47 protein-coding genes (1 of these 47 running past the window's edge) are annotated in these 57,671 nt (G+C 70.6%); 23 read left to right on the top strand and 24 right to left on the bottom strand.

Annotation, left to right across the window (positions count from 1 at the left end):
• Both IEY87_RS26545 and IEY87_RS26540 read right to left on the bottom strand, forming a co-directional pair.
• A protein-coding gene (locus tag IEY87_RS26545; RefSeq protein WP_189141507.1) for an ABC transporter permease subunit crosses the window boundary here: on the bottom strand, nucleotides 1-1,535 show its 5' portion. It extends 1,162 nt beyond the left edge of the window; the window shows 1,535 of its 2,697 coding nt (coding positions 1-1,535); its start codon is at nucleotides 1,533-1,535; the stop codon falls past the left edge of the window.
• Complete coding sequence (locus IEY87_RS26540; RefSeq protein WP_189141506.1) at nucleotides 1,532-2,791, bottom strand: ABC transporter substrate-binding protein; 1,260 nt, start codon at nucleotides 2,789-2,791, stop codon at nucleotides 1,532-1,534. Before IEY87_RS26540 ends, IEY87_RS26545 begins: the two co-directional genes overlap by 4 nt.
• Before the next feature lie 125 nt (nucleotides 2,792-2,916).
• Here IEY87_RS26540 and IEY87_RS26535 point away from each other — a divergent pair, with 125 nt between their 5' ends.
• The 4 genes from IEY87_RS26535 (at nucleotide 2,917) to IEY87_RS26520 (ending at nucleotide 6,374) form a co-directional block, all read left to right on the top strand.
• A complete protein-coding gene (locus IEY87_RS26535) occupies nucleotides 2,917-4,005 on the top strand; it encodes an alcohol dehydrogenase catalytic domain-containing protein (RefSeq protein WP_189141505.1) in 1,089 nt (362 codons plus the stop codon).
• A gap of 414 nt (nucleotides 4,006-4,419) precedes the next feature.
• Nucleotides 4,420-5,193, top strand: coding sequence for an ATP-binding protein (locus IEY87_RS26530; protein ID WP_189141504.1), 774 nt, complete (start codon nucleotides 4,420-4,422; stop codon nucleotides 5,191-5,193).
• 33 nt (nucleotides 5,194-5,226) lie between these two features.
• On the top strand, nucleotides 5,227-5,721 hold the full coding sequence (locus tag IEY87_RS26525; protein ID WP_189141503.1) for a cupin domain-containing protein: 495 nt from the start codon (nucleotides 5,227-5,229) through the stop codon (nucleotides 5,719-5,721).
• Entirely contained in the window at nucleotides 5,721-6,374 is a 654-nt protein-coding gene (locus tag IEY87_RS26520; RefSeq protein ID WP_189141502.1) for an ArsR/SmtB family transcription factor, read from the top strand. The genes IEY87_RS26525 and IEY87_RS26520 overlap by 1 nt, the downstream gene beginning before the upstream one ends.
• A gap of 46 nt (nucleotides 6,375-6,420) precedes the next feature.
• Here the strand turns inward: IEY87_RS26520 and gdhA are convergent, their stop codons facing one another.
• Together gdhA and IEY87_RS26510 are read right to left on the bottom strand one after the other, a co-directional pair.
• Nucleotides 6,421-7,764, bottom strand: a complete 1,344-nt coding sequence (gene gdhA, locus IEY87_RS26515; protein WP_189141718.1) for an NADP-specific glutamate dehydrogenase — start codon at nucleotides 7,762-7,764, stop codon at nucleotides 6,421-6,423.
• Between the two features lie 102 nt (nucleotides 7,765-7,866).
• A complete protein-coding gene (locus IEY87_RS26510) occupies nucleotides 7,867-10,065 on the bottom strand; it encodes an MMPL family transporter (protein WP_189141501.1) in 2,199 nt (732 codons plus the stop codon).
• A gap of 100 nt (nucleotides 10,066-10,165) precedes the next feature.
• On the opposite strand from IEY87_RS26510, the gene IEY87_RS26505 reads away from it, so the two are divergent.
• A complete protein-coding gene (locus tag IEY87_RS26505; RefSeq protein WP_189141500.1) occupies nucleotides 10,166-10,708 on the top strand; it encodes a TetR/AcrR family transcriptional regulator in 543 nt (180 codons plus the stop codon).
• Nucleotides 10,709-10,847: 139 nt separating this feature from the next.
• Here the strand turns inward: IEY87_RS26505 and IEY87_RS26500 are convergent, their stop codons facing one another.
• Entirely contained in the window at nucleotides 10,848-11,945 is a 1,098-nt protein-coding gene (locus IEY87_RS26500) for an ROK family transcriptional regulator (protein WP_189141499.1), read from the bottom strand.
• An 87-nt stretch (nucleotides 11,946-12,032) separates the two neighbouring features.
• Here IEY87_RS26500 and IEY87_RS26495 point away from each other — a divergent pair, with 87 nt between their 5' ends.
• Nucleotides 12,033-13,265, top strand: coding sequence for a Gfo/Idh/MocA family protein (locus tag IEY87_RS26495; RefSeq protein WP_225278079.1), 1,233 nt, complete (start codon nucleotides 12,033-12,035; stop codon nucleotides 13,263-13,265).
• Nucleotides 13,266-13,408: 143 nt separating this feature from the next.
• The gene (locus tag IEY87_RS26490) at nucleotides 13,409-14,422 is read left to right on the top strand and encodes a DUF8094 domain-containing protein (protein WP_189141498.1); all 1,014 of its coding nucleotides are present in this window, start codon (nucleotides 13,409-13,411) and stop codon (nucleotides 14,420-14,422) included.
• On the opposite strand, the gene IEY87_RS26485 is transcribed toward IEY87_RS26490, so the two are convergent.
• From IEY87_RS26485 to IEY87_RS26465, 5 genes are all read right to left on the bottom strand, one after another.
• Nucleotides 14,400-15,122 (bottom strand): TetR/AcrR family transcriptional regulator, encoded by a 723-nt coding sequence (locus IEY87_RS26485; RefSeq protein ID WP_189141497.1) that lies wholly within the window; start codon nucleotides 15,120-15,122, stop codon nucleotides 14,400-14,402. The two genes, IEY87_RS26490 and IEY87_RS26485, sit on opposite strands and share 23 nt — an antisense overlap.
• A gap of 103 nt (nucleotides 15,123-15,225) precedes the next feature.
• Nucleotides 15,226-17,274 (bottom strand): protein kinase domain-containing protein, encoded by a 2,049-nt coding sequence (locus IEY87_RS26480; protein WP_189141496.1) that lies wholly within the window; start codon nucleotides 17,272-17,274, stop codon nucleotides 15,226-15,228.
• A gap of 34 nt (nucleotides 17,275-17,308) precedes the next feature.
• Entirely contained in the window at nucleotides 17,309-18,694 is a 1,386-nt protein-coding gene (gene tnpB, locus IEY87_RS26475) for an IS607 family element RNA-guided endonuclease TnpB (protein WP_189141495.1), read from the bottom strand.
• Between the two features lie 361 nt (nucleotides 18,695-19,055).
• Nucleotides 19,056-20,648: a serine/threonine-protein kinase gene (locus IEY87_RS26470; protein WP_189141494.1), complete on the bottom strand. Its 1,593-nt coding sequence runs from the start codon at nucleotides 20,646-20,648 to the stop codon at nucleotides 19,056-19,058.
• A gap of 17 nt (nucleotides 20,649-20,665) precedes the next feature.
• Nucleotides 20,666-21,478, bottom strand: coding sequence for a TIGR03619 family F420-dependent LLM class oxidoreductase (locus IEY87_RS26465; protein ID WP_189141493.1), 813 nt, complete (start codon nucleotides 21,476-21,478; stop codon nucleotides 20,666-20,668).
• 91 nt (nucleotides 21,479-21,569) lie between these two features.
• On the opposite strand from IEY87_RS26465, the gene IEY87_RS26460 reads away from it, so the two are divergent.
• Genes IEY87_RS26460 through IEY87_RS26445 form a run of 4 tightly spaced genes read left to right on the top strand, consistent with a single transcriptional unit; the run spans nucleotide 21,570 to nucleotide 24,882 of the window.
• Complete coding sequence (locus tag IEY87_RS26460; protein ID WP_189141492.1) at nucleotides 21,570-22,817, top strand: LLM class flavin-dependent oxidoreductase; 1,248 nt, start codon at nucleotides 21,570-21,572, stop codon at nucleotides 22,815-22,817.
• Entirely contained in the window at nucleotides 22,814-23,683 is an 870-nt protein-coding gene (locus tag IEY87_RS26455; protein ID WP_189141491.1) for a TIGR03619 family F420-dependent LLM class oxidoreductase, read from the top strand. The genes IEY87_RS26460 and IEY87_RS26455 overlap by 4 nt, the downstream gene beginning before the upstream one ends.
• 15 nt (nucleotides 23,684-23,698) lie before the next feature.
• On the top strand, nucleotides 23,699-24,508 hold the full coding sequence (locus tag IEY87_RS26450) for a HipA family kinase (RefSeq protein WP_189141490.1): 810 nt from the start codon (nucleotides 23,699-23,701) through the stop codon (nucleotides 24,506-24,508).
• On the top strand, nucleotides 24,505-24,882 hold the full coding sequence (locus IEY87_RS26445) for a DUF3037 domain-containing protein (RefSeq protein WP_189141489.1): 378 nt from the start codon (nucleotides 24,505-24,507) through the stop codon (nucleotides 24,880-24,882). Before IEY87_RS26450 ends, IEY87_RS26445 begins: the two co-directional genes overlap by 4 nt.
• 70 nt (nucleotides 24,883-24,952) lie before the next feature.
• Here the strand turns inward: IEY87_RS26445 and IEY87_RS26440 are convergent, their stop codons facing one another.
• The 3 genes from IEY87_RS26440 to IEY87_RS26430 form a co-directional block, all read right to left on the bottom strand.
• A complete protein-coding gene (locus tag IEY87_RS26440) occupies nucleotides 24,953-25,795 on the bottom strand; it encodes a GNAT family N-acetyltransferase (RefSeq protein WP_189141716.1) in 843 nt (280 codons plus the stop codon).
• A gap of 36 nt (nucleotides 25,796-25,831) precedes the next feature.
• The gene (locus IEY87_RS26435; RefSeq protein WP_225278080.1) at nucleotides 25,832-27,430 is read right to left on the bottom strand and encodes an alpha/beta hydrolase; all 1,599 of its coding nucleotides are present in this window, start codon (nucleotides 27,428-27,430) and stop codon (nucleotides 25,832-25,834) included.
• A 93-nt stretch (nucleotides 27,431-27,523) separates the two neighbouring features.
• A complete protein-coding gene (locus IEY87_RS26430; RefSeq protein ID WP_189141488.1) occupies nucleotides 27,524-28,399 on the bottom strand; it encodes a haloalkane dehalogenase in 876 nt (291 codons plus the stop codon).
• Nucleotides 28,400-28,533: 134 nt separating this feature from the next.
• Here IEY87_RS26430 and IEY87_RS26425 point away from each other — a divergent pair, with 134 nt between their 5' ends.
• Nucleotides 28,534-29,391 carry a MarR family transcriptional regulator gene (locus IEY87_RS26425; RefSeq protein ID WP_225278081.1) on the top strand — a complete coding sequence of 286 codons (858 nt, stop codon included), beginning with the start codon at nucleotides 28,534-28,536 and terminating at the stop codon, nucleotides 29,389-29,391.
• On the opposite strand, the gene ispG is transcribed toward IEY87_RS26425, so the two are convergent.
• Together ispG and dxr are read right to left on the bottom strand one after the other, a co-directional pair.
• The gene (gene ispG, locus IEY87_RS26420) at nucleotides 29,392-30,561 is read right to left on the bottom strand and encodes a flavodoxin-dependent (E)-4-hydroxy-3-methylbut-2-enyl-diphosphate synthase (RefSeq protein ID WP_189141486.1); all 1,170 of its coding nucleotides are present in this window, start codon (nucleotides 30,559-30,561) and stop codon (nucleotides 29,392-29,394) included. It lies immediately after the preceding gene.
• Nucleotides 30,562-30,601: 40 nt separating this feature from the next.
• Nucleotides 30,602-31,792 (bottom strand): 1-deoxy-D-xylulose-5-phosphate reductoisomerase, encoded by a 1,191-nt coding sequence (gene dxr, locus IEY87_RS26415; RefSeq protein WP_225278082.1) that lies wholly within the window; start codon nucleotides 31,790-31,792, stop codon nucleotides 30,602-30,604.
• 331 nt (nucleotides 31,793-32,123) lie between these two features.
• Between dxr and IEY87_RS26410 the strand changes: the two genes are divergently transcribed.
• Nucleotides 32,124-33,293: a trypsin-like serine peptidase gene (locus IEY87_RS26410; protein WP_225278083.1), complete on the top strand. Its 1,170-nt coding sequence runs from the start codon at nucleotides 32,124-32,126 to the stop codon at nucleotides 33,291-33,293.
• A gap of 81 nt (nucleotides 33,294-33,374) precedes the next feature.
• On the opposite strand, the gene IEY87_RS26405 is transcribed toward IEY87_RS26410, so the two are convergent.
• Entirely contained in the window at nucleotides 33,375-34,508 is a 1,134-nt protein-coding gene (locus IEY87_RS26405) for an RNA-guided endonuclease InsQ/TnpB family protein (protein WP_225278084.1), read from the bottom strand.
• Nucleotides 34,509-34,533: 25 nt separating this feature from the next.
• On the opposite strand from IEY87_RS26405, the gene tnpA reads away from it, so the two are divergent.
• Nucleotides 34,534-34,962: an IS200/IS605 family transposase gene (tnpA, locus tag IEY87_RS26400; RefSeq protein WP_189141484.1), complete on the top strand. Its 429-nt coding sequence runs from the start codon at nucleotides 34,534-34,536 to the stop codon at nucleotides 34,960-34,962.
• A gap of 191 nt (nucleotides 34,963-35,153) precedes the next feature.
• Here the strand turns inward: tnpA and IEY87_RS26395 are convergent, their stop codons facing one another.
• Both IEY87_RS26395 and IEY87_RS26390 read right to left on the bottom strand, forming a co-directional pair.
• Nucleotides 35,154-37,739 carry an NACHT domain-containing protein gene (locus IEY87_RS26395; protein WP_372462287.1) on the bottom strand — a complete coding sequence of 862 codons (2,586 nt, stop codon included), beginning with the start codon at nucleotides 37,737-37,739 and terminating at the stop codon, nucleotides 35,154-35,156.
• A gap of 34 nt (nucleotides 37,740-37,773) precedes the next feature.
• Nucleotides 37,774-39,201: an aldehyde dehydrogenase family protein gene (locus IEY87_RS26390; protein WP_189141482.1), complete on the bottom strand. Its 1,428-nt coding sequence runs from the start codon at nucleotides 39,199-39,201 to the stop codon at nucleotides 37,774-37,776.
• 232 nt (nucleotides 39,202-39,433) lie between these two features.
• Here IEY87_RS26390 and IEY87_RS26385 point away from each other — a divergent pair, with 232 nt between their 5' ends.
• A complete protein-coding gene (locus IEY87_RS26385) occupies nucleotides 39,434-40,060 on the top strand; it encodes a TetR/AcrR family transcriptional regulator (RefSeq protein ID WP_189141481.1) in 627 nt (208 codons plus the stop codon).
• 20 nt (nucleotides 40,061-40,080) lie between these two features.
• Here the strand turns inward: IEY87_RS26385 and IEY87_RS26380 are convergent, their stop codons facing one another.
• Entirely contained in the window at nucleotides 40,081-41,682 is a 1,602-nt protein-coding gene (locus IEY87_RS26380; protein WP_189141480.1) for a PucR family transcriptional regulator, read from the bottom strand.
• 91 nt (nucleotides 41,683-41,773) lie between these two features.
• Here IEY87_RS26380 and gabT point away from each other — a divergent pair, with 91 nt between their 5' ends.
• Together gabT and IEY87_RS26370 are read left to right on the top strand one after the other, a co-directional pair.
• On the top strand, nucleotides 41,774-43,102 hold the full coding sequence (gene gabT, locus IEY87_RS26375; protein WP_189141479.1) for a 4-aminobutyrate--2-oxoglutarate transaminase: 1,329 nt from the start codon (nucleotides 41,774-41,776) through the stop codon (nucleotides 43,100-43,102).
• A 175-nt stretch (nucleotides 43,103-43,277) separates the two neighbouring features.
• The gene (locus IEY87_RS26370) at nucleotides 43,278-43,511 is read left to right on the top strand and encodes a hypothetical protein (protein WP_225278085.1); all 234 of its coding nucleotides are present in this window, start codon (nucleotides 43,278-43,280) and stop codon (nucleotides 43,509-43,511) included.
• A 131-nt stretch (nucleotides 43,512-43,642) separates the two neighbouring features.
• Here the strand turns inward: IEY87_RS26370 and IEY87_RS26365 are convergent, their stop codons facing one another.
• From IEY87_RS26365 to IEY87_RS26355, 3 genes are read right to left on the bottom strand one after another with little or no spacing between them, the layout of a single operon-like run.
• A complete protein-coding gene (locus IEY87_RS26365) occupies nucleotides 43,643-44,791 on the bottom strand; it encodes an extracellular solute-binding protein (RefSeq protein ID WP_189141478.1) in 1,149 nt (382 codons plus the stop codon).
• A gap of 56 nt (nucleotides 44,792-44,847) precedes the next feature.
• The gene (locus IEY87_RS26360) at nucleotides 44,848-46,353 is read right to left on the bottom strand and encodes a CoA-acylating methylmalonate-semialdehyde dehydrogenase (RefSeq protein WP_189141477.1); all 1,506 of its coding nucleotides are present in this window, start codon (nucleotides 46,351-46,353) and stop codon (nucleotides 44,848-44,850) included.
• Nucleotides 46,350-47,627, bottom strand: coding sequence for an aspartate aminotransferase family protein (locus IEY87_RS26355; RefSeq protein ID WP_189141476.1), 1,278 nt, complete (start codon nucleotides 47,625-47,627; stop codon nucleotides 46,350-46,352). Before IEY87_RS26355 ends, IEY87_RS26360 begins: the two co-directional genes overlap by 4 nt.
• A 301-nt stretch (nucleotides 47,628-47,928) precedes the next feature.
• On the opposite strand from IEY87_RS26355, the gene IEY87_RS26350 reads away from it, so the two are divergent.
• Nucleotides 47,929-48,201 carry a WGxxGxxG family protein gene (locus tag IEY87_RS26350; RefSeq protein ID WP_225278086.1) on the top strand — a complete coding sequence of 91 codons (273 nt, stop codon included), beginning with the start codon at nucleotides 47,929-47,931 and terminating at the stop codon, nucleotides 48,199-48,201.
• 214 nt (nucleotides 48,202-48,415) lie between these two features.
• Nucleotides 48,416-49,129, top strand: a complete 714-nt coding sequence (locus tag IEY87_RS26345) for an alternative oxidase (protein ID WP_189141475.1) — start codon at nucleotides 48,416-48,418, stop codon at nucleotides 49,127-49,129.
• Nucleotides 49,130-49,180: 51 nt separating this feature from the next.
• Here IEY87_RS26345 and IEY87_RS26340 read toward each other — a convergent pair whose 3' ends face one another.
• The gene (locus tag IEY87_RS26340) at nucleotides 49,181-50,638 is read right to left on the bottom strand and encodes an MFS transporter (protein ID WP_189141474.1); all 1,458 of its coding nucleotides are present in this window, start codon (nucleotides 50,636-50,638) and stop codon (nucleotides 49,181-49,183) included.
• 55 nt (nucleotides 50,639-50,693) lie between these two features.
• On the opposite strand from IEY87_RS26340, the gene IEY87_RS26335 reads away from it, so the two are divergent.
• The 3 genes from IEY87_RS26335 (at nucleotide 50,694) to IEY87_RS26325 (ending at nucleotide 54,713) form a co-directional block, all read left to right on the top strand.
• Nucleotides 50,694-51,395: a TetR/AcrR family transcriptional regulator gene (locus IEY87_RS26335; RefSeq protein ID WP_189141473.1), complete on the top strand. Its 702-nt coding sequence runs from the start codon at nucleotides 50,694-50,696 to the stop codon at nucleotides 51,393-51,395.
• Between the two features lie 13 nt (nucleotides 51,396-51,408).
• Complete coding sequence (locus IEY87_RS26330; RefSeq protein WP_189141472.1) at nucleotides 51,409-53,028, top strand: AMP-binding protein; 1,620 nt, start codon at nucleotides 51,409-51,411, stop codon at nucleotides 53,026-53,028.
• A gap of 65 nt (nucleotides 53,029-53,093) precedes the next feature.
• On the top strand, nucleotides 53,094-54,713 hold the full coding sequence (locus IEY87_RS26325) for a PucR family transcriptional regulator (protein ID WP_189141471.1): 1,620 nt from the start codon (nucleotides 53,094-53,096) through the stop codon (nucleotides 54,711-54,713).
• Here IEY87_RS26325 and trpS read toward each other — a convergent pair.
• Nucleotides 54,710-55,672, bottom strand: coding sequence for a tryptophan--tRNA ligase (trpS, locus tag IEY87_RS26320; protein ID WP_189141470.1), 963 nt, complete (start codon nucleotides 55,670-55,672; stop codon nucleotides 54,710-54,712). The genes IEY87_RS26325 and trpS overlap by 4 nt on opposite strands.
• A 299-nt stretch (nucleotides 55,673-55,971) precedes the next feature.
• Here trpS and IEY87_RS26315 point away from each other — a divergent pair, with 299 nt between their 5' ends.
• Nucleotides 55,972-57,450 (top strand): phosphodiester glycosidase family protein, encoded by a 1,479-nt coding sequence (locus IEY87_RS26315; RefSeq protein ID WP_189141469.1) that lies wholly within the window; start codon nucleotides 55,972-55,974, stop codon nucleotides 57,448-57,450.
• The last annotated feature ends 221 nt before the right edge of the window (nucleotides 57,451-57,671 follow it).

The raw sequence follows: 57,671 nt of genomic DNA, 5'->3' as shown, positions 1-57,671 counted from the left end.
AGCCCGGAGGTGACGGCGGCCGCCGGCGCCGACCGAACCGCCAGAATCGCCCGCCCAGACGCTGATTTTTCGAGATTTTTCACGAGAAGTCCGACAACACCGATCAGCACGAGCAGCAATACCACCCGCACCCGCGCGTCGGACGTGTCCGCGAACCCGAACCCCAGCGCCGGCAGCGACCACCCGATCGTGCCGTTGCTGAACGCGTCCACCTGGAACAGCACCTGGTCCGCCAGGAGCGCCAGCGCGAGCGTGGCCAGGGTGAGCACCCGCCCGCCGAGCCGGAGCGCGGGCAGCGCCACCAGCAGCCCGACCGCGCCCGCCGCCAGCACTCCCAGCAGGATCGCCACCAGGAACGGCAGCCCGGAGGCGAACGCCCACCCGCAGGTCAGCGCCGCCATCGCGGCGAAGGACGCCTGCGCCAGGTTCACCATGCCGCCGATCCCGGTCACCACCACGAACGAGCAGAAGATCAGCGCCAGCACCAGCCCCTGGGCGGCGATGCCCACGTAGTAATCAGGCCCGATGAAGGTGAACCCCACCAGCGCGGCCAGCGCCACCACCCACGGCAGCCTGCGCCGCCACAGCGGCACCCCGGCCAGGTGGTCGGGCGGCGGCGCATCCTCGGCGGCACTGCCCGCGACCCGCTCCCGTGACCGGTTGAGCAGCACCAGCCCGGCGAACAGCAGGATGACCGGCACCGCCGTCCGCAGCCCGGTGACCTCTTCGAGGAAGTCGGTGTATCCGGCGACCAGGTTCTGCACCACGCCCAGCGCGAGCCCGGCGGCGAACGTCCATGGAATCGACCGCAGCCGCCCGAACACCGCCGCCGTCGCCGAGGCGAACAGCAGCACCGTGTACGCGGTGGCGTCGAGTCCGACCACCGAGACGGCCAGCACCCCGGCGAGCCCGGCCAGGCCCGAGCCGAGCGTCCAGGCCAGGGCCGAGGTGGCGGCCACGTCGACGCCGCGCAGCGTGGCCAGGCGCCGCCGGTCGACCGAGGCCCGCATGCGCAGGCCGTACGGAGTGTGCCGCATGAACGCCCACAGCCCGGCGGCGGTGACCACCGAGAAGGCGAAGGTGATGAGCTGGTCGGTGTCCAGGCGCACGCCGAGCGGTTCGAGGCCCACCGCCGGGTGCGGGCCGATGCCGCGCGGCAGCGCGGTGGCGTCCGCGCTGGGCAGCCCGAGCAGGTCCACCACGAGCAGGCCGAGCGCGGGCAGCGCGATCGTGAGCCCGATGGTGCCGACGATCTGCGCGGTCTCCCCCGCCTGGGCGAGCCCGGCGAACATGGCCCGGTGCAGCAGGTAGCCGAGCGAAGGGGCGAACAGGGCGACGGCGATCAGCGCGGACAGCCAGGCGGGCAGCCCCAGCGCCATGTTCAGCTGGTAGAACACCAGGGCCGTCAGAAAGCCGATGGCCCCGTGGGCGAAGTTGAACACACCGGTGGCCGCGTACGACAAGGTCAGGCCGGAGCCCATGATCGCGAAGATCGCGCCGGTGACCAGCCCGCTGAGGACGTAATCGACGATCATTTAAGTGGCACGTTGTCGAAGCACTTCATGCCCCTGGCCACCTGGAAGGCGCCGCCCTCCAGCTTGACCAGGGCGCCACAGCCGTTCGGCTCGCTGTGGTCCTTCGGGTAGCGGATCCGGCCGAAGCCCGGATTGTCGTAGGCGTAGGAGCCGTTCGCGGTGGCCAGGAACTTCTCCCTGGTCAGCTCCTTGCCGGTCTTGGCCAGCAGGTCGAGGAAGATGTCGGCGGCCCAGTAGCCGATGGCCAGGTGCTGGGTCAGGGTGGTGCCCGGCGCGACCTTCTCGACGTCGGCCCTGAGCCGGGCGATCTCCGGGGCGTCGGACTCGAACGGCTCGAACATGGGCGCGGCGATCACGCCCTCCAGCGCCTGCGCGCTCGCCGGGTCCTTCAGGACGGCGGCGTCGTAGCTGGTGGCGTCGGTGAGCACCCCCTTGTAGCCGGCCCGCTTCAGCGCCGAGTAGAGCCCGACGTTGAACTTGGTGCCGGCGATCACCGACACCACGACGTCGGGCGGGCCGCCGTCGTCCGAGGTCATGATCTTGTTCACGTACGGGAGCCAGTCGGGCGGGGGCGCGGCGCCGGGGAGTGCGGAGTTCACCCCGGCGAGCTCGAACCCGGCCGCGGTGAACGACTGCGAGATCGTGGTCCCGCCGTACTTGCTGCCGCTGGAGTCGGAGGTCTGTACGTACACGCTCTTGCCTTCGGAGCCGCCGAGCAGGTCGGCCAGCTGCCTGCCCCACCACGTCTGGGAGCCCGCGCCCGGCTTGGGGGCCAGGCAGCCGTTGTAGCCGAAGCCGGTCTTCGTGCCGCACCACTGCGGCCCGGTCGCCCAGCCGAACCACGGCACGCCCTCCCGCTCCAGGAAGGCGGCCCCGCCGAAGTTCGGCGCGTGCACCGGCACCAGGGCGAACACCTGGTCCTTCTGCACGAGTTTCTTGGCGGCGGCGTCGCCCTTGGCCGCGTCCTGGCCGTCGTCCTCCGCGCCGAGGAAGTCGATCGTGCGCCCGTGCACGCCGCCTTCGGCGTTGGCCCGCTCGAACCTGGCCTTCGCGCCGAGTTCGGCGTCCTTGGTGGAGTAGCCGCTGGCGCTGGTCTTGGTGAGCACGCCGCCGATCTTGACCGTGGTGGCCGTCACCCCCGGCGCGGTCCCGGTGCCGCCGGTCCCGCCGCCGCCGCCGCTCTGCTCGGCCGCGCAGCCCGCCAGCATTCCGGCCGCCGCCAGCGCGGCCACGCCTCGCCGTACTGTGTGCCGCACGTGAGCCTCCGGGTTTTGGCCTAGCGCTCGCTTGGTTTTGCGGTCAGCGTAAGTTCGCCCCGCAGGGGTGTCAATCGACCGAGCAACCGCTTGTTAGAGACAGGCGGCCGGGCTAGCGTGGGCGCATGCTGATGCGCGCGGCCGTGCTGACCGCCTTCGACGCCCCGCTGGAGGTCCGCGACGTCGAGATCGCCGACCCGGGCCCCGGCGAGGTCCGGGTCCAGATCAAGGCGTCCGGCGTGTGCGGCTCCGACCTAAAGGCCATCGACGGCAAGAGCCCGGTCGTCTCCCGCCTGCCGTTCATCCTCGGCCACGAGAGCGCCGGCGTCGTGGAGAGCACCGGCCCCGGCGTGACCGGCGTCGCTCCCGGCGACCACGTGATCGTCGCCATGAACGGCCCCTGCGGGAAGTGCCGGAGCTGCGGCGCGGGCCGCTTCCACCTGTGCTCCGGCCGGGCCAGGATGACCGCCGTCATGGGCGGTCCGCCCCGCGCCACCCTGGACGGCGAGCAGGCCCGCCGCTTCATCGGCATCGGCTCGTTCGCCGAGTACACCGTCGTCGCCGAGGCCATGTGCGTGAAGATCGCCCCCGATGCCCCCTTCGACGCCATGTGCCTGCTGGCCTGCGGCGTCGTCACGGGCGTCGGCGCGGTGCTCAACGTCGCCCGGGTCACCCCCGGCTCCTCCGTCCTGGTCGTCGGCTGCGGCGGCGTCGGCCTGAACGTCATCCAGGGCGCCGTCCTCGCCGGCGCCACCACGATCATCGCCGCCGACGTGGCGGAGCCGAAGCTCAAACTGGCCGAGCGCTTCGGCGCCACCCACACCCTCACGCCCGCCGACCTCCCCGCCCAGGTGGGCGAGCTGGTCAACGGCGGCGTCGACTACGCCTTCGACGTCACGGGCGTGCCCGGCGTGCTCGCCCGGACCTTCGCCGCCACCCGGTCGGGCGGCGCCACCGTCATGGTCGGCAGCCCTCCGGCCGGCCGCCCGATCGAGCTCGACCCCGCCCTGCTGTTCGCCTCCCGCCGCCTCATGGGCACCCAGGGCGGCGACGCGGCCCCCCACCGCGACCTGCCGATGCTCGCCGACCAGTACCGACGCGGCCGCCTCGACCTCAACGGCCTGATCACCGAACGCCTCCCCCTGGACCAGATCAACGACGCGATCACCCACACCAAGCAGGGCACGGTCGCCCGCTCCGTCATCGTCTTCTGAGCCGATCCACTGAAGTACAGTTCGCTGGAACGCGTACTTCAGTGCATGCGGAGTCGCCCATGGTAAAGCCCGCCTGGGATTGGCCTTCATCAGGTACGGGAACTCGTCGATGACCAACGGCATGGGCCGCTCACCGGCAAGCGCCCGCTCTGCCCTCCATCCTCAAGCAGGAGATCGACCTGCGTGGCCGGACGCATCGCGGCACGAGCCAGGCCAGGCTGCTGATCTGCGGGTCGGCCCTGTCCGTCATGGGCAAGGTGCTGTCCGGACAGGCTCCGCTGCGCGGCCGGGCCCGGCTGGAGCTGGTCGTCCAGCCGCTGCCGTTCCGCGTGGCCGGCGAGTTCTGGGAGCTCGAAGATCCCCGGCTCGCGGCCATGGTGCACGCGATCGCCGGGGGCACCCCTGCCTATCGGCATGAGTTCGTGGCGTCGGACACACCCCGGTCGCTGGAGGACTTCGACGCCTGGGTGGTCCGCTCCGTGCTCGACCGGCGCCGCCATCGCGGAGGGCAACCACACCTGGGGACGCATCGCCGGGCACATCGGCTACAAGTCCTCCGACATCACTCATCCGCTGCGGGTGCTCGAAGACTGCGGGCTGGTGGTCAAGGAGCGGGACGCGTTCCAGTCCAACGCCACCTGTTACCGGATCGCGGAGCCGATCATCGCCTTCTACCAGGCGATCATGCGCCCCGAGTGGGTCGCCCTCACCACCGGGCACGCCGCCCAGGTCTGGGAGCGGGCTCGCGGGCGTTTCTCCTCCGCGATCATGGGTCCGCACTTCGAGACGCTCTGCCGGGAGTACGCCTCCCGTTACGGCGACGACCTGTTCGGGCCGGTCGGCGAGGTCGCCGCGGGCACCGTGACGGATCCCGGCAGCCGTGACAAGAAGGAGCGCAAGATCCAGATCGACGTCGCGGTGCTCTCGCCCGCCTTCGCCGGCGAGCCGAGAAAGGTGCGCTCCCTGGGCGAGGCGAAGTGGGGGAAGGTGATGGGGCTGCGGCACCTGGACAGGCTCCGCCAGGCGCGTGATCTCCTGGAGGTCAAGGGCTATGACACGAGCGAGACGGTGCTCGCCTGCTACGGCGGTGCGGGCTTCGACGAGGAGCTGGTGGCTGCGGCCCGGTCCGACGCGCGGGTCCTGCTCGTGGATCTTCCTACTCTTTACGGGTCGACCGTGAGCCGCTAATCTAAAGAACATTAGAAGATTAGAGGAGGCGGTATGTCCTATCCCCCCGCGCGTTATCTGGGTGAGAGCGGCGAGAGCACTGGGGTGCTCCGGCCGGCCGTGCAGGAGCCCGACCTGGTGATGAGCCCCGGCGGCACCCAGGTGCACTACCTGAGCACCGGAGCTTCCACGAACGGCGCGTTCGGGCTCTACCGGTGGGAGATGGGCCCGAAGCCCGGCGGGGCGAGCCCGCACTTCCACCGGGGGATGACCGAGTCCTTCTACGTCCTGTCCGGCAGCGTCCGGCTCTACAACGGCGTCACGTGGACGGACGGGACGCCGGGTGACTTCCTGTTCGTGCCCGAGGGCGGCATCCACGCCTTCAGCAACGAGTCCGGGCAGCCGGCGACGATGTTGATCCTGTTCACGCCGGGAGCGCCGCGCGAGGCCTACTTCGAGGCGCTCGCCGACATCAGAACCAACGACCGGCAGCTCAGCGACGAGGAGTGGACCGAGCTGTTCCGACGCCACGACCAGTTCATGGTCTGATGCCCGACTTCCCGGAAGAGCCGATCTACCAGCAGCTCGCCCGCATCGGCAAGGCGCTGTCCAATCCGGTCCGGCTGCGCCTGCTCGACGTGCTCGACCAGCGCGAGCGTACGGTCGAGGAGCTGTCGGAGGAGGCGGGCGTGGCGCTGAAGAACACCTCGGCCCAGCTCCAGCAGCTCCGCGCCGCGCACCTGGTGACCAGCCGGAAGGACGGCACCCGGGTCTACTACCGGCTGGCCGACGAGCGGGTGTCGCGCTTTCTCGGCCAATTCCAGGGGTTCGCCCACGAACGGCTCGCCGATCTGCGGGACGCCGTCGAGGAGCGGCTCGGCTCGTTCGAGGCGGTGACGGCCGCCGAGCTGGCCGCACGGCTGCGGGAGCCGGACACGGTGGTCGTGGACGTGCGCTCGGCCGCGGCCTACGCCGAGGGGCATGTGCCCGGCGCGGTGTCGGTGCCGTTGCAGGAGTTGCTGGACCGGCTGGGCGAGCTGCCCGGCGACGCGGAGATCATCGCTTACTGCGGCGGGCCGTACTGCGTGGTCTCCCCTCGTGCGGTGGAGGTGCTGCGCTCGCACGGCTACCGGGCGCGGCCCCTGGACGGTGGCCTCACCGGCTGGCGCCGTTCGGGGCGCGCCGTCCAGGAATCGCCTTAGATCCGGCTGCGGGCCGGATCAGGCTGCGGGCCGGATCAGCCCAGGGTCAGATCAGGCCCAGGGACAGCATCGCGTCGGCGACTCGGCGGAAGCCGTCGATGTTGGCGCCCGCCACGTAGTTGCCCGGCATGCCGTACTCGTCGGCGGTCTCCACGCAGCGGCCGTGGATGTCGCGCATGATCTCCCGCAGGCGGAGCTCGGTGGTCTCGAAGGTCCACGAGTCGCGGCTGGCGTTCTGCTGCATCTCCAGCGCGCTGGTGGCCACGCCCCCGGCGTTGGCGGCCTTGCCGGGGCCGAAGGCGACGCCCGCCTCCAGGAAGATCTTGATGCCTTCAGGGGTGGTGGGCATGTTCGCCCCCTCGCCGACGGCCACGCAGCCGGTCTCCACCATCTTCGCGGCGTCGCGGCCGGTGATCTCGTTCTGCGTGGCGGACGGCATCGCCACCTCGCAGGGCACCTCCCACACGCTGCGCCCCGGCACGAAGGCGACGTGATCGCCGCGGCGGGCGGCGTAGGTCTCCAGCCGGCCGCGCTCGACCTGCTTGATCTGCTTGAGCAGCTCCAGGTCGATGCCCTTGTCGTCGACCACGTAGCCGGCGGAGTCGGAGCAGGCCACCACCCTGCCGCCGAGCTGCTCGACCTTCTCGATGGCGTAGACGGCGACGTTGCCGGAGCCGGACACCACGACCGTCTTGCCGTCGAAGGAGGTGCCGCGCGCCCTGAGCATTTCCTCCACGAAGAACGCGCACCCGTAGCCGGTGGCCTCGGTGCGGACCTGGGCGCCGCCGTACGACAGCCCCTTGCCGGTGATGACGCCGGACTCGAAGCGGTTGGTGATGCGCTTGTACTGGCCGAACAGGAAGCCGACCTCGCGCCCGCCGACGCCGATGTCACCGGCGGGGACGTCGGTGTACTCGCCGATGTGGCGGTAGAGCTCGGTCATGAAGCTCTGGCAGAACCGCATGACCTCCCGCTCGGAGCGCCCCTTGGGGTCGAAGTCCGAGCCGCCCTTGCCGCCGCCGATGGGCAGGCCGGTCAGACTGTTCTTGAAGATCTGCTCGAACCCGAGGAACTTGACGATCCCCAGATAGACCGACGGGTGAAAACGCAGCCCACCCTTGTACGGCCCCAGCGCGCTGTTGAACTCGACCCGGAAGCCGCGGTTGATGTGCACCTCGCCGCTGTCGTCCGCCCACGGCACCCGGAAGATGATCTGCCGCTCGGGCTCGCAGATGCGCTCGATGATCTTCGATTCGGCGTACTCAGGATGCTTGCCGAGGACCGGACCGACGCTCTCCAGGACCTCGCGCACCGCCTGGTGGAACTCGATCTCCCCGGGATTGCGCCGAAGGACGTTGTCATAGATCGACGACAGCTTCTCGTGCAACACCGAAGTCCCCCAGTTCACGTACCGTTACATTCCTCACTTTAGGGGGCGGCAATAAGTGAGATGTATCCGGGGCGGCGGGACGGGCCAAGAACCGCCGGGTGGTCAGCTCTGCCCGGACATGACGGGGACGGGCGGGCGGGCCGGGGCGTCCTCGTCCTCGTGCCCTTCCACCGACAGGTTCGGCAGCAGCCGGTCCAGCCAGCGCGGGCACCACCAGTTCCACCGCCCCAGCAGCACCATGGTCGCCGGGACCAGGAAGCCTCTGATGATGGTGGCGTCCACCGCGATGGCCGCCGCCAGCCCCACCCCGAAGGTCTTCACCATCGGATCCGGGTAGGCGATGAACGCGGTGAAGACGGCGACCATGATGAGCGCCGCCGAGGTGATCACCCTGCCGGTCGAGCCCAGCCCTTCGGCGACCGAGCGCGCGTTGTCCCCATGCTTGAGGTACGCCTGCCGTACCGCGGTGAGCAGGAAGACCTCGTAGTCCATCGACAGCCCGAACAGCACCGCGAACAGCATCAGCGGCACGTAACTCTCGATGGGCACCGAGAAGAAGATCGTCTGCAGGTACGAGCTGTTCGCCGGCGCGTCCATGCCGACCAGGCCGCTGCCCAGCCCGATGGAGAACACCAGCGCCAGCGCGCCGAAGGCGGCGCCGAGGGAGACGAGGTTCATCAGCGCGGCCTTGATCGCGACGATCGGCGCCCGGAAGGCGAACAGCAGCAACAGCGCGCTGAGCAGCACCACCACCCCGATGACGAGCGGGGTGCGCTCGGCCATCCGATCGGCCGCGTCGGTGAGCCCGGCCACCTCGCCGCCCACATGCGCCTGCACGCCGTCGACGTTCAGCTGGCGGATCTCCCTGACGACCTCGGCCGCCCGGGCATCACTGGGGGCGTACTCGGGCACGACCTGGATCATCACGGCGTCGCCGGAGTCGTTCTTCTTGGCCTCCGACACGTTCGCGACCCCGTCCACGGCCTCGATCGCGTTGCTCAGCCGGTCGACGGCGGCGTCAGAGCCGGTCACCTTCGCCACGACGGTCAACGGCCCGTTGATGCCGGGGCCGAACCCGGAGGCCATCAGTTCGTACGCCCGCCGGGAGGGCTCGCCCTTCGCGCCGTACCCCTCGTCGAGCGAGCCGAGCTGGAGCGCGAGGGCGGGCGCGGCGAGCGTGGCCAGCACGAGCACGCTGCCGACCAGGACCGTCCACGGCCGCCTGGCCACCCAGGCGCCGAGCCCGCCCCAGCCGGACGACTCGGGCCGGCGGCCGAGGAAGGGCACTTTGAGCGTGTTGACGCGGTGGCCCAGCAGGCCGAGCTGCGCGGGCACCAGCGTGACCGCGGTGAGCACGGCGGACACGACCGAGATGCCGGTGATCCAGCCCAGCGTGCGCAGCAGCGGGAACCCGCCCAGCATGAGCGCGCTCAACGCGATGATCACGGTGCCGCCGGCGAACACCACCGCCCCGCCGGAGCTGGCCACCGCCCGGCGCACCGCCTCCTGGACCGGCAGCCCGGTGGCGAGCAGCCTGCGGTGCCTGGACAGCAGGAACAGCGCGTAGTCGATGCCGACGCCGAGGCCGATCATCGTGGCCATGATGCCCGCCTGCTTGGGCACGTCCACGACATGGCCGAGCAGGCCGATCACGCCCAGCCCCGAGGCGACGCTGACGAGCGCGGTGAAGATCGGCACCAGCGCGGCGGTGAGCGTGCCGAACGCGAAGATCAGCACCAGCAGGGCGCACACCACGCCGATGATCTCGCTTGGCCCGGTCTTGATCTCCTTGTCCGCCGGGGTGGAGCTGTCCGCGGGAACGACTTCCAGCCCCGCCTGCCTGGCCGGCTCGGCGGCCGCCGACAGAACCTGGGTGTTCTCGGCGAGCTTGGTGCTGTCGTGCCCTTCCATCCGTACGGTGACCAGGCCGATCCGCAGGTTGGAGGCGATGCCGCCCCTGCGGTAGGGCGAGTCGACCTGGACGACGTGCGGCAGGGTGCGAAGGTCCGCGACGGTCCGCTCCACGGCCTGCTTGGGCCGATCCTCGGTGAGCGGCCCGTACGGGGAGTAGATCACCAGCTGTACGGTGCCGCCCTGGTCATAGCCGGGGCCGAAGCCGTCGCGCATCAGGTCGTGGGCGCGCTGCGCGTCGGTGCCGGGGATGCTGGCGTCGTTGCTGACCGGGCTGCCCAGCACGATGCTGCCGCCCATCAGGGCCGCCGCGGCGATCACCCATAAGGTCAGGACGAGCCGGCCGTGGCGGGCACACCAGCCGCCCAGCCGTCCCAGAAAACGCGACATCGCCCGTTGCCCCCCGTTCACGCCCGTCCTGTACGGTCGTTCAGGCAATACGATAAAGCCAGATATATCGGGAGGCTGTATCACCCATGGAAATGAGACGATGACCACAGCCGACGACACCCGCACCCGGATCCTGGCGGCCGCACGGGCCCTGTTCGCCGAGCGCGGCTACGCCCTCACCTCGCTGGCCGACATCGCCGCCGCGGTGGGACTGACCAAGACGGCCGTCGCCTACCACTTCCACCCGAAGGACCGGCTGGCCGCCGAGCTGCTGGCGCCCGCCGCCGAGGACCTGCTGACGCTGCTCGGCACCGACTTCGCCGGTGACCGGCGGGCGACGGTCGAGGCGCTGGTCACCTTCATGGTGCGGCACCGCGCGGTGAACCGCCTGCTCATGGAGGACATCGGCAGCGCCGACGACGCCCCGCCGGGCTCGCCGGGCGAGGCCATCCGGGCCTTCCGCGACGAGCTGCTCGCCAAGCTCACCGGCCCCGACCCGGACGACGAGACCCGCCTGCGCGGCTGGGCCGTACTGGGCGCCCTGCAGTGGGGCACCGCCCAGACCATGAACCTGCCCGAAGAGCGGGTACGCGAGTCACTGCTACGCACGACCCTGGCCATAGAGGACCTTTCGCCTCGCTAGGCCCAAGCCTGCGAGGCCCCGTGCTTCGCCGGGCCCGCGCCGAGCTGAGCCCTTGCCGAGCTGAGCCCTTGCCGAGCTGAGCCCTTGCCGAGTTGAGCCCTTGCCGCACCCGGCGTTCCCGGGCCTCCGGAAGGCGGGCTCAGAGGCCGAGGACGTCGCGTTCGACGTGGTCGAGGGCGAGCCGGACGGCTCCCAGCGACACGCTCTCGTCGCCGAAGGTCGAAGTGACCACCTGGGGCGCGCTCAGGCACAGGTCCGCGAGGTGGCGGCGGAGCGGGTCGAGCAGCACGTCGCCCGCCAGCGCGTAGCCCCCGCCGATGACCAGCAGGTCGGGGTCCACGGCCAACACGAGCGCGGAGGCGCCGATCGCGAGGTTCTCCGCGTAGTGGTCGACCCTGCGCAGGGCGGCCTCGTCACCGGCGCCCGCCGCGGCGAACACCTCCGCCGCGCTGCCCTCCTCGACCAGCTCGGTCGCGGCGTTCTCCCAGCCGACCTGGCGCAGCGTGCCGATCTCACCCGCCGCGCCCGAACGCCCGAGGTGCAGGCGTCCGCCGATCAGGATGCCGGCTCCCGGCCGGTGCCCGACCAGAATGTAGACGACGTCGCTGGCGTGCTGGGCGCTGCCGCGCCAGTGCTCGGCCAGGGCGCCGAGGTTGGCGTCGTTGGCCGCCAGGGCGGTGCACCCGAACCAGCGCGCGGCCACGCCCGCCAGATCCAGGCCGGTCCAGCCGGGCAGCGTGATCGACAGCGACACCCGGCCCGAGCGATCCACGATGCCGGACGTACCGGCCGCCAGCGTCCACACCCGCGTGCGCGCCACCCCCGCGCCGTCCACGCAGGCCAGGGCGGTACGGCGGGCAGCTTCCAGGCGCTCGGCCGCCGGGGCGTCGCTCTCGACGGCGGAGCGCTCCCAGGCGATCACCGCCCCGCTGAGGTCGGCGAGCGAGACCACGATCCGGTCGCCGCCGACCTCCAGGCCCACCACGTAACCGGCGTCCGCGCGAAAGCCGAACCGGCGGGCCGGCCTGCCCATGGCGCCCTCGTCCGGCGGTGCCTCCCTGATCCAGCCGCGCTCCTTGAGCTCGTCCAGCACCGCCTCCACCGTCTGCCGGGACAGTCCGGTGATCCGGCCCAGCCGGGTCAGCGTGGCCACGCCCTCGCGGCGCAGCGCCCGCAGGGTGACCTGGGTGTTGACCTTACGCACCAGCGACGCGTCACCCGGCCGGAAGTCGGTCACTTACGAGACCTCTTTTCGTAACTCTCCTATTGACGACATCAAGCCGGGATCCTAGCATCGGCCGACATACGTTAGTTGGTTACATAAGTGAGGTTCGACATGGTGACGCTGGCCGTCGTAGGCGCGGGCTCGCGAGGCACCGGATACGCCCGCCACGCGGTGGAGTCCGGCCGGGCCCGGGTCGTCGCCGTGGCCGATCCTGACGCGAGCCGGCGGGCCAGGTTCGCCGACGCCGCGCCGTACCAGGACTGGCGGGAGCTCGCGGCGCTGGACCGCCAGGCCGACGCGGTGATCATCGCGACGCAGGATCGGGACCATGTCGAGCCGGCCGTGCGCTTCGCCGAGTTGGGCTACGACATCCTGCTGGAGAAGCCGATGGCGGTCTCCGAGGACGACTGCCGCCGGATCGTCGCCGCGGCCGAGCGCTCCGGCTCGATCTTCGCCGTCTGCCACGTGCTCCGCTACACCCCTTACACCCGCGCGCTCAAGGCCCTCCTCGACGCCGGCCGGATCGGCGAGATCGTCAGCATCCAGCACCTGGAGCCGGTCGGCTGGTGGCACCAGGCGCACTCCTACGTGCGCGGCAACTGGCGCAGGACGGACGAGTCGACGTTCATGTTGCTCGCCAAGTCCTGCCACGACCTCGACTGGCTGGTCCACCTGACGGGCCGGCAGGTCACCCGCGTCTCGTCGTTCGGCGGGCTCAAGCACTTCCGCGCCGAGAACCGGCCGGAGGGCGCGGCGGACCGCTGCCTGGACTGCGCGGTCGAGCCGGACTGCCCCTACTCCGCCAAGCGCGTCTACCTGCCGCTGGCCGGCCAGGAGCGCTGGCCCGTCACCGTGCTCACCGACGACGTCACCGAGCAGGGCATCGTGGCGGCGCTCAGGACCGGCCCGTACGGCAGATGTGTGTACGCCTGCGACAACGACGTGGTGGACCACCAGGTGGTGAACATGGAGTTCGAGGGTGGCGCGACCGCGGCGTTCACCATGACCGCCTTCACCCCCGCCGGGCACCGCCAGACCCGGATCTTCGGCACCCGGGGCTCGATCGACGGCGACGGTGACCGCCTCACCGTGCACGACTTCGTCACCGGCCGGGCGCAGACCATCGACACCCGGCCCACGGGCGACGCGACGGCCGCGGGCGGACACGGGGGCGGTGACGAGGGCCTGATCGAGGCGTTCCTCACCGCGGTCAGCAGCGGAGACCGCACCCCGATCCTCTCCTCCCCCGCCGACAGCCTGCACAGCCATCTCATCGCCTGGGCCGCCGAGCGGTCCCGGCTCGAAGGCGAGACCGTCACGCTGGCCGGTTGACGGCCGGACACATCACCCCCGCCACGGCGCCCGACGTCAGCCTGACGGCATGGCGTTCTCACATAGCGATCCCCGGGACGCCTTGACACCTTTACTGCTACGTTTGTGCACTTTAATCCCATTATTGCGGAGAGGATCCTGAGGTGCGGCGATACGGCGGGCTCATCGGCGGCCTGATGACAGGGTTCCTGGTCGTGGGGTGCTCCGCCCTGCCAGGGCTGAACAGGAACGCGGCGCAGGCGCCGAGCACACCTCCCCCGAGCGCCACGGCGCCCAGCGTCCTCTCGGGCCAGGAGGCCACCGCGATCATGAAGGACTACATCGAGCGGAACAACCTCGCCAACAAGGCCAGAAGCGACAAACTGCTGGCAGCGTACGAAGGCGGCTCCAGCCTGGCCATCGACAAGGCCGGCTACGCCTCCAGCCGCAAGCTGCGCAAGACGATCAAGCACGAGCCCTTCGGCTACACCTCGCCGACCTTCTACCCGGGAACCGGCGGGGAGCGGCCCTGGCTGCTGACCCTGGCGCACTGGCAGCGCAAGAAGGACATCTCGAAGGAGGCCACGTACCTGCTGTTCACCCGCGAGGGCGACGACGGCTGGCGGCAGGTCTACTCGCCCGACACCTTCGACGGCACCTCCCCCAAGGAGCTGCCCGCCATCGCGAAGGACGCCTCGGGCGCGGCCACCGAGGTCGGCCAGGACGACACCGGCCTGATCATGTCACCCGCCGACTTCGCCAGGAACTACGCCGCCCACCTGGCGGGCAAGGGCGGCAAGGCGGCCGGGACCAGGTTCGCCACCGACCTGCTCGCCAAGAACGCCGCGTCGAAGCGCCTGGAGATGAACAAGTTCGCGCGCGTCAGCGAGGTCACCCGGGCCACCCGCTACCCGTCGTACGCCGTGCGCACCGCCGACGGCGGCGCCCTGGCCTTCACCACCTTCCAGCGCGACCGGCGCTACGACGTGCGGCAGAGAACGCCGCGGTTCTACGTCTTCCAGCAGAACAGCGGGCTGCTGCCCGGGAAGTACTACACGAACATGAAGACCACGGAGCTGGTGCAGGTGGTGGCCCACATCCCGGCCAAGGACGCCAAGCCGGGACAGGTCAAGGTGCTCGGCTCCTACTCCGGCCTCATCGCGGGCAGCGGCCGCTGACCTGCCCCGCGGGCACGGCCTGCGAAGGCTCTTGGAGGTTGCCCACCACGTTGTGCAGTCCAATGGGGGCGGCCGGCGGCAGGGGCGCGGGCGGGTCGGCCGGGTGGGCGAGGAAGGACTGCAGCAGTAGCGCCGCGAGCCTGCGGGAGGCGGCCACCGCCGTCTCGGCCGTGTCCGCGATGATGCCGCCGTTGGCCATGATCAGCAGCGTGAGGTCCTCCTGCGCGAAGTCGGCGCGCAGGTGCCCGGAGGCCTTGGCACGCTCCGTCAGCTCGGCGAACCCCTCCTCGGCACAGGCACGCACGCCCTCGAAGTCAATGCTGTCAGGAAATGCCGAGACGAACGCCGCCGTGAACCCTTTGTCCACGGCCTGCATGGCGCAGATCCTCTCGACCGCGGTGCAGAACCCCCGCCACGGGTCGGGATCGGCCAGCGCGTCGTCCACCACCGACGCGCAGGCCGCCATCTGGTCGGCGAAGGCCGCGGTGACCAGCGACTCCTTGGTGGGGAAGCGACGGTAGAGCGTCGCCACCCCCACACCGGCCCGCCGGGCGATCTCCCGCATGGTCACGTCGATCCCCCGCGCGGCGAACGTCTCACGCGCGACCTCGAGGATGCGGTTGCGATTGATCAGCGCGTCGCTTCTCAGCGCCTGCGGCTCGGCGGGGTCACGTACCAGCAGAGGAGTCCGGGCGGTCATGCTCCCCACCTTACGTCAACCGGACCAGGTGTTCCGGTTTCGGCGCTCGGGGAGTCTCCGGTGTCTCAGGGAGTCTCCGGTGGCTCAGGGAGTCTCCGGTGGCTCAGGGAGTCTCCGGTGGCTCGGGGGTGAACGTGGGGGTCATGGAGGGATCGTCCGGGTCCTGCGTCGCATCGGCGGGGGTGCCCACGGTGATCACGACGGGGGTTCCCGGTCCGGCGCAGCCGCCCGGCGGTACGGACTGGGCGATGGCCAGGTCGACCTGCGCCTGGTCCTCCACGACCTGACGGCGCACGGTCACGGCGAAGCCGGCCGCACGGAGGGCGCCGCGGGCGCCGGCCCGTGACTGACCGACCACCGACGGCACGGCGACGCCGTGTCGGGCGACGTGGAGCGCCACCTGGGTGCCGCCCGAGACCCGTTTGCCCGACTTGGGGGCACTGGACAGGACCCGGCCGTCCGGGTCGGTGGCGCAGGTCCTGCTGATCGGGCCGACCGCCAGCCCGGCGCTGGTCAGGGCCGCTTCGGCCGCCTTGCGCTGCAGGCCGACCACGGCCGGGACCGGCAGCCCCGCTGACACGCGCAGGGCGACCTTGGTGCCTTTCGGCACGAAGATGCCGGTCCCGGGGCTGCTGCCCAGCACCTGGCCGATCTTCAGCGCGGAATCGGCTTCGGTCACCGCGCCGGCGGCCAGGCCGGACCGCCGGATCGCCTTGAGCGCGGCGGCCCGGCTCAGGCCCTCCAGCGGGGGCACGGCGACGTTCACCGGGAGGACGGTGGGCGGCGGATCGTCCGCGGGCGCTTTGCGCGGCCGGCTGCTCTGCTTGGTCCGTATGGGGGTGGACCCGTCCACCGGCGACACGGTCTCCACCGGCCTGCTATCGGCGACGGACGGCTGCGCGCCTCCCTGCGCGGGCAGATCGTCCTGCCTCAAGGCCGGCGCCAGCAGAGCGACCAGTACGGCCGCGCTCACCAGCAGAGCCCCGAAGACGGCCGCCCCCGCCCGCCCCAGCGCCTGCCCGACCCGCCGCCTGGAGGCCTCCCGCGACCCGAGAACCTCCCCACCCACCTGCGGCCGGTCGTCGGATAACCGGTAGCCGGCGGGCGCCCCGGTCGCCTCGGGCTCGGCCAGGGGCGGGGGCTCAGCCCTGGGCGAGGGCTCGGCCGGGGGCTCGGTCCTGGGCAGGGGTACAGCCGGGGGCTCGGCCCCGGGCGGAGGTACGGCCGGGGGCTCGGTCCTGGGCGAGGGTACGGACCCGGGCGAGGGCTCAGCCCTGGGCGGGGGTACGGCCACGCTCGGCGGGACGCGCAGGATGTGCGGCGGCGGGGAGCGCAGCACCTCGGCCGGCGCCCCGCCCGACTCCCCCAGCAGCGCGAGCAGCAGATCCCTGCTGGTGGGCCGGTTACGCGCGTCCTTGTCCAGGCACGCCTCGACCAACTCCCTGAGCTGCCCGTCCAGCCGCCCGAGCTCGGGCTCCGCCGTGAGGATGCGGTGCAGCACCGGCGCCACCGAATCCTGCCCGAAGGGGGCGCTGCCGTTGGCCGCGAAGCAGATCGTGGCGCCCCACGAGAACACGTCCACCGCCCCGGTGACGGCCGACGCGGTGATCTGCTCGGGCGCCATGTAGGCGGGCGTGCCGACCCCCCTGCCGCTCACCGTCGCCGCCGCGTCGAGCGCCTTGGCCAGGCCGAAGTCGATCACGCGGGGGCCGTCGGGGCCGAGCAGCACGTTCTGCGGCTTGAGGTCGCGGTGCACGATGCCGGCCCGGTGGATCGCGGTGATCGCGGTGGCGGTGCCGACCGCCAGCCGTTCGAGGGCGCCGCCACGGCGCGGGCCTGCGACCATGACCTCACGGGCCAGCGACGGCCCGTCGACGTACTCACTCACGATGTACGCCCGGTCCTCGTCGAACCCGGCGTCCATCACCTGGGCCGTGCAGAACCGGGCCACATGCTTGGCCAGCTCCACCTCGCGCAGGAACGCGGCTTGCCCGTCCCCCACCGGCCCATGCAGCAGCTTGACCGCGTACGTGTCCTCGCCTCGAGTGCCGAGGTACACCACTCCCTGTCCGCCCTCGCCCAGGCGCCCGCCCAGCTCATATCCGCCGATTCGCCGCGGGTCCCCCGTCCGGAGCGGCTGCGCCACTGGCACGGGGCGCCTCCCCTCGCCGCCACCCCATTACCGTTCACTGAGTTTCAAGGATTGTCAATGATTCGCCCGTGGTGGGCGAAGGTCCTCGTCTGATCCGGGCAACAGATGCCCGGTGCGGGGTTGACGCTTCACAGCCACCTGCCCCGCCGGGCGGGGTCTTATGGTCGGCTCCACGTCCGTTTCGGGTCTCCGGGCCACTCCCGGCGACCGTCCGCTCCACCAAAGAAGCGAGATTGAGCGCGGCGTTCACGTCACGGTCCAGCGACAGACCGCACCCCTCACACACGTAGGTACGCACCCGCAGCGGCAGCTTGGCTTTCACCGCACCGCAGGATGAGCACGTCTTGGAGGAGGGAAACCAGCGATCGGCCACCACCAGCCGGCCGCCGTGCCAGCCGGTCTTGTAGGCGAGCTGGCGGAGGATCTCACCGAACCCGACATCGGAGATGGCGTGGGCTAGTCGCCGGTTGCGGATCATCCCGGCCACGTTGAGGTCTTCGACCACGATGGTGCCGTAGGTGCGGGCCAGGCTGGTGGTGAGCTGGTGGATGCCGTCACGGCGCAACGCCGCCACCCGATACTCCGCCCGGTTGCGGGCGGCGTTCGCGCGCAGCCACCGCTGCGAGGGTTGTTGCCGGGTGCGCCGGTCGGGCCCGTGTCTACGGGAGACCGCGCGCGACAGGCGCCGCAGCTTACGCAAGGCCGTCGTCAGGTGGCGGGGGTTGGCGACCGGCGGCCGTCCGTCGGAGAAGACCGCCAGGGTCTTGATGCCGAGGTCCACGCCGATCACCGCGTCCGGCCGGGCAGGCTTGCCTGGGGGGCGTTCGGTGTGCACGGTGAAGCTGACGTGCCAGCGGCCCTCCTGACATCGGACCGTCGCCGACGCCATCCGCGCCCCGCCGTCCGCTAGGAGGCGGGCGAGTTTGCCGACCGGCTCGTGGGTCTTGATCCGGCCCAGCACCGGCAGGATCACGTGGGTGTGGCCGTCCGGCCGGATCGTGCCGGTGGTGAAGCGCACCGACCGGGCCGCGCGGCGTTTGGTCTTGAACCGAGGGAAGCCCATCTTCGGGCCCTTCCGCTTACCTTGCTGGGAGCCGCGCCAGTTGGCCAGGGCGTCGGCCAGGCGAGCGAGGCCGCAGGCGTAGGCCTCTTTGGAGTTGTCCGCCCACCACGGGGCTACCTCGTCTTTGACCTGGTTCCAGCGTTTGCGCAGGCTGTACATCGACCAGGACAGGGCCGGGGTGAGCCGGTCGTCGGCGATGCCGTAGGAGCGCTCGGCCTCCCGCAGCGCCAGATTCGCCTTCACCTGCGCCAGGCCCCAGTTGAACGCCACCCGCACCGCCCCGCAATGCGACGCCAGCGCGGCACCCTGGCGCGCGGTGGGGTCCAGCGCGAAACGGTAGGCCTGCACGACCCGCATGACCCGCCCCTCCCTCGCATATTCGAGAGCTTGTGCGAATGACCCTACCAGCATGACCGCACGTTGAGTAATATTTTGCATGCACATCGTGACGGGGAAAAGATAGGGCAGACTACGCCAGTCGGACGCGGCGCCAAACCGCAGGCCCCTCCAGCGCTTCATCATGCCGTCCACCAGCGCGCAGACCACTGAGCCAACCCCGATCACCCGTGACAGACCGCAATCGCGCTGCAGAAAACCAGATAAAGACTGACGAACATTGATACGAAGCACAGCGGTTACCAACCCCTCCGCTGAAGGCAACCGGTGCCGGAGAGTCAACGGCGGCCGGGCCATCGCCGCCTGACCGTGACACTCGCGGTCAGGAGACGCGCGAGACCTTGCCCGAGTAGGTGACCTCCTGCTCACCTCGGCGAATGACCGATATGGCCATCTGGTTCGCCTCGGCGGTCGGCAGCATGCGCAGCGTGCCCGGGTAGCATTCCTCACCCTCGACCTCGCCGAGTTCGTACACCAGCGCTTCCCCGGCTGGGCTGAGCATCCCGGAGCATCGCAGGTCGGCACCCCATCGCATGCTGGACGCGGGCCCGCCGTCCAGCCGGATCTCCACCGGGAACACGCGATCGGCGCTCGGATGCTCGGCCGAGCCGGTCCAGACGCCGTTCGCCCCCGGCCCGCCGCTCAGCGTCCAGAGCGCCACCGCGGCGATCACCAGCACGGCGACCGTCACAGCCGTCGCGGCGAGCCGCCAGGAACCCGGCCGCCCCCTTGCCGTCCTCGCCACCGGCAACCGCGGTCCGGGCTCGGGCAGCACCCTGGGCTGCGGCCGCGTGACGGTGACAGCAGCCCGCGGCGCGGCCTGCCCCGACGACGCATGCGCGTCCGGATCCACAAGCGCCGCCAGCGCACTCCGCGCTCCCGTGGTACGCGTACCCCCAGAACCGGGCACCCGCCAGTCGACGGTGTCAGGGGCACCGGAGTCGGCCGCGTCGACCGCGGGCCGAGGGGCGGCGTCGAACACAGGCTGAGGGGCGGCGGCGCGGAGGGCGACGGGCTCAGGGGCGGAGCCGAGGGCAACCGGCCCAGAGGCGGCGGGCTCGGGGGTGGTGTCGAGGGCGGCCAGAGCGCCGGTGGTGAGGACGTCTCGGCCGGTCAGGTCGTGGCTCAGCAGTCGGCGGAGCACCTCTTCGGCGTCCGGCCGGTCACCCGGCTCGACCGCCAGGCAGGCGTCGACGAGCTCACGCAGCCGCCCGGTCAGCGTGCCCAGGTCCGGCTTGCCGTACAGGATCCTGGCGAGGACCTCCTGGTGGGTCTCGGCGGTGTAGGCGTGCCGGCCGTTGGCGGTGTAGGCGACGGTCAGCGCCCAGGCGTACAGGTCGGCGGGTGGTCCGGCGGGTTCGCCCTTGATCCGCTCGGGCGCCAGGTACGCGGGGGTGCCGATGGGGAACCGGCCGGTGGTGGCGGTGCTGTCCATCGGCCGGGAGATGCCGAAGTCGATCACGCGCGGGCCGTCCAGGCTGAGCAGCACGTTGCCCGGTTTGAAGTCGCGGTGCACGACCGCCGCGCGGTGGATGGCGCCGAGCGCGGTGGCGGTGCCGATGGCCAGGCGGTGCAGGGAGCCGCCGGTGCGCGGACCCTGGGCGATGACGTGCTCCGTCAGTGAGATCCCGTCCACGTACTCGCTGACCAGGTACGGCCGGTCGCCTTCGAGGTCGGCGTCGAGCAGTTGGGCGGTGCAGAACGGCGCGACCCTGCGTACGGCCTCGACCTCGGCCCGGAACCTGCGGCGCACCGCCTGGTCGTCGGACAGGCCGGCGTGCAGGAGCTTGATCGCGACCTTGGCCCCGTTGCCGGTGTGGCCCAGGTAGACGACGCCCTGGCCGCCCTGGCCGAGCCGTGCCGAGAGCCGGTACGTGCCAAGGCGGCGCGGGTCAGCGGCACGGAGGTCGGACATAGGCCACCATTATGCCGCTATCGCACGAATCGGGCATAAGCATCGAGCTGCCGGAGCGCCGCGTCCGTCGGAACGCTGGCCAGGGCGAGCACGGTCTCCTCGATGCCCAGCTCGGCGAGGTAGTCGAGCTTCTCCTGGGTCGGCAGCGTGCCGAACGGGACGACCCGGGCCATCGGCCGCCCGGCCTTCTCGCAGGCCTCGCGCAGCGCGGGCAGCGCCGTCCTGATCCCCTTGCCGCCGATCGGCATCCAGCCCTCGGCGTACTCGGCGACGTGCGCGAACAGCTTCGGCCCCGCCGCGCCGCCGACGTACACGGGTGGGCCGGAGATCGGCTTGGGCCACGACCAGGACGGCTCGAAGCCGTCGAAGGCGGCCACGTCGTCCCGCCACAGCGCTTGCATCGCCAGCACGTTCCGCCGTGCCACCTCCCGGCGTGAGCGGTACGGCACGCCGTGGTTGGCGATCTCCTCCACGTTCCAGCCGAAGCCGACGCCGACCACGACCCGGCCGCCGGACAGGCGGTCCAGGGTGGCGAGGGCCTTGGCGGTGACGATCGGCTCCCGCTGGGCGGCGAGCAGGATGCCGGTGCCGAGCCGGATCCGCTCGGTCACGGCCGCGGCGAAGGACAGGGCGACCAGCGGATCGAGGGTGCGTTTGTACTCCTCGGCCAGCTCGGCGTCCCCGTTGGCCGGGGGCGTGCGGCGGGAGACGGGGATGTGGGTGTGCTCGGGCAGGAAGAGGGAGGAGAACCCGCGCTCCTCCGCCGCCCTGGCCAGCTCGTGGACGGGCATGGACCGATCGGTGGCGAACATCGTGAGACCCAGCCGCATGAGACCTCCCATTCAACCAAGCGATTGCTCGGCAAAGATTTCTAGAGTAGCTTGCCGACAGAGATACGCCCCGCGGAAAGAGGTCTCCCAGGTGAAGTTTTCCATCTTCCTGAATCCGCAGATCCCCGGCTCCGGCTACGCGGCCGAGGAGAACGCCAAGGCCAGGCGGCCCATCGGGCGGGACACGGAGTCGTATCAGCAGTTGCTGCACGAAGTGCGGGAGATCGCCGTGCACGCGGACCAGATCGGGTTCGACGCCCTCATGATGACCGAGCACCATTTTCACTCCGAAGGCATGGAGTTCTCGGTCAACCCGTTGATGTTCCTCACCGATCTGGCCGCCAGGACCGAGCGGATCCTGCTCGCGCCGCTCGGCATGGTGCTGCCCGCCTGGGACCCGATCAGGGCGGCGGAGGACGTGGCCCTGCTCGACCAGTTCTGCAAGGGGCGGTTACGGCTCGGCGTGGCCCGCGGCTACCAGAACCGCTGGATGAACGTCCTGGGCCAGCGCTGGCACACGGCGGCGGCCAGATCCGACGGCTCGGCGTCCGACACGCGTAACTTCGACGTGTTCGGCGAGGTCCTGAAGATCATGAAGATGGCGTGGACCCAGGAGACCCTCCGCTACAAGTCCGACGTGCTGGACTACGAGGTGCCCTACCCCTACGACGGCATCGAGGGCTGGCCGGCCGTCGAATGGACCAAGACCTTCGGCGCCCCCGGCGAGATCTCCGACGACGGCAAGGTGCAGGCGGTCTCCGTCTGCCCGAGGCCGTACCAGAACCCGCACCCCGAGCTGTGGCAGCCCTTCACGATCTCCGACCGGTCGGTCATCAGGGCCGCGCAGGAGAACATCCTGCCGTGGCTGTTCACCCCCGACCCGGACGACCACGCCGCCAAGGCCAAGCTCTACCAGGAGGAGTCGGCCAAGCAGGGCCGCGACTACAAGCTGGGCGAGCACACCGGCATCCTCAAGATCGTCGGCATCGCGGAGACCACCGAGGAGGCGATCACCACCTACGGCCGCAACATCCCCAAGGACTTCGCCGCCTTCTTCGGCCCGTTCGGCTATCTGGAGGTGCTGCGCAAGAAGGAGGACGAGAAACACCGGCCCATCTCGCCGGAGAAGGGCGACGCCAAGCGGATGCGGGAGGTGGAGATGGCGCTGTTCGGCACGCCGGACGACGTCAAACGCGGCATCCAGCGGATGCTCGACCGGATGCCCGACCTGGAGTGGTTCGGCCTCTACATGCAGGGCCAGCAGGGCGTGCTCCCGCTCGACACGGTCAAGCGCAACCTCGAACTGTTCGCGACCAAGGTCATCCCGGAGTTCCAATGAAATTCTGGCTGGGCGCCTCCTTCGTGCCGACCGACCAGTTCGCCGAGCTCGCCCGCGCCGCCGAGCGCTGTGGCTTCGACACGCTCACCCTCTCCGACCACCTCTTCTACGCCGAATTCGGCTCGAAGTACCCCTACTCCACCTCCGGCAAGCCGCGCTGGAACGCCGAGACGCACTGGCCCGACGTGTGGGTGACGATCGGCGCGATGTCGGCGGTGACGAGCACGCTGCGCTTCGCGCCGAACGTCTACATCGCCCCGGCCCGCGACCTGATCACCGTGGCCAAGCAGGTGTCCACGGCGGCGGTGCTGTCGAACGACCGGGTGTCGTTCGGCGTGGGGGTCGGCTGGTGCGAGGAGGAGTTCGCCGCCACCGGACAGGACTTCCACACGCGCGGGCGCAGGCTGGACGCGATGCTCCCGGTGCTGCGCGAGCTGTGGGCCGGCCAGGCGGTCACGCTCGACGGCCTTCCCGCCCTGACCATCTCCCCCACCCCGCGCGAACGCGTCCCCGTGCTGGTCGGCGGGGACAGCGAGGCGGCGCTGAAGAGGGCGGCACGGGCGGGTGACGGCTGGATCGGCAACCGGATCTACACCGAGGAGCAGCTCGACGGCGTCCTGACCGCGCTCAGAGGACACCTGGACGAGCACGGCAGAACCGGCCCGTTCGAGATCATCGCGCCGCTGGCCGTCATGCCCGACGCCGACACCTACCGCCACTTCGCCGCCAAGGGCGTCACCGGCACCCTGGCCGCCCCCTGGTGGCTGGCCACCCCCGAGGAGAAGGCCGAGCACGGCGAGGGCACCCTCGCCCTCAAGATCGCCACCATGGAGCGCTTCGCCGAGGAGGTCATCGCGAAGATGTAGGGGTAGCCTCGTGGCGTGCTGGAAGAGATCGCGGCCACGCGTTACGTGACGCCGCTACGCGAGGGCGGATCCCTGCCCGGAGTGGTCGAGGCCGACGATCTCGGCACCTACGTGGTGAAGTTCCGGGAGGCCGGTCAGGGGCGGCGCGTCCTCGTCGCGGAGATCATCTGCGGCGAGCTGGCCCGGCGCCTCGGCTTCATGACCCCCGAGCTCAAGGTCATCGACCTCGACCCCCAGCTCGGCATCCGCGAGCCGGACGAAGAGGTCCAGGACCTGCTCAAGGCCAGCACCGGCCACAACCTGGCCGTCGACTTCCTGCCCGGCGCGCTCGGCTTCGAACCGCTCGCCTGGCCGCCCGATCCGGCGTTCGCGGCCCGGCTCATCTGGTTCGACGGCCTGATCCACAACATCGACCGGAGCTGGCGCAACCCCAACCTACTGCTCTGGCATCGCGACATCTGGCTGATCGACCACGGGGCCGCGCTCTGGTTCCACCACAACTGGCGGACCGCCGACCCGCAGCGCACGTTCGACGCGAGCGACCACGTGCTGGCGCCGTTCGCCGCCGACCTGACGGCCGCCGGGGACGAGCTGCTCGCGCGGATCACCCCCGAGCTGCTGGAGACCGTGACGGCCCTGGTGCCGGACGAGTGGCTCGCCGACGAGCCCGGCTTCGACTCCGCGCAGTCCGTACGGGCTGCGTACGTCGAGCATCTCCTGGCGCGGGCGCGCGGGCCGCGCACGTGGCTGACCCGCACGGAGCCGAAGACCCAGCGCCCCGGCCCTGGGTCGGTCGGCGCGTTCTGGCGGGGAGAGCGCGCATGAGCAGGGACGTCTACGAGTACGCGGCCATCCGCGTGGTGCCCAGGGTGGAGCGCGGCGAGCTGATCAACGCGGGCGTGCTGCTCTACTGCCAGCCGCGCGCCTACCTCTGCGCCCGCGTGGAGCTCGACCCGCACCGGCTGCACGCCCTCGACCCCACCGCCGACATCGACTGTGTACGACAGGCGCTCGGCACCTACGAGCTGGCCTGTGGGGAGGAGTCGGGGCCGCTGGCCGGGGAGTCGCTGGGCGGCAGATTCCGCTGGCTGACCGCGCCACGCAGCACGATCGTCCAGGCCGGCCCGGTCCACGTCGGGCTCACCACCGACCCCGAGGCAGAGCTGACCCACCTGTTCGGCAAACTCGTCCGCCTGTGACTGAAAGAGTCTCGTCCGCCTGTGACCAGAGCCGTCCGCCTGTGGCCAGAAGAGCTTCGTCCGTCCGTGACTAGAAGAGCACGGACATGAAGGTGCCGACCTCGGCGAAGCCAACCTTGCGGTAGACGGCCCGTGCCGAGGTGTTGTAGTCGTTGACGTACAGCGTGACCACGGGGGCGAAGCAGGCCAGCGCGGCCTCCACGACCGCCGCCATGCCCGCCACCGCGTAACCGTGCCCGCGCAGCTCGGGGTGCACCCAGACGCCCTGGACCTGGCAGGCGTGCGCCGTGACGGCGCCGATCTCCGCCTTGAACACCACCCGGCCGTCCTCGATCCGCGCGTACGACCTGCCGATGCGGATGAGCTCGGCCACCCGCGTCCGGTAGAGGGTGCCGCCGTCGCCGAGGTTGGGCGAGACGCCGACCTCCTCGGTGAACATCGCCACGCAGGCCGGGATCAGGACGTCGAACTCATCCGGCCGCACCCGCCGTACCAGCGGATCGGCGGGCACCGGCGCCGGGCGGGAGGTGGCCATGACCGGCTGCGCCCAGCGGATCGCGCGGGCCCGGCCCCAGTGCGGCTCCAGCCGCTCCCACAGCTGCGAGACCGCCTCGACCGGCCCGACGATGGACGAGCAGCGGCGGCCCTGCCGGCGCGCGCGCTCGGCGAACGCGGACACCGCCTCGGGGCCGGCGTTGACCGGCACCAAATTCGCCCCGGCGTAGCAGAGCGCGGTGAGGCCACCGCGCGGCCCGAAACCCCACATCTGCCCGCCGAGCCGCGCCGGATTGAGACCGACGCTCTGCACCCGTGAGGAGACGAAGACGTTCGCGACCGGGTCGGTGTCGAGGAGATCGAGCACCTCGTCCCGGTCGCTGTCGTCGAGGACACGCGACGCCGATGTACGCAGCATCACATGGTCAGACTACGCGAACGACAACTGATTAGCTCATCTCGTAAGCACCTCGGTGAGCCTTTCGTGACCTGCCACCCTTCCTGACACCATGTGCGTCGTCGGACGGGGCGCCGGCAGCGCCTGACAGCGCGTGCCGTGCGGTGGCATCGTGCCGTCGGTGAGGTAGGCGAACAGGTGACGGTCCACGCACCGGTTGCCGCCGAGCGCCACCCCGTGGTTGCCGCCGGTCTCCACGACCATGCGCGCGGTCGGGAAGTGCTTGCGCAGGTTCACCGCCCCCAGGTAGGGGGTCGCGGCGTCGGCGCGCGACTGGAGCATCAGGATCGGCGGGAGCTGCTGGGAGCCCCGCACCGCCACCGGTGTGCCACCGCCCACCTGCCAGTACGCGCACGGCGCGTTGAACCAGGCGTTCGGCCAGGTCAGGAACGGCGCCCGGCGGTGCATCCTGGTCATGTCGGCCCGCCACCTCGCCCAGTCACGCGGCCAGGCGGCGTCGCGGCACTGGGTGGCGAGATAGACGGCGTAGCCGTTCTCGTCCTCCGCGTCGTTCTTGCCGTGCTTGTCGAAGGCGGCGATCAGCGGTTTCGGGTCGCCCTTCCTGACGTAGGCGGACCAGGCGGCGGCGAGCTCGGGCCAGATCCGGTCGCTGTAGCCGGCCACGGTGAAGACGTCATCGAGCTCGCTGGCGCCCACCACCCCGCCCGCCGGCCGGTCGTGCAGCCTGGCGCGCATCGCGTACCAGGCGAACCTGGCCTGCCTGGTCGAGTTGCCGAGCCCGTAGACCTTGTGGTGCCCGGCCGTCCAGGCGAGGAAGTCGCGGTGCCTGCCCTCGAACGCCCGGTCCTGCTTGAGGTTGGCCTCGTACCAGACCTCGTCGGGGTTGACGGAGCTGTCCAGGACGAGGCGCTTGACCCGATCGGGGAAGAGCGTGGCGTAGACCGACCCGATGTAGGTGCCGTACGAGTAGCCGAGGTAGCTGATCTTCTGCTCGCCGAGCGCGGCGCGGATGACGTCCAGGTCCCTGGCGACGTTCTCGGTGGTCATGTGCGGCAGCAGCCACGACCACATGTTCCCGCACTGGCTCGCGTAGTGGGCCGCCCTGCTGAGCAGGACGTTCTCCTCGCTCGGGCTACGCGGGACGGCGTCGGGACGCGGCGCCCGGTAGTAGACCTCCGGGTCCACGCACCGCAGCGCCGGCTGGCTCGCCCCGACGCCGCGCGGGTCGAACCCGACCACGTCGTAGCGGGCCTTCAGCTCCGGCGGCAGCACGGCGGCGACGTAGCGGGCCAGCGTACGCCCGGACGCGCCTGGTCCGCCTGGATTGACCAGCAGGGTGCCGAGGTGGTTGCCGTCCCGGGACGCCGTGCCCTTGATCCGGTTGATCGCCAGTTTGATCGCGTGCCCCATCGGCTCGCGATGGTCGAGCGGCACCCGTACGGTGGCGCACTCCACCGGCACGGCGGTGAGCCTGCTCTCCTTCTCCTGCTTCTCCTGCGCGCAAGGCCCCCACCGCACACTCTCGGCGAGGTACGACTGCGCGGCGGGACCCCGCGCCACCTCCGCCGCCGCGATCGGCACCACCCCGACGACCAGCACAGCCGTCCCGGCAATCAGCCCGACAACCCGTTTCACCCGGCTCCTCCCCCAATTCCTTAGGCGAAGAGATACTGCCGTAAGTAGCGGCTCGATGACGGTGCGTATGAAGAAAATCTTGCCGTTCCGAGATCACCCCGTGGCGGGAGCGCGGAGCCCGTTCCGGTCGGCCCAGCCCGCGACGGCCGCCGCGATGGCCTCCGGCTGGTCCTCCGGCGCGTGGTGGCCCGCCGGGCCGCAGTGCTCGATCTCCAGAGCGGCGATGTTGGCCGCGCACCAGGCGGCCATCTCCGGCCCCACCATCAGGGTCGGCGACGAGTCGAAGGTCAGCAGGAGCTTGGGCACCTCGGGGCTGGTGGCGAGCCAGGCGTCGTACTTCTCGATGCGGCCGACGACGTCCGCGGGCTCGCCGTCGAGCGGCATCGAGCGCGCCCACTGCAGCACCGGACGCCGGCTCTCAGGAGTCGGGTACGGCCGCAGGTAGGGCTCCAACTCCTGCTCGCTCAGCTCCCGCAGCACCGGGACCCCGAACGCCTGCTCCAGGAAGACGTTCTGGTCGAGCACGAGCTGTTCGCCCACGCCCGGGGTGCGGAACGCCTCGAACCGGGATCTGGCCGCCGCCGGGAACTCCGCCCAGCTCATCGGCTTGACGATCGTCTCCATGAAGGCCACGCCGCGCACGCGGCCGGGGTTGCGCGCGGCCCAGTCGAAGGCGAGCGAGGCGCCCCAGTCCTGGCCCACGAGCACGACGTCGTCAAGCTCCAGGGCGTCGAACCAGGCGTCGAGGTAGCGAGCGTGGTCGTCGTAGCGGTAGGCGATGCCGGGCTTGCCGGAGCGGCCCATGCCGATGAGGTCCGGGGCGAGGAGCCGGCCGGGCTCGCCGATCCCGGGGAGCACGTTGCGCCACAGGTGGGAGGAGGTGGGGTTGCCGTGCAGGAAGACGAGCGGCGTACCGCTGCCCGCGTCTTCGTAGTGGATGGTCGAGTCGAGCACGTCGATCTCAGGCATGCGGGGAGTCCTTGCTCGTGAGTGGCCTTACGTCAAGAAACATAACCGTCTACTCGTATAATCGTCAACATGCCAACTATTTACGCGCATAACCGTCACCGTCTTGGATAGGCTGCGCGCCGGAGGTGGGGCCGGTGGAAGGACAGACGCTCACGCAGGTGCTGCGCGCGTCCGTGGGAGGGCTGCTGCGCGGGGCCTACGAGCGCTTCACCGGCGACGCGCTGACCGGCGATCCGCAGGCCCGCGATTTCGTGGTGCTCGACACGCTCGCCGACCAGGACGCCGACTCCCAGCACGAGCTGGCCGAACGGCTCGGCATCAACAGGACCATCATGGTGCGGCTGATCGACCGGCTGCAGGAGGCCGGGTACGTCACCCGTACCCGCAACCCCGCCAACCGGCGCTCCTACATGCTGTCGATCACCGAGGAGGGCCGCGCGGCCAGAGATGCCATGCGGCAGGTGGTCGCCGAACGCGACGCCCGGGTCACCGCCGTCCTCACCCCGGACGAACGGCAGCGGCTCAACGAGCTGCTGAGCCTGCTCCTGCCGGAGCCCGAGCCGCTCCAGACCACCGCCTACCTCGTCGCCCAGGCCCATTACCGGCTGCGGCGGATGGGGGACGCGCTCCTGGCCGACGTGGGCCTGCGCACCCGGCACTTCGGCTCGCTGTCGGCCATCGCCGAGCTGGGGCCCTGCCCGCAGCAGCGCTTCGCCCGCCGTCTCGGCATCAGCGAGCCCGCCGCCGCCCAGCTCGTCGACGAGCTGGTGCGGTTCGGGATGGTGGCCAGAGGCCAGGATCCGAGCGACCGCCGCCGCTACGCGCTGGAGCTCACCGAGGTCGGCCGGCAGCGCCTCACCGTCGTCCGCGACGCCGCCGCCCGCCTGCAGGCCGACGTCCTCGCCGTCCTCGGCGCCGACGCCGAACGAGAACTCCGCGCCCTCCTCACCAAACTCCTGACCACGAACCCCCCGAAGAACCAGCAGCCCTGATCAGCCGACGGTGACCTGTGCGCCCGGGGCCTCGTCGTCGTCCAGGTCGACGTCGACGCCCATCTCCTCCGCCAGGCGCAGCGCCTCTTCGATCAGGGTCTCCACGATCTGTGACTCCGGCACGGTCTTGATGACCTCGCCCTTGACGAAGATCTGGCCCTTGCCGTTACCCGAGGCCACGCCCAGGTCGGCCTCGCGGGCCTCGCCGGGGCCGTTGACGACGCAGCCCATGACCGCGACCCGCAGCGGCACCTTCAGTCCTTCGAGGCCGGCCTGCACCTGCTCCGCCAGGGTGTAGACGTCCACCTGGGCGCGGCCGCACGACGGGCAGGAGACGATCTCCAGGCCGCGCTCGCGCAGGCCGAGCGACTCCAGAATGCCCGCGCCGACCTTGACCTCCTCGACGGGAGGCGCCGACAGCGAGACCCGGATGGTGTCGCCGATGCCCTCGGCCAGCAGGGCGCCGAACGCCACCGCGGACTTGATCGTGCCCTGGAAGGCGGGACCGGCCTCGGTGACGCCCAGGTGGAGCGGGTAGTCACAGCGGGCGGCCAGCAGCCGGTAGGCGTTGATCATGACGACCGGGTCGTTGTGCTTGACCGAGATCTTGATGTCGCGGAAGCCGTGCTCCTCGAACAGCGAGCACTCCCACAGCGCGGACTCCACCAGCGCCTCGGGGGTGGCCTTGCCGTACTTCTGCAGCAGCCTCGGGTCGAGGGACCCCGCGTTGACGCCGATCCTGATCGGCACCCCGTGGTCGGCCGCCGCCCTGGCGATCTCGCCCACCTTGTCATCGAATTTCTTGATATTTCCCGGGTTGACGCGCACGGCCGCGCAGCCCGCCTCGATGGCGGCGAAGACGTACTTCGGCTGGAAGTGGATGTCGGCGATCACCGGGATCTGCGACTTCCTGGCGATGATCGGCAGCGCCTCGGCGTCGTCCTGGGACGGCACCGCGACGCGCACGATCTGGCAGCCGGAGGCGGTCAGCTCGGCGATCTGCTGGAGGGTGGCGTTGACGTCGGCGGTGACCGTGGTGGTCATCGACTGCACGGAGACGGGCGCGTCGCCTCCCACGGGCACGTTGCCGACCATGATCCGGCGAGAGTGGCGGCGTTCGGCGAGCGGCTTGGTGCGTACCGTCGGGATGCCGAGTGCTACAGAAGACATTTCAACCCTTGAGTTCGACGACGCTAATCAGTCTATGGAGCTAACGGGACTGTCCCGCTGTGAGTTCGGCCGCACGGGCGCGGGCCCAGGCGTCCGCGGCGAGCACCTCGTCGACCGATCCGGCGGCGGTGACCTGGTGCTCCTCGACGACCTTGGCCACCGTGTCGACGATCGCCAGGAACGGCAGCCCGCCTCGGATGAACGCCTCCAGACACGCCTCGTTGGCCGCGTTGTAGACGGCGGGGGCGGTGCCGCCCTCGCTGCCGACCTGCCTGGCCAGCGCGACGGCGGGAAAGGCGGTGTCGTCGAGCGGCTCGAAGGTCCAGGTGTGAGCCGCGGTCCAGTCGATCGGCCGGGCGGCCCCCGCGATCCGGTCCGGATGGCCGAGCGCGAGCGCGATGGGCAGCCGCATGTCGGGCGGACTGGCCTGGGCGATGGTCGAACCGTCGACGTATTCCACCATCGAGTGGATGATCGACTGCGGATGCACCACGACCTCGATCCGGTCGAAGCCGAGGTCGAACAGCAGGTGCGCCTCGATCACCTCCAGCCCCTTGTTGACCAGGGTGGCGGAGTTGATGGTGATCATCGGGCCCATCGACCAGGTGGGGTGGGCCAGCGCCATCTCGGGCGTGACGTCGGCCAGCTCCGCGCGCTTCCTGCCCCGGAACGGGCCGCCGCTGGCGGTGACGACCAGCCGCCTGACGGCGTCGGGGTCGTAGCCCTGCGGCCCCGAGGCCCACAGGCACTGCTGCAGCGCCGAGTGCTCGGAGTCGACGGGCAGGATCTGGCCCGGCTTGGCCAGCCGCTTGACCAGCGGCCCGCCGATGATCAGGGACTCCTTGTTGGCCAGCGCGAGCGTGCGCCCCGCCTCCAGCGCGACCAGCGTGGAGGTCAGCCCGAGCGCGCCGGTGATGCCGTTGAGCACGGTATCGCACGGCCAGGCGGCCACCTCCGCGACCCCTTCCGGCCCGGCGAGCACCACGGGGCTCGCGCCGTGCGCGGCGAGCGCCTCCTTCAGTGCGGGCACGGCGGCGGGATCGGCCACCGCGACCGCCTCGGCGCCGGTGGCCGCCGCCTGCTCGGCGAGCAGCTCGATCTTGCCGCCCCCGGCCGCGAGCCCGGCGACCTTGAACCTGGCGGGCTCGGCGGCTATGACATCGAGGGCCTGCGTACCGATCGAGCCGGTGGAGCCCAGCACGACGACGGAACGGGGGATCTGTTGACGCACCCCTCCATTGTCGCCGCTGCCAGGCGCGGCCGGGCACCGGGTGGCCGCCTCGGCACCGTTTGGAGCTCCAGATACTCCAGCAAACAAATACCCAAATATCGCCATATCCGAATGCGCTGATCAGGGTAAATCGCGATATTGGCGCCACCACCTGCCAAACGCCGATACGGCCCAGAGAGGCAGGTAATGCTCCGCAGATTCGCTCCGCTCACCCTCCCCACCTCACCGCCGGGGACAGTCTGCGATCAAGGCGCCCGGAGCGCCGACGCACTCTGAGTTTTTTACCGAAAGTAGCCACATAAACACACGACGTAGTGCACACTCGGGGGTCATGATCCTGAGCACCCCCCTGATCGCGGCCGTACCACTCGTCGCGGGTCTGCTGGGCCCCGCTCTCATCGGTGCGACCCCCGAGCAGCACCTCGGCCCCGCTGCGACCCCCCACCGGCCGGCCGCCCAGGTGGCCACCCCCAAGAGGGCGGTTCCCAGGACGGCGGCCCGCGGCGTGGCGGACGGCGACGTCGTCGAGCACGTGGCCGCCCGCGCCGCCGCCGACCAGCGGCGGGTGCTCGACTACTGGACCCCGCAGCGGATGGCCGCCGCCCTGCCGATCAGCCTGCTGGACATCGTGACCAAGGGCGACGGCCTGCTGAGCGGCCTGACCGGCAAGACCGGGCTGGGCGCCGCCCCCGACCTGTCCAACGGCACCGTCTCCAGCGTTCCGCTCGCGGGCTCCGCGCAGGCCGGAGGGCGCCGGGACGGCGGCGCGGCGAGGAGCGGGCAGCCGCGTCATCAGTCGGCCCGGCCGCTGGCCACCACGGCGGGCTCCCGCTGGCCGATCGGCGGCGCGGTGGCCAAGACCACCGGTCGCGTCTTCCTGACCATGGCCGGGGCCGACTTCGTCTGCTCGGCCAGCACCGTGGACAGCGCCAACCGCGACCTGCTGGTCACCGCCGGCCACTGCGTCAAGGACGGCAAGGGCGGATGGGCGGAGAACTGGACGTTCGTCCCCGGTTACGACGCCGGCGGCCGCAAGCCGTACGGGCAGTGGACGGCGCGGCGGATGTTCGTCGCCGGTCCCTGGTCACGCGCGGCCGACGACAGCTACGACGTGGGCATGGTGGCGCTGAACGCCTCGGGCGGCAAGCACATCGCCGACGCGGTCGGCACCCAGCGGATCGCCTTCAACGGCACGCGCGGCGAGCACACCTACGGCTTCGGTTATCCGGCCGATCCGCCCTACGACGGCGAGCACCTGGTCTACTGCGCGGGCCGGCTGCGCGACGACCCCTACGGCGACACCCGCGACCAGGGCCTCGGCTGCGGCATGACCGCGGGGTCGAGCGGCGGGCCGTGGCTGTCGGCCTTCGACGCCGCCACCGGCAAGGGCACGATCACCTCGCTGAGCAGCTTCAAGTACAGCAACGACCAGCGCACGATGTACGGCCCCTACTTCGGCGACACCGCCAAGAAGCTCTTCCTCACCGCCCAACAGGCGTGAGATCAGAGCGTCAGCTTCTCGGTCGTAAACGACCGAGCTTGCAGCTCCTCGCCGTCGATGGCTTCGACGGTCCGGTCCGCGTCAGGCAGCGTGACTCACTGCCCAGCCCGTCTCACCGCGTGAGGCGATGTTGCGGGCCGCGTTGACGTCGGCATGCTCAGCGAAGCCGCACGACGTACAGAGGAAAGAGGCTTGATCGAGCCGGTTCTGGCGGTCCACATGCCCACACGACGAGCACTGCTGACTGGTGTACGCCGGATCGACGTGGATCACGGCGACCCCGGCCCGGTGGGCCTTGTAGCCGATGAAGCCGCCCAGTTGGTGGAAGCTCCAGGAATGCAGCGTGACCCGCTGGGGCTTGCGAAGCCGGACCCGGTCGCGGATGCCCTGGAGGTCTTCCAGGGCGATCCCGCGGCCGGTGCGTTCTGCCTCGGTCACGATCTGCTTGGCGATCACATGATTGGTGTCGGCCGCGAAACGGGCCTCCTTACGGCGGCGTCTTTTCAGCAGCCGCCTGGCGGACTTGGTCTGCTTGGCCTGCAAGCGTCGGCGTAGTTGGCGATGGCGGTGGCGGACCGCCTTCAGTGCCTTACCGCTGTGGCGGACTCCGTCGCTGGTGGTGGCGATGTTGGCGATGCCCAGATCGATCCCGAGGAATCCGTCCGGCACCGCGATGGGGGCATCGGCGACCTCGACGGTGGCGTGCAGGAACCACATCCCGTCCCGGCACACCAGATCCGACTCACCCCGGCGGTGGGCGGCCAGTTGTCCGGCCGAGCCGGTGAAGGCCACCCCTTTCAGCCGCCCGGCGGTCGTCCAGATCGACACCGTCCGCGCATCATGCTGCCAGGACAGGCATCGGTCGTCGAACGGCTGGGCCGCCAGCGGCCGGAAGGAGATCGGTTTGGCCTCGGCTTTGACCCGGCGCGGCGATCCGAGCTTGCCCAGATTTCCGGCGGCCAGGTTGGCGTGCAGCGTGCGGTAGGCGTCGCACACCTTCTTGATGACGTGCTGGGCGGCCTGGGCGGCCAGAGCGAACTCGGCCTTGATCTGGTCGTAGGTGTGCTTGCGCAGGTCGAAGGTGCGGAAACAGCGTTGCTCGAACGCCAGTGCCGCGACCAGGTTCGCCGCCCGGTTGGCGGCGTGCAGGGTGGCTTCCAGCGCCGCCGCCTGCTGCGGCGTCGGCAGGAGCTTCACCTGCACCACCAGTTTCACAATCGAACACACTACCATTAGGTCCATGTCACCGCGATGGGAGCCGAACCCCGAGATCCGACGGGGCCGTAGCGTGGTCCACAGCCTGCATGCCCATTTGGTCTTTACCACCAAATACCGGCGCGAAGTGTTCACCGATGAGACCCTGCGCCGCTGTGAGGACATCATGATCGAGGTATGCGACAGCTTCGGCGCCGTCCTGATCGAATTCAACGGCGAGCACGACCACGTCCACCTGCTGGTCCACTACCCGCCCAAAGTCGCCCTGTCGGTCCTGGTCAACTCCCTCAAAGGCGTCTCGGCCCGGATGCTGCGCAAAGAGTTCGGCCCCCACATCCGCCCATACCTGTGGGGCGGGCACTTCTGGTCCCCCTCGTACTTCGCCGCGTCCTGCGGCGGAGCACCCCTGTCGATCATCAAGGAGTACATCGAGAACCAGAAACGGCCGGGTTGAGCCACCCACGAAGACCGACTGTCAGGGCACCGCTCGGGCCTGGAGGCCCTCCCGCGCCGTCGTTTCCTCCCGGGCGTGAACGCCCGGGGTTCCACGCCAGATCACGCTGAAATCAGGACCGCCGCGTCTGGGCCGCCGGTCTGAACAGCCGGTCAGGGCCGCCGGTCAGGGCCGCCCGTCTGGGCCGCTGATCAGGGCCGGCGGTGGGCCTGCTGGTGGGTGCGTAGATCGTCCATGTAGAGAGCGAGCAGAGCGCCTTCATCCGCCAGTGCGGAGAACATGACCTGCCGGCGAAGCTGGGCGATCGAGAGCAGCTTGTCCACGCCCGCCCACGACCAGCTGAACGGCCCCGGCTCCCACAACTCCTGCGGCGACAGCTTCAGGTGCAGCTCCCGTACGTCGTCCTGGGACCACACCGGACGCACCGCCACCAGGTCCACCAGACTCTGCCACTCGGCCAGCGCGCACTGTGAGCGCCAGAGCAGCGCGTAGCTGCGCCACTCGGTCACCACGTCCTCGTGCCCGGGCATGAACTCGCTGGCCCGCAGCTCGGGGGCGCACGACAGGGCGAGCACCATGAGATTGGCCGAATAGTAGGCGTACCTGCGGTGCGGGCCGGCGATCCAGGGCCGGTAGGCGGCGATCGAAGAGTCCTCCCGCGCGTCCAGCTCCCGGAACAGCCGCAGCACCACGGCCCGCCACCGGTCGGCGTCGTGCACCAACTCCTGCAGGAACGCCACCACCGGCAGCCGCGAGGAGATCGTGGCCCAGGACAGCAGCGTGCGCAGCAGCCCGTCGTGGACCCCGGTGAGGGCCAGGCTGGACTCCTGCGCCACCAGCTCGCGCATCAGCGAGGCGAGCAGCCTGGCGATGAGGAACTCGCCGAAGGTGGCGTGCAGGAACTCGTAGGTGTGCAGCACCTCGTCGTCGCGGACCGCCTGGGCCCGGTGCACGAAGAAGGACCGGGCCAGCGCCTCGTGCCCGGCGCTGTGCGGCGTGGCGAGCCCGGGTGTCCTGCGCTGCTCCGGCAGCAGCACGTCCAGGTCGGCGTCGACCTCCTCGGTGGTGGCCCACTGCCGTCCCCGGTTGAACATGGACGCGGCGACGAACGACAGCCGCAGCAGCTCGCGCTCCACCAGCCGCGCCACCTGCTCACGCGGGTGTCTCATCTCCAGCGCGCGCTCGGCGTACCTGGTCATCAACCGCTCGTACAGCTCCGCCTGGCCCAGTGTGCGGTTCTCCCGGCGCAGCGCGTTGCCGTCGGCGTCGTAGAAGGCGAGCATGAGCAGCAGCAGCGGCTGCCTGGCCAGGTGCCGCTGGCTCAGCGCCACGTCGAAGGTGAAGGGCTCCAGCCCGGCCGCCGAGAAATAGTCGGCGTTGACCGCGTTCCACACCTCCAGCCAGGTCCGCATGGCGGTGGTGCCGAACGGCTCCAGCCGGGCGACCACCGTGCCCTCGGGCAGCCCTGCCCGGTTGGCGACGGCGGTGCGTGAGGTGACGATGACCGCGACCGCCCGGCCGGCGTCGGCCTCGCGGTGCTGGAAGCGGGCCACCTTCATCAGATAGTCCGACTGCCGCACCCCTGTGGCCTGCAGTAACTCGTCGAACCCGTCGAGGATGACGACGGGCAGCGCGCCGTTCGCCGACCTGGCGATGGCGGGCCAGTCCTGCCGCTCGCCGCTCAGGTGGTGGACGGCCTGCTCGATCTGCTCCTGGATGCCGGCGGTGGCCGACACCTCGCGCAGCGGGACCCGTATCGGCAGGAAGGGGGCGTCGCGCAGGCGGGCGGCGAGCACCTTGCTCAGCACCGACTTGCCCGACCCCGGCTGGCCGAGCACGATGAGCGGCACCTCGCCGGCCGCCGAGGCCGTGAGGAATCCCGACAGGAAGACGGGCAGGTCGGCGCGGAGCTCGTGCCCCTCCCACCACTCCTCGACGCTCGGGTCGTCGCCGGGGGCGATCTCCGCCGCCCTGAACCGCGGGGTCACGTACGCCTGGGCGAGCGTCGGCAGTCGTAAGCCGATCGGCAGGTCGCCGGTCTCGGCGATCGGCCGGACCAGCGCCGCCTGGTGCAGCCGGTCGAGCGTGGCGAGCCGTTCGGGCAGTGCCGCGCCGGACGCCACCAAGGAGATGAGCCGTTCGAGCTCGGCCATCCCGGCCAGGCTCGGCTGGTGGTCGGCGATCCCCGCCCAGTAGGCGAGCTCCGGCACGTCCTCGGCGAGGGTGCGGTAGCGGTCGGCGTAGCGGAGCACGGCCCGCTCGACCAGTTCGTCACCGTAGGCGGCGGCCGTCCACTGCCGGGCGTGCTCGTCGAGCCGCGCCCACAGGTCCAGCTCGGCCACGAAGGCGAGCAGTTGCCCGCTCAGCGCGCGGTAGTAGCCGCGGACGGCGGCCACGGCCTGGGCGAACGGCCGGTGCGGAGCCGGGCAGAGCGGCGTGGCCAGGTCCCAGACGTGCCCGCCGTCCCCGTGGGGCGTCTCCAGCCCGCTCGGTGCGAAGGGCAGGTCCAGGGTGCCGAGGGCCTCGAAGTAGGCCGTCATGACGAGGACCGCGTGCGCGGCCTCGAACCGGTCCGTACGGGAGCGCCAGGTGCTGCCGGGACGCCACTCGCGCCAGCCGGCGAGCAGGTCGATGCCCACTTTGACCAGCTCGTTCCGAGCCTCCAGCACTCCGCCGATAGGCAGTGCGGCACTCCCGGCGCTCTGCAGGGCGTCGAGCACCGGGTCCGTGCCCCCTAGGGAGCGCACAGCATCGACGTATCGGTACCTATCTCCCATAGACGTTCATCGTCGCATAAGGCGCGCTTTTTGCTCAGAGGGAAATTCCCGTCAGCACCATCACCTTCTCGTAAGTTAGATCATCCATGGCCGACCGCAGCCCCTCACGCCCGATGCCGGAGTCCTTGACCCCGCCGTACGGCATCTGGTCGGCCCGATAGGAGGGCACGTCACCGATGATCACGCCGCCGACCTCCAACTCCCGGTTGGCCCGGAAGGCCGCGTCCAGCGACCGGGTGAACACGCCGGCCTGCAGGCCGTACCTCGAGTCGTTGACCATCGCGTAGGCGTCGTCGATCGAGGCGGCGCTCTGCAGCACCATGACGGGCCCGAAGACCTCCTCGCGGCGGACCTTGGCGTCGGCCGGGACATCGGCGAGCACCGTGGGCGCGAACGTGGCGCCCTCCCGGGTGCCGCCCGCGAGCACCCGCGCGCCCGCGTCGACGGCCTCGCGCACCCACTGCTCCACCCGCTCGGCGGCGGCCACCGAGACCAGCGGGCCGACCTGGGTCTTCTCGTCGGCCGGGTCGCCGGTGACGAGCCCGTCGACGGCCGGCAGCAGCCGCTCCACGAACGCGTCGTAGACCGGCTGCTCCACGATCACCCGTTGGACGGCGATGCAGCTCTGCCCCGCCTGGTAGTTGGAGTACAGCGCGATGCGCTGGGCCGCCCAGTCCAGGTCGGCGTCGGCCAGCACCACGGCCGCCGCGTTGCCCCCCAGCTCCAGCGTCACGTGCTTGCGCGGGACCTGGTCGGCGATGGCGTAGCCGACCGGGGCGGAGCCGGTGAACGACACCACGGGCAGCCGCGGGTCCGCCACCAGCGCGCCGGCCCGGTCGTTGGGGATCGGCAGCACCGAGAACATCCCGGCGGGCAGGTCCGTCTCGGCCAGGATCTCGCCGAGCACCAGCGCCGACAGCGGGGTGGCGGGAGCCGGCTTGACGATGATGGGCGCGCCGACCGCGATGGCCGGGGCGACCTTGTGCGCGACCAGGTTGAGCGGGAAGTTGAACGGGGTGATCGCCAGCACCGTCCCGTAGGGCACCCGGGAGACATAGGCCAGCCGGCCGGCGGCGGCGGGCTCGGTGTCGAGCCGCTGCACGTCACCCGACCAGCGGCGGGTCTCCTCGGCGGCGAAGCGGAAGGTGGCGACGGCCCGGCCGACCTCGCCGCGCGCCCAGACGATCGGCTTGCCGTTCTCGGCCGTGATCAGCTGGGCGATCTCGTCGGCCCGCTCGGCCAGCCTGCGCGAGACGTGGGCCAGCGCGTCCGCCCGTACGTGCACGGGGAGCGCCGCCGCCTGCGCGGTCACCGCCTGAGCGGCGGCGATGGCCTCCTCCACCTGCGCGTCGGTCGGCACGGAATGCCGGCCGACCACTCGACCGTCGTGGGGATTGGTCACGGTGAGCTCGGCGTCGCCGGTGGCGGGGCGCCCGGCGAGCCAGAAGGTACGCACGTCCATACCCATGACGTTATGCCAAGCCTAACGAGGGGGACTTACACCAGGGTGCACAAGAGTGCCCTCTGGCCCCTCCGTTAAGTACAAGCCCGGTTGTATACCCACCATGTAACAGAAGTAGGCCTAATTCGGGATGTTTACGAGGCGGAGCGGTTTGAAGCCTCTCCGCCATGGCTAAGTCACGGATGCGGGTCCCTCAGCGCGGCGGGGCCCACGAAAAGAAAGGCGTGGGCCCATGACCTCCTCGGCGCCGCTTGGGCTTCAAGGCGCCTACCTGTTGGGCGAACGGGCCGGCCATGACGAGCTACGTTCCAAACTGCTGGACGTCGCCGTGAACCTGCTGATCAGCGATGGCTCCGACAGTCTGACCATGCGCAGGATCGCCACCGAGGCCGGCTGCACCACGACGGTCATCTACACGATGTTCGGCAACCGGGAGGGCCTCGCGGAGGCTCTCTATCTGGAGGGATTTGAGCGCTTTCGCCGCTTCCTCGAAGCGGCACCGCAGCGCAGGGATCCCCTCGAACACCTCAATGCGCTCTGCCCGGCCTACCGCCAGGCGTGCCTGGCCGAGCCCGGTTACTACAGCCTGATGTTCGAGCGGGCGATCCCCGGCTTCGAACCCAGCGAGCGGGCCAGGACCCTCGCTCGCGCGGCGCTCAACATCTTCGACCGGGTGATCGCCGACTGCATCTCCGCCGGACACCTCATCCCCACCCAGCCCCGCAAGATCGCGGACGCGCTGTGGGCGGCGGCCCAGGGCGCCATCAGCCTGGAGCGGGCGGGACACCTGCGGGACGGCCGCACCTACGAGGCGGTCACCACGGCGACCATCTGCTGCTACCTGGTGGACAAGAACTGACGTCCGCGCGACGCTGCCCGTCAGCGTCGCGCGGCCTCCAGCGCGAACCACAGCTCGGCCCGCACGCCCGGATCGTCGAGATCGCACCCCAGCAGCTCGCTCACCCGTTTCATCCGGTACCGCAGGGTGTGCCGGTGCACGCCGAGCCGCTGCGCGGCGGCGTCCCAGTGCCCATTGCTGTCCAGGTACGCCCGCAGCGACGCCATCAGATCGGCCCGCGTCCCGTAGGCCACGAGCGGGGCCAGCAGCGCCGCCGAGAACGCCCGCGCCGCGGCCGGTTCGAGCAGCGCCATCAGCCCCTGCCCGGCCAGCGCACCGAAGAACACCACCCCACCCCGGCTCCCCCCGTACGCCCGGCACGCCTGCTCGACCCCACCCCGCAGGGTCCGGTAGTCGCACGGCGAGCTGACCCCGACAGCCACCCCGACCGTCTCCGCCACCTCCATCCCCACCCCCTCCGCCACCAACACGGCCACCCCCGCCCGCCGCCGGGCCCCCAGAGCGGACTCGCCCCCGACCTGCCCAGCTCGTCCGGCAGGACCGCTCCCGGCTTGCCTCTCGCCCGCCAGGGGTCCCGATGGACCGTCGGCGGGCGGGACGGCTTCCCCGGCCGGGTCCAGGCGGGCGGCGAAGGCCACCGCCTCCACCTGCTCCAGCGCCTCCTCGCCGACGGCCAGCACCACGAACGGCTCCTCGGGCAGCCGCGCGCCGAGCGGGCCGAGCACCGCCCGCGCCTCCTCCACCGCACCCGGCGCCCCGGACAGCAGCAGACGCAGTACGGCGTCACGAAGGCGCCGTTCGGCCTCCAGGTGGGCCCCGCCCTGCTCCAGAGCCAGGGTGAGCAGCGAGCCGGCGGCGTTGACCACGGTGTGGGCCACCGGCGAGAAGGGCCGCGCCGCCCCGACGGCGAAGAACCCGCGCGGCCGCGAACCACCGCCCAGAGGCTGCACCACGACGTGCTCGTCCGGCCCGGCCAGCGCCAGGCTGGCCGGGAATCGCCGCCCACTCCCCCGGATCCCCGACGCCGCCCCCCACGCCGTCCGGCCCGTGGTGAGGAGCCGGGTGATCTCGGCGGTGACCGCGTCGGCGTCGGCGCCGGGGGTGGTGTGGCGCACCTGGCCGGACTCGTCCAGCAGGATCGCCCAGCCGCCGGTCTCCTTGGCCAGCCGGTCGATGACCGCGTGGGTGCCCTCGGGGCGCAGGGCGGCGCGGGTCAGCCGGCCTTGGGCGGCGAAGGCGCGGGTGATCTCGTCGTACTGCTCGGCGGCGAGCAGTTCGCTGACCAGCTTGCCGATCGCGATGAACGGCGTCTCGCGCGGCACCTCCAGCAGCGGCAGCCCCGCCTGCTCGGCGGCGGCCACGAGCGCGGCCGGGATCTCCTCGTGGGTGAGCCCGACACCGAAGCCCAGCCCGGCCACCCCACGAGCCACCAGCCGGGCGACATATCCCGAAAAATCATCTCCCAGCCGGATACCGGTGGTCAGCAGCAGCTCGTCCCCTTCGAGAAAGGGGGCCGGATCCTCCAGCTCACTGACCGCCACCCACCGCACGACCGTGTCCAGCCCGCCGGCGACCGGCCGCAGCCCCATCCGCCGCACCACGGCCCGCAAGGAAGGCGCCATCGACTTTTGTCCATTCCGGCAGAGAAAACCACCCATAGTCTTACATATCGACATATCGGAGCTGAGAGGCGGCCACCGTACCGTCGAGCACATGAGCATTCCGCAGGAGCGCCGCCTCGTCACCCCGATCCCCGGCCCGAAGTCGCAGGAGCTGCTGGCCCGCAAACAGGCGGCCGTCCCGCCCGGCATCGGCGTCACGCTGCCGGTCTTCGTGACCCGCGCCGGCGGCGGCGTGGTGCAGGACGTCGACGGGAACTCGCTGATCGACTTCGGCTCCGGCATCGCCGTGACGAGCGTGGGCAACGCCGCGCCGAAGGTGGTGGAGCGGGTCCAGCGGCAGGTCGCCGAGTTCACCCACACCTGCTTCATGATCACGCCGTACGAGTCGTACGTCGAGGTGTGCGAGAAGCTCAACGAGCTCACCCCCGGCGACCACGAGAAGCGGACGGTGCTCCTCAACAGCGGCGCCGAGGCCGTGGAGAACGCGGTCAAGATCGCCAGGCACGCCACCGGCCGGCCCGCGGTCGTCGTGTTCGACCACGGCTACCACGGCCGCACCCTGCTCACGATGACGCTCACGGCCAAGAACATGCCGTACAAGCAGGGTTTCGGCCCGTACGCGCCCGAGGTCTACCGGGTGCCGCTGGCCTACCCGTTCCGCTGGCCGACCGGCCCGGAGAACTGCGCCGAGGAGGCGTCGGCCCAGGCCATCGACATGATCACCAAGCAGATCGGCGCGGAGAACGTGGCCGCCGTGGTGATCGAGCCGATCGCCGGCGAGGGCGGCTTCATCGAGCCCGCCAAGGGGTTCCTGCCGAGGATGGCCGAGTTCTGCCGCGCCAACGGGATCGTGTTCGTCGCCGACGAGGTGCAGACGGGCTTCGCCCGTACCGGTGACCTGTTCGCGTGCGAGGACGAGGGCGTGGTGCCCGACCTCATCTGCACCGCCAAGGGCATCGCGGGCGGGCTGCCGCTGGCGGCGGTGACAGGCCGGGCGGAGCTGATGGACCGGGTGCACGTGGGCGGGCTCGGCGGCACGTACGGCGGCAATCCGCTCGCCTGCGAGGCGGCGCTCGGCGTGCTGGAGACCATCGCCGAGCAGGACCTGGTCGCCAAGGCGCGGCGCATCGGCGAGATCATGCTGCCCCGGCTGCACGCGCTGCGGGAGCGCTTCGACATCATCGGCGACGTGCGGGGACGCGGCGCGATGATCGCCATCGAGCTGGTGGTCCCCGGCTCGAAGGAGCCGAACCCGGCCGCCGTCCAGGAGATCGTCAGGCGCTGCCACGCGGAAGGGCTCCTGGTGCTCACGGCGGGCACGTACGGCAACGTGCTGCGCTTCCTGCCGCCCCTCGTGATCGGTGCGCCCCTCCTGGAGGAGGGCTTGGGCATCCTGGAGAAGGCCATCGCCAGTCTGTAAGAAACCCTGTCGAATCGGGCATCCGGCTTGTTGCTGGATGCCCGATTTGTTGCTGTAACGCGCCCTGTCCGGGGAGAGAATTCACTCTGACTTGACGCGCAGCTAGACGATCACGGATGCGGCCAGGGTTATAACGGATCCGGTATGAGGACGGACGATCGCTGCGGGGAGCGTGATGAACTGGGCTCCGATCAGAACGGCACGGGACATGTTGACGTTCGACCCTGAGGGCATGAGCGCCGCCCAGCGCCAGGGCGACGCCTGCGTCGTCTGCCACAAGAGGTGGCCGCGGCCTCGGGTCCGGGTGGGCCGCTTTCCTGACGACATGACGGCGCTGGCCTGCGCCGACTGCGCCGAGGCGCTGCTGCCGGCGCCGCTGGCCACCGTGGTCGCCTTCCCCGCACGCTGAGCCGTGCGCGAACGGGCGACAAGAGCGAGACGCCTCGGGGCGGGGGGAAGGCCCGAGGCGTCTCAGCAGGTCGCACCCAGCGGGGGACGGGTGCGCCCGCGGCACTTCAGGTGGGGATGACCGGTCCCCACTCACTTCAGAAGTTCGCGCCACCTTTCGGTCCAAGCGTTGTATTCAGTGCATTCCCCGTCTGGAGGCAGGCAATCCCCAGGAGGACGCACGGCGAAGGCGATGTGGTCCAACCGGTATGACTTGGTCGTCACGCCGTACGCCGTGCACACTTCCCGGGCTCGTCCCTTGCACGCCTGGGGGTTGGCGGGGGCCAGGCCGAGCCAGGCGGCGGCGTCGCGCTGGGAGCCGGACTTGGTCATCCGGCTGAGCCAGCGGTAGGCGCAGTTGGTGTCGGTGACATTCGCGGCGAGCATCCACGAGTCGACCCAGCCGGTGGTCCTGCGGGTCTTGACCGCTTTGACCGGGATCTTCGCCTTCCCCAGGAGCAGGCGGTAGTAAGGGGTGGCCTGGGCGTAGTCGACCGATCCGGTGGCGAAGCCCTTGACCAGGTCGAGGCCGTTGGTCCAGTAGGTGCGGTCATCGTGCCCGGCCAGCCGCTCGGCCGCCTCGTCGAGCTGGGCGGCGGTCAGCTCGAAGGGCCGCTCCACCGCGTCGTCGGCCAGCGCGGCGTCGGCCAGGGTCAGCGGGCTGTCCTTGAGCATGACCCGCGCCGCGCCGAGCACCTGGGCCAGGTCGCCGCCCCCGACCCTGCGGGAGTCGTAGAGGAACTCGTGGGAGCCCCACAGGAACGGCACCCCGTGAACGGTGTCGGTCTTGGGGTCGGTCATCAGCTCGCGCAGCGGCTCGGCCAGGTCGTCGTAGTCCTCGATCTTGGCCGTATCGATGGGCTGCACCTGCTTGGCCGCGATCATGGCGGCGGCCAGCGCGGGCCCGGCCGAGATGACGTCGTAGCTCCGCTCACGCAGCCGCGCGGCCATCTCCTCGGGCGTCCCCACGGTGTCGAGGCGGGCGACCCGGCAGCCGGTCTCCTTCTCGAAGGGGCCCGCCCAGTTGGCCCGCGGGCTGGTGCCGCCGTATTCGGCGTAGCCGCGGTAGGTGAGGATCTGCAGCGTGCCGTCGCTCTGCGTGGGGCTGGCACTGGGAGTGCTGCTGGGGGTGGCCGTGGGAGTGGCCGTGGGGGTCGGCTTGGGTGACGGCCCCGCCGCGCCCGTCGCGGCGACCAGGGCCGCGGCGGCGAGCGCCACGGCGGAGATGCGAGGACGATGCACGTCCCGAGCCTACCGGCGGCGGCGCGGAGGGCTGATCCTCCCCCGCGCCGCACCGGTCACTTGTTGGTGGGGAACCCGAGGTTCACGCCACCGTGGGAGGGGTCGAGCCAGCGCGAGGTGACGACCTTGCCCTGGGTGTAGAAGTGGACGCCCTCGGTGCCGTGCATGTGCGTGTCGCCGAAGAGCGAGGACTTCCAGCCGCCGAAGCTGTAGAACGCCATCGGCACCGGGATCGGCACGTTGATGCCGATCATGCCGACCTCGACCTCGTTCTGGAAGCGCCGGGCCGCGCCGCCGTCGTTGGTGAAGATCGCCGTGCCGTTGCCGAACTCACTGCCGTTGATGAGCTCAAGTCCCTCTTCGTACGATTCGACGCGCACGACCGACAGCACCGGCCCGAAGATCTCCTCCACGTGCACCCGGGAGCCCGCGGGCACCTGGTCGAGCAGCGTGGGGCCGAGCCAGAAGCCGGGCGTCGCGGCCGCGGTGCCGCCGCCGCGCACGGCCGTCTCGCGGCCGTCGATCACCACCTTGGCGCCCTCCTCGACGGCCAGGTCGAGGTAGGAGGCGACCTTGTCGCGGTGCGCCCGGGTGACGAGCGGGCCCATCTGCGAGTCGGGATCGTCGCCGGGGCCGATGGTCAGCTGCTCGACCCGCTCGGCGATCTTGCGTACCAGCTCGTCGGCCACCGGCTCCACGGCCAGCACGACCGAGATCGCCATGCAGCGCTCGCCGGCCGAGCCGAAGCCCGCCGACACGGCCGAGTCGGCGACCAGGTCGAGGTCCGCGTCCGGCAGCACCAGCATGTGGTTCTTGGCGCCGCCGAGCGCCTGCACCCGCTTGCCGTGCGCGCTGCCGGTCTCGTAGACGTAGCGGGCGATGGGGGTGGAGCCGACGAAGGAGACGCCGCGCACGTCAGGGTGCTCCAGCAGCCGGTCGACCGCGACCTTGTCGCCCTGCACGACGTTGAACACGCCGTCGGGCAGCCCGGCCTCCTGCCAGAGCCGCGCCATGAGCAGCGACGCCGACGGGTCCTTCTCCGAGGGCTTGAGCACGAACGTGTTGCCGCACGCGATCGCGATCGGGTACATCCACATCGGCACCATGGCCGGAAAGTTGAACGGCGTGATACCGGCCACGACGCCGAGCGGCTGCCGGATCGAGTAGGAGTCGACCTGGGTCGAGACGCCTTCGGAGAAGCCGCCCTTGAGCAGGTGCGGGATCCCGCAGGCGAACTCCACGACCTCGATGCCCCGGCTGACCTCGCCGAGCGCGTCGGAGTGCACCTTGCCGTGCTCGGCGGAGATCAGCGCGGCCATCTCGTCGCGGTGCGCGTACACGAGCTCGCGGAACCTGAACAGCACGTGCGCCCGCCTGACCAGCGAGGTGTCCCGCCAGCCGGGGAACGCGGCGCTCGCCGCGGCGACCGCCGCGTCCACGTCCGCGACCGACGCCAGCGCGACGCTGCCGCTGACCTCGCCGGTGGCCGGGTTGAAGAGCTCGCTCGTACGGCCGTCGCCGTCGACGCGTGCGCCGTTGATCCAATGGTTGACTGACTTCACTGAGCTGCCTCTGCGTTGATGGTCTCTAGCGCGCTGACGATGATCTCCAGCCCCTGGGTGGCCTCGGCGACCGACAGGGTGAGCGGCGGCGCCATGCGGATGGCCGTGCCGTACAGGCCGCCCTTGCCCGCGAGCAGGCCCGCCTTCTTCGTCTCCTCCATGAACCGCGCGGTCTGCGCGGGGCTGTCGAGTTCGATGGCGAACATCAGGCCCTTGCCGCGCACGTCGCGGACGATCGGCAGCCGCGTGGCGGCCGCGCGCAGCCCGTCCAGGATGATCTTCCCGGTCCTGGCGGCGTTCGCCTGCAGATCGTGGTCGAGCACGTAGTCGAGGGTCGCGTTGGCGGCGGCCATGGAGATCGGGTTGCCGCCGAAGGTGGACAGGCCGACGGCGGGCAGGCTGTCCAGCAGCTCGCCGCGGGCCACGATGCCGCCGACGGCGAAGCCGTTGCCCAGCCCCTTGGCGAAGGTCATCATGTCGGGCGTCACGCCGTGGTTCTGGATGCCGAAGAACGCGCTGCCGGTGCGGCCCCAGCCGGTCTGCACCTCGTCGGAGATGAATAGGATGCCCTGCTCGTCCAGCACCTCCTTGTAGGCGGCGAACAGCCCGTCGGGCGCCATCGTGAACCCGCCCACGCCCTGGATCGGCTCGGCGATCAGCGCGGCCACGTCATTGGCGACGGCGGTGGCGAGCACGTGACGCAGGTCGTCGACGCAGGCCGCGATGTAGTCGGCGTCGGACAGCCCCTTGAACTGGGTCAGGTGCCGGTCGGTGCCGTGCAGGAAGTGCGCGTTCAGCGGGGAGAGCGAGTTGTTCTTCCAGGACCGGTGGGAGGTGACGCCGACGGTGCCGAAGCTGCGCCCGTGGTAGCTCTGCCGCATGGCGAGCACCTGGTCGCTCTTGCGGGCGTAGGTGGCCAGCAGCAGCGCGGTCTCGTTGGCCTCGGTGCCGGAGTTGGTGAAGAACACCTTGGCGTCGGGGATGCCGGAGAGCCTGGCGATCTTCTCGGCGAGCTCGATCTGCCCGCGCAGGAGATAGACCGTGCTGGTGTGCACGACGCCGGTGGCGAGCTGGCGTTCGACCGCCTCGCGCACCTCGGGGACGTCGTAGCCGATCATGTTGGTCAGGATGCCGGCGAAGAAGTCGAGGTAGCTCTTGCCCTCGGCGTCGACGACATGGTTGCCCTTGCCGCTGACGATCTCGATGGGCTCGTTGTAGTTGAGGCTCACCCAGTTGGGGATCACTGCCCTGTGGCGCGCGAGAAGCTCGGACATGTCTTGAGTATCCCGGTTATCGGCCGACGACCCCAAACTCAAGTTGTCGGCATAGGCAGAAAATGTCTTACACACTGTCGCAAGTCCCGCATCCACCCACCCCTGATGACGACATGTCCTGACATATGGAGAAACTCCCGCCGCAGACAGAAGAGGTTTGAGCCAAGTTCGCGATGGTATGGGTAGCTTTAGCAGGAGATATGTGGGAGATCGTCCCATCAGGGGAAGCCTTCTGGGGAACGTCCAGGAGACGCGACAGGCGGTCTCCGCGGTCGTGAGGCCGCCAGATCGGGGGAACCCAATGCGCAAGATGCTCACGGGCCTGGGGCTGGCCTTCTTCCTGACGCTCGCCCCCGCCGCCGTCGCATCGGCGGACACGGTGGCCGTACCGGTGACACAGAGCCAGGTCAACCCGTCACCTCAGCCCAACCAGTACCGAGAGGAAGGCGGCGGCAACGCCGGCCTGTGGGGTCTGCTCGGCTTGCTGGGTCTGCTCGGCCTCGCGGGCATGCGCAAGCAGAAGAGCCATGTCGGCACGGCCGAGCACATGACCAACCGCCCGCCGCGCCCGTAAGCCAGGCGCACGTTCCAAGGGGTCCCCGCACCGGCCAGGCCGGGCGGGGATCCGCCACACCCCTAGGGGATCACCCGTCCCCCTTCAGACGTACGACCACCGGCGGGCCTACGCCGCGCGAGGCACCCCAGAAGCACTCCAGCGGCCGACGACCGGCATGGGTCCGGTCGAGCACCATCAGGTCATCGAACGAGACGACCTGAGGAGACCGGTCATGACGATCACCACCGCCCACCACACCGCCTATCGCCGCCCCGAGGCGCCGTCCGGGCCGCCCAAGCTCGACCGCGACCAGCTCCGCCGCGCCCAGCAGGACACGATGGACACCCCGCGGATGGCCTACGGCCTGCTGGCCAGGATGATGTTCAAACCCGTCGACCTCCTGTACGGCAAGCAGGGCTCCTACACCAAGTTCGCCATGCTGGAGATCATCGCCCGGGTGCCCTACCAGGCATGGGAGCGGATGGGCTACTGGGCCGTGCACCGTCACGCCGGCCGCTCCGCGCTGGCCCGCCGGGTCTTCGAGCGGATCGTGGAAGCCCGCGCCGACCAGGACAACGAGCAGTGGCACCTGCTGATCATGCAGGATCTGGTCCAGCGCTCCGGCCACAAGCAGGGGTGGCTGCTGCACCAGGCGGCGCCCTGGCTCATCGCGTTCTTCTACTACCACGTGTCCTGGGTGCTGTTCCTGGTCCGGCCGGACTGGAGCTACCGGCTGAACGCCGAGTTCGAGGACCACGCCGAGCATGAGTACATGACGTTCGTGGCGCAGAACCCGGACCTGGACTTCGTCCCCGACCCCGGCACCTACGCCGCGGAGTACGGCCGCTACCGCTCGGTGGCCGACCTGCTGCGGCAGATCGGCCACGACGAGCGTACGCACAAGCTCGACAGCCTGGAGAGCATGCGCGAGCCCCGTGTCCGCTGACCCGTGTCCACCAGGCCGTGTCCACCGGCCCGCCTTCACCGGCCGGTGCCGTCAGACGCCGACGGGCTCAGGGGTGGTGGCGGCGGCAGGAGCGGCGGGCCGGATGACGACGAACGCGAGCAGCGCCGCGGCCACGCAGAACCCGGCCCCCACCCAGGCCCCGAGGTGCACCGCGTCGGTGAAGGCCGCCTTGGCCTGCGCCACCAGGGCGGGCATGTTGATCGCCACGCCGATCGACTCCCTGGCCGCCTCGGGAGCGCTCTCGGGCATGGCGGCGGTGAAGACCCCGGCCAGCACGCTGCCCAGGACGGCGATGCTCATGGCGAGCCCGACCTGCTGCACGGTGTCGTTCATGGCCGAGCCGACCCCCGCGTACTCCAGCGGGATCGCGTTCATCAGCGAGGCGTAGGCCGAGGGACCGGCGAGCCCGCCGCCCACGCCCATGACCACGAGGCCGACGAGCAGCGACAGGTAACCGGTGGTCGTCGCCATGACGGCGAAACCGCCGGCCATGACGAGCAGACCCGCCGCGATCAGGGTCCGGTTGCTGATCTTCTGGCCCAGCCCGGCGCCGAGGCCGTTGAAGATGGCCGCCGCCACCGCGTACGGCAGCAGCGCCAGCCCGGCGCGCATCTCGCCGTACCCGAGGACGAACTGCAGATACTGGGTCAGCATGAGCATCACGGCCCCGGCCCCGAACGACATCAGCAGGATGGCGAACGAGGCCCCGCTGAAGTTGCGGTTCCTGAAGAGCTGGAGCGGCAGCATCGGATGCTCCTGCCGGCGCTCCCAGAGCACGAAGGCGGTGAGCGCCACCACCGCGACCACGATGATCACCGGGTCGAAAACCCGCTCGATGATCACATAGACGGCGGCGGTCAGCCCGACGATGGACAGCACCACGCCCACCGGGTCGAGTTTGCGCCCGGCGCTGCGCGTCTCCGGCATCAGCACCACGGCGGCCACGATCGCGATCAGCACAATGGGGATGTTCAGCAGGAAGACCGAGCCCCACCAGTAGTGCTCCAGCAGGAAGCCGCCCAGCGTGGGCCCGAGGATCACGCTGATCATCGCCACCCCGCCCCAGACGGCCATCGCCTTACGGCGTTCCTCCTCGTCGAAGACGGTCATCAGGATGGACAGCGTCGAGGGCATCATGATCGCCCCGCCGACGCCCATCAGCGCGCGGGCGCCGATGAGCTGCCACGGCTCGGTGACGAACACCGCCAGCAGCGACGCGCCACCGAACAGCACCAGGCCGATGATGAGAAAGAGCCTGCGGCCGTAGCGGTCCGACAGACTGCCCGCCGTGAGCAGCAGCCCGGCGAAGGCCAGCACGTAGGAGTCCAGCATCCACTGGATCTCGGAGAAGGACGCCCCCAGTTCGCTGATCAGCGAAGGGATCGCCAGGTTGAGCACTGTGCCGTCCACGGACAGGACCAGCAGTGCGAGGCACAGGACGCCGAGTATCCACCATCGACGGGGATCTCGTACAGTGTTCGATTCCACTCGCACACTGTACGACAAACCTCGTACGGTGTGCGACTGCCTTTATCCTGGAGAGGTGACCGGCAAGCAGTTCACCTCCGTCTGGACGCGGGACCCGCGCCCTGCCAAGAGCCCCGGCCGAAGCCGCGACGAGATCGTCAGGGCGGCCGTCGAGCTGCTCGACGCCGAGGGCCTCGAAGGGCTCAGCATGCGCAAACTCGGCGCCCGCCTCGGCACCGGCGCCACGAGCATCTACTGGTACGTCGCCAACAAGGACGAGCTGCTGGAGCTGGCCTACGACGACTTCTGGGGCGAGATCACGCTCCCGGAGCCCACCGCGCAGACCTGGCAGCAGACCGTCGCGGCCGCCGCCCACGGCATGCGCCGGCTGATCCTGCGCCACCCCTGGTCGGGCGAGCTCATCGGCCGCATGCCGTCACTCGGCCCCAACGCTCTGGCCTTCGCCGCCGTCCTGCGCAGGACCTTCAAGCTCGCCGGATTCGCCGGCCTGGAGATCGACTACGCCAACACGACCCTCACCGCCTACGTCTTCGGCATGACCATCCCGGAGCTCGCCTGGAACAAGTCGAAGGCCGACGGCGGCTACGACCCCGACACCATGCGCGAGGCCGTCACCAAGGCCACGGCCGGCATTCCCGAGCTGACCGAGAGCATCCACAATTCCTGGGACCTCGATCCGGACCAGGTGCGTGAGATGGCCTTCAGTTTCGGGCTCGGCGCGGTGCTCGATGGCCTTGAGGCTCGGCTGGTGACGTAGCAGGATCCGGAGCATGAGCGATTTCCGTGCGGCCCGCGACTTCCTGCTCCACGCCGACTACGACACCGCCCGCAGCGACTTCCGCTGGCCCGAGCCGGCCGAGTTCAACTGGGCGCTCGACTGGTTCGACGAGGTGCTGGCCGCCGAGACGCCCGACGCGATCGCGCTCAAGATCCCCGGCAAGGTCGCCTACACCTTCGCCGAGTTGTCCGTCCGCTCCAACCGGGTGGCCAACTGGCTGCACGAGCAGGGCGTCAGGCGCGGTGACCGGGTCCTGCTCATGCTGGGCAACCAGGCCGAGCTGTGGGAGTCGCTGCTGGCCGCCATGAAACTCGGCGCGGTGATCATCCCGGCCACGACGCTGCTGACGGCCAAGGACATCACCGAGCGGATCGAGCGCGGCGGCGTCTCCCATGTGATCGCGAACGCCGCGGACGCGAGCAGGTTCGGCGGCGGGCCGTACACCCGCATCGCGGTCGGCGACGCCTACGGATGGCTGTCCTACCACGACAGCACGCGCGCGGCCGAGCACTTCGTCCCCGACGGTCCCACCCGGGCGGGCGACACGCTGCTGCTCTACTTCACCTCGGGCACCACCTCGGCGCCCAAGCTGGTGGAGCACACCCACGCCTCCTATCCGGTGGGGCACCTGTCCACCATGTTCTGGATCGGCCTGCGGCCCGGCGACGTGCATCTCAACGTATCCTCCCCCGGCTGGGCCAAGCACGCCTGGAGCAACGTCTTCGCGCCCTGGAACGCCGGCGCCACCGTGCTCATCCACGACTACCAGCGCTTCTCGGCGACCGAGCTGCTGCGGGTGCTGCGCGACGAGCGGGTGACGACCTTCTGCGCGCCGCCGACCGTGTGGCGGATGCTCATCCAAGAGGACCTGGCCTCCTGGAAGCTGCCGCTGCGCACCGCCGTGGCCGCCGGCGAGCCGCTCAATCCGGAGATCATCGACCAGGTGGCCAAGGCGTGGGGCCTCACGATCAGGGACGGCTACGGTCAGACCGAGACCACCGCCCAGATCGGCAACGTGCCCGGCGAGCCGGTCCGGCCCGGCTCGATGGGCAAGCCGCTGCCGGGCTACGAGGTGGTACTGCTGGACGTGGAGACCGGCGAACCTGGTGACGACGGCGAGATCTGCCTGCCGCTCGACCCCCGCCCCATGGGCCTCATGTCCGGATATATCGCTGGATCGGGTGAAGCGATGAGGGACGGGCATTATCACACGGGAGACGTCGCCTCCCGGGACGCCGACGGCTACATCACCTATGTGGGCAGGACCGACGACGTCTTCAAGGCCTCCGACTATCGCATCTCGCCGTTCGAGCTGGAGAGCGTGCTGCTGGAGCACGAGGCCGTGGCGGAGGCGGCCGTGGTGCCCGACCCCGATCCGCTGCGACTGGCCGTACCCAAGGCGTATGTGACGCTCGCGCCCGGGTTCGAGCCCGGCGAGGCGACGGCACGGTCGATCTTCGAGCACTCGCGGCGCGAGCTGGCGCCCTTCAAGCGGCTGCGCAGGCTGGAGTTCGGCGAGCTGCCCAAGACGATCTCCGGCAAGATCCGGCGCGGGCAGCTCCGCGACCAGCCGACCGGGCGCGAGTACCGGGAGGAGGACCTTTTGAAGTGATCCGCTTGCACTCTGTCAGTCGGCCTCACCCCGTTCTTACAAAATGATCGGATAGGCTCGCCCCTGTGCTGCCCACCATCGCCGACATCCTCGTTTTGGAAAGCGTTCGCCGGGGTAACCCGCGCGTCGTCGCGGGCGCGGACCGGCTCGACACCAAGGTGCGGTGGGTGCACGTCGGCGAGATCGCCGACATCGCCCAGCTGCTGCGCGGCGGCGAGCTGGTGCTCACCACGGGCGTCGCCCTGCCCGCCGATCCGGGCAAGCTCACCGACTACATCGCCGAGCTCTCCTCCGTCGGCGCCTCCGGGCTGATCGTCGAGCTGGGCCGCAGGTTCGTCCGCGAGCTGCCCGCCGAGGTGGTCAAATCCGCCGAGGAGCACGGCCTGCCGCTGATCGTGCTGACCCGCGAGACCCCGTTCGTGCAGATCACCGAGGCCGTGCACGCCCGGATCATCGACATCCAGCTCGAGGAGCTGCGCGCGTCGGAGCAGCTGCACGAGGTGTTCACCGAGCTGTCGGTCGAGGGCGCGTCACCGGCGGAGGTGCTGGCCCAGGTGTCCAGGCTGTCCGGCCGCCCGGTGCTGCTGGAGAACCTCGCCCACCAGGTGCTGGCCTGCGAGTCGGCCGGCCGCGACACCGGCACGCTGCTGGCCGGCTGGGAGAGCAGGTCGCGCGCGGTGGCCCCGGCGGAGCGCACCGCCTACGACGCCGCGTCCGGCTGGCTGGTCACCACCGTCGGCGCCCGCGGTCAGGACTGGGGCAGGCTGATCCTGCTCTGCGACGCCAAGCCCTCGCCCCGCGACCTGGTGCTGGCCGAGCGCGCCGCGACCACGCTCGCCCTCGGCCGCCTGCTGGAGCGGCACCAGGAGTCCCTGGAGCGCCAGGCACACGGCACGATCATCACCGGCATCCTCACCCACGCCTACGCCGACCCCGACGAGGCCGCCGCCCGCGCCAGAGCGGTCGGCGTGCCGCTCACCGGCCGCAAGCTGGTCAGCGTCGTCATCCGCCCCACCGACCCCCTCGACCAGGCGCTCGACGGGCAGGCCGAGCTCGGCGAGCTGGCCGAGGCGACCGCCGCCGCCTGCCGCGACGCCCGGCTGCCCGCCCTGGTGGGCGCGCTTGACCAGGACCGGGTCGGCGTCCTGCTGCCGCTGCCGCCCCGCACCAGCCCCGAGCCGGCGCTGACCGCGCTCTCCGAGCGCCTGCGCGCGTTGTGGAAGCCCGGCGCCGCGTTCGTGCTGGCCGCCGGCTCCATGGTCGAGTCCATCAGAGACGTACGGCGCAGCTTCCTGGAGGCGGAGCAGGTGGCCGACGTGGCGGTCCGCCAGCCGGACGGCAGACCCTACTACCGCCTGCCCGACCTGCGCCTGCGCGGACTGCTGCACCTGCTGCGCGACGACGCCAGGCTGCAGACCTTCGCCGAGCGGGAGCTGGGCGCACTGCTGGCGCACGACGCGCAGCGCGGCGGCGACCTGACCCGCATCCTGCGCATCTATCTGGACGCCGGCCGCAACAAGGCGGTGGCGGCCCAGAAGGCGCACCTGTCGAGGCCCGCCTTCTACGACCGCCTGCGCCGCCTCGAACGCATCCTCGACACCGATCTGGACGACGTCGAGTCCTGCCTGTCGCTGCACGTGGCACTGCTGGCCCTGGAGTCCTTCCGCCGGGAGAGCAGCCGCTAGAACTTCATGGCGGCCCGCACCTCGTCGAGCGTCGTGATCGCCCGCTCACGAGCCCGCCGGTTCCCCTCGGCCAGCGCCGCGTGCACCTCCTCCTCCGTATGCTCGCGCCGGCGCCGCCTGATCGGGCGCAGAAAGTCGTTGACCGCATCCGTGACCAGCCGCTTCAGCGCCGCGGCCCCGCCGTACCCGATCTCGTCGGCGAGCTCCCGCGGCGGGCGGCCGAGACACAGCGACGCCAGCGTGAGCAGATTGGCCACCTCTGGGCGGGCCTGCTCGTCGAAGGTGATCAGGCGCTCGGAGTCGGTGCGCGCCTTGCGGATGAGGGCCGCCGTCTCGTCCTCGCCGGCCGACAGCGGGATCGCGTTGCCCCTGCTCTTGCTCATCTTGCCGCCGTCGAGCCCCTTGACCAGCGAGCCGTCGCTCAACATCGCCTCCGGCTCCGGGAAGACCTCGCCGTAGCGCTCGTTGAAGCGCCGCGCCACCAGCCGGGTCATCTCCACATGCGGGAGCTGGTCCCTGCCGACCGGCACCAGCGTGCCCTTGCAGAACAGGATGTCGGCCGCCTGGTGCACCGGATAGGTGAACATCAGCCCGTTGACCGCCCGCTGGCTGCTGTGCGCGATCTCGTCTTTGACGGTCGGGTTACGGCTCAGCTCGGCCACCGACACCAGGCTCAGGAACGGCAGCATGAGCTGGTTGAGCTCCGGGATCGCACTGTGCCGGAAGATCGTCACCTTCGCCGGGTCGAGCCCGACGGCCAGATAGTCCAGGAGCAGCCCCGTGACGTTCCGCTGAATGTCCCCCGGCCGATCCCTATCCGTTATCACCTGATAGTCAGCGATAAGGACATACATCGGGTACGTGTCCTGCAACGCGACCCGGTTGGCCAGCGAGCCGAAATAGTGGCCGAGATGGAGCGGCCCGGTCGGGCGGTCTCCGGTGAGAACGATGTGCTGCATGTCGAGTCCCTCCTCAGGTCATGCCCGTCCTGAGGAACCCACGCGCGTGGCCGCCCCGAGGACGGCCCGTGCAGGTGAAAGTCAGCGGCCGTCTCTCGGCCACCACCACATGCACATGCGCTTCATGAATCCCATTCTAGGTGCGGAACGCCGTTTCTCGGCCAATTCCCAAAGGCAGCACCGCAACCGTGTGTCGATCTCGTAACCACTCCGGCCGATTAGCGTGTTTCGCTGCGTTAGCGACCTTGATCTCGTCAGGATAGGGCCGGTCTGTTCTCTGCCGCCCTCTTGGAGTCTTCATGTCTCGACGCACCCTAGTCGTCGGCCTGGCCATGGCCGCGACGCTCACGGCCACCGCCGTGCCAGGCGCCGCCGCCGAGGAGGAGACGGCGCTCAAGTTCCCGTCGACCAGGTTCCCGCTCGGCGCGCGCCCCGCGCCGACCAAGACCGTGACCGCCGTGGCCCAGGGCATCGACCTGTACGACGTGAAGGCGGGCACCTCCACCGACGGCTACACGGTGACGGTGCTCATGCCGAGCGGGCGCGACTACGGCATGCTGGGGACCGCCCAGGCCAAGGTCGCCGAGGTGGAGGCCGCCGGGGAGGTCGCCAGCCTGCAGAAGGTGGTGCGCCCCCAGGTCGCCGACGCGCCCGCCCAAGAGGTGTACATGGTGCGGGTCGGCCTGTGGACGATCAAGGACAAGGCCAAGGCCGACAAGATGGCCAAGAAGCTCAAAGAGGCCGGCCTGAAGGTGAAGACCGACTACCTCGGCGACGACGGCCTCCAGACCACCGGCCCCTGGGACGTCAAGGTCATGATGATCGACTCCAGGACGTTCCGCGGCAGCTACGCCGCCTCCCTCGGCACCAGCGTCGCCAAGCGCGAGTCCGTCTCCTCGATGGCCAAGGCGCGTGGCGCCCTCGCCGCCGTCAACGGCGGCTTCTTCAACATCCACACCGCCAAGCAGCTGCGCGGCGAGCCCGTCGGCGCCTCCGTGGTCAGCGGCAGACTGCTCAGCGAGGCCGTCCCCGGCCGCTCCGCCGTGGTCATGAACGGCCGCAAGGCCCGCATCACCGAGCTCGGCTCCACCGTCACCGCGATCTCCCAGGACGGTGCCAGACTCCCGGTGAACGGCGTCAACCGCATGGCCGGCACCGACGAGCTCATCCTCTACACCGAGGAATACGGCGCCAAGACCCCCGCCAACGACGGCTCCGACGTCGTCCTCGACGCCAACGGCAAGGTCGTGACCCTGCGCGCCTCCGGCGCCGCGGTGCCCAAGGGCATGCGGGTCCTGCACGGCGCGGGCGTGGCCTCCGACTGGCTGAACGAGCACGCCTGGGAGGCCTGGACGGTCAAGGTCGACACCAAGCTGACGGACCTGCGCACCAACAGGGCCCTCAAGCTCACCCCCGACCTGAACGTGATCGCCGGCGGCGTCGGCCTGGTACGGAACGGACAGGTCAAGATCACCGCCAAGCTCGATGGCCACGACTCCATGAACATGATCCTCCGCCGTCACCCCCGCACCCTGGTCGGCACCACCCGCAACGGCAGCCTCATCCTGGCGACCATCGACGGCCGCCAGCCGGGGGTCACGGTGGGCGCCAACTTCGTCGAGGCGGCCCAGTTCATGCGCTGGCTCGGCGCCACCCAGGCGATCAACCTGGACGGCGGCGGCTCCACCGCCATGGTGGTCGGCAAGAAGGTGGTCAACCACCCCTCCGACGGCCGGGAACGCCCCGTAGGCGACGCCCTGCTGGTACTGCCCAAGTAAGTCTCACCACGACGACCACAAGCCCAAGGCCCCGGAAGTGCGTCACTTCCGGGGCCTTGCTTCGTCACAACAAAAAAGGGGGTTCCCACACCGTCTTAGGCGTGAAAACCCCCTCCACAAGCCCCACACACGTCAAACGTGGAACCCATCTGGAACTCCCCAGAAATGCAGATAAGGCCCCGACAGCCAAAGTGTCGGGGCCCTACCTGAAAGATTGTCCG

The sequence above is a fragment of the Nonomuraea glycinis genome (genome assembly GCF_014646515.1).
Classification (GTDB): domain Bacteria; phylum Actinomycetota; class Actinomycetes; order Streptosporangiales; family Streptosporangiaceae; genus Nonomuraea; species Nonomuraea glycinis.
Note: the sequence above shows the minus strand (reverse complement) of the source record. Positions and strands in the feature narration are given on the sequence as shown.

Bases quoted from the DNA above. Each gene is read 5' to 3' on its own strand.
- IEY87_RS26535 (WP_189141505.1), top strand. From the start codon at position 2,917: ATGCTGATGCGCGCGGCCGTGCTGACCGCCTTCGACGCCCCGCTGGAG.
- IEY87_RS26530 (WP_189141504.1), top strand. From the start codon at position 4,420: ATGAGTTCGTGGCGTCGGACACACCCCGGTCGCTGGAGGACTTCGACG.
- IEY87_RS26525 (WP_189141503.1), top strand. From the start codon at position 5,227: ATGTCCTATCCCCCCGCGCGTTATCTGGGTGAGAGCGGCGAGAGCACT.
- IEY87_RS26520 (WP_189141502.1), top strand. From the start codon at position 5,721: ATGCCCGACTTCCCGGAAGAGCCGATCTACCAGCAGCTCGCCCGCATC.
- IEY87_RS26510 (WP_189141501.1), bottom strand. From the start codon at position 10,065: ATGTCGCGTTTTCTGGGACGGCTGGGCGGCTGGTGTGCCCGCCACGGC.
- IEY87_RS26505 (WP_189141500.1), top strand. From the start codon at position 10,166: ATGACCACAGCCGACGACACCCGCACCCGGATCCTGGCGGCCGCACGG.
- IEY87_RS26485 (WP_189141497.1), bottom strand. From the start codon at position 15,122: ATGACCGCCCGGACTCCTCTGCTGGTACGTGACCCCGCCGAGCCGCAG.
- tnpB (WP_189141495.1), bottom strand. From the start codon at position 18,694: ATGCGGGTCGTGCAGGCCTACCGTTTCGCGCTGGACCCCACCGCGCGC.
- IEY87_RS26470 (WP_189141494.1), bottom strand. From the start codon at position 20,648: ATGTCCGACCTCCGTGCCGCTGACCCGCGCCGCCTTGGCACGTACCGG.
- IEY87_RS26465 (WP_189141493.1), bottom strand. From the start codon at position 21,478: ATGCGGCTGGGTCTCACGATGTTCGCCACCGATCGGTCCATGCCCGTC.
- IEY87_RS26455 (WP_189141491.1), top strand. From the start codon at position 22,814: ATGAAATTCTGGCTGGGCGCCTCCTTCGTGCCGACCGACCAGTTCGCC.
- IEY87_RS26445 (WP_189141489.1), top strand. From the start codon at position 24,505: ATGAGCAGGGACGTCTACGAGTACGCGGCCATCCGCGTGGTGCCCAGG.
- IEY87_RS26440 (WP_189141716.1), bottom strand. From the start codon at position 25,795: ATGCTGCGTACATCGGCGTCGCGTGTCCTCGACGACAGCGACCGGGAC.
- IEY87_RS26430 (WP_189141488.1), bottom strand. From the start codon at position 28,399: ATGCCTGAGATCGACGTGCTCGACTCGACCATCCACTACGAAGACGCG.
- ispG (WP_189141486.1), bottom strand. From the start codon at position 30,561: ATGTCTTCTGTAGCACTCGGCATCCCGACGGTACGCACCAAGCCGCTC.
- IEY87_RS26410 (WP_225278083.1), top strand. From the start codon at position 32,124: ATGATCCTGAGCACCCCCCTGATCGCGGCCGTACCACTCGTCGCGGGT.
- tnpA (WP_189141484.1), top strand. From the start codon at position 34,534: ATGTCACCGCGATGGGAGCCGAACCCCGAGATCCGACGGGGCCGTAGC.
- IEY87_RS26395 (WP_372462287.1), bottom strand. From the start codon at position 37,739: ATGGGAGATAGGTACCGATACGTCGATGCTGTGCGCTCCCTAGGGGGC.
- IEY87_RS26390 (WP_189141482.1), bottom strand. From the start codon at position 39,201: ATGGACGTGCGTACCTTCTGGCTCGCCGGGCGCCCCGCCACCGGCGAC.
- IEY87_RS26385 (WP_189141481.1), top strand. From the start codon at position 39,434: ATGACCTCCTCGGCGCCGCTTGGGCTTCAAGGCGCCTACCTGTTGGGC.
- IEY87_RS26380 (WP_189141480.1), bottom strand. From the start codon at position 41,682: ATGGCGCCTTCCTTGCGGGCCGTGGTGCGGCGGATGGGGCTGCGGCCG.
- gabT (WP_189141479.1), top strand. From the start codon at position 41,774: ATGAGCATTCCGCAGGAGCGCCGCCTCGTCACCCCGATCCCCGGCCCG.
- IEY87_RS26370 (WP_225278085.1), top strand. From the start codon at position 43,278: ATGAACTGGGCTCCGATCAGAACGGCACGGGACATGTTGACGTTCGAC.
- IEY87_RS26355 (WP_189141476.1), bottom strand. From the start codon at position 47,627: ATGTCCGAGCTTCTCGCGCGCCACAGGGCAGTGATCCCCAACTGGGTG.
- IEY87_RS26350 (WP_225278086.1), top strand. From the start codon at position 47,929: ATGCGCAAGATGCTCACGGGCCTGGGGCTGGCCTTCTTCCTGACGCTC.
- IEY87_RS26345 (WP_189141475.1), top strand. From the start codon at position 48,416: ATGACGATCACCACCGCCCACCACACCGCCTATCGCCGCCCCGAGGCG.
- IEY87_RS26330 (WP_189141472.1), top strand. From the start codon at position 51,409: ATGAGCGATTTCCGTGCGGCCCGCGACTTCCTGCTCCACGCCGACTAC.
- trpS (WP_189141470.1), bottom strand. From the start codon at position 55,672: ATGCAGCACATCGTTCTCACCGGAGACCGCCCGACCGGGCCGCTCCAT.
- IEY87_RS26315 (WP_189141469.1), top strand. From the start codon at position 55,972: ATGTCTCGACGCACCCTAGTCGTCGGCCTGGCCATGGCCGCGACGCTC.